The sequence below is a fragment of the Coprobacillus sp. AF33-1AC genome (assembly GCF_003475785.1).
GTDB lineage: Bacteria > Bacillota_I > Bacilli_A > Erysipelotrichales > Coprobacillaceae > Faecalibacillus.
Genome location: NZ_QRQB01000008.1, coordinates 1 through 57,671 on the forward strand (window position 1 = coordinate 1; position 57,671 = coordinate 57,671).

Annotated in this window: 60 protein-coding genes, 2 tRNA genes and 1 riboswitch (1 of these 63 running past the window's edge); of the genes, 46 read left to right on the forward strand and 16 right to left on the reverse strand. The window is 29.7% G+C overall.

Annotated elements, in window-relative coordinates:
• Nucleotides 1-145 precede the first annotated feature (145 nt).
• The 6 genes from DWZ53_RS11495 to DWZ53_RS04310 form a co-directional block, all read right to left on the reverse strand.
• Nucleotides 146-241 carry a Rieske 2Fe-2S domain-containing protein gene (locus tag DWZ53_RS11495; protein WP_118432478.1) on the reverse strand — a complete coding sequence of 32 codons (96 nt, stop codon included), beginning with the start codon at nt 239-241 and terminating at the stop codon, nt 146-148.
• 116 nt (nt 242-357) lie between these two features.
• Entirely contained in the window at nt 358-654 is a 297-nt protein-coding gene (locus tag DWZ53_RS11500; protein WP_118432337.1) for an FAD-dependent oxidoreductase, read from the reverse strand.
• On the reverse strand, nt 636-1,367 hold the full coding sequence (locus tag DWZ53_RS04295) for an FAD-binding oxidoreductase (RefSeq protein WP_158568179.1): 732 nt from the start codon (nt 1,365-1,367) through the stop codon (nt 636-638). The genes DWZ53_RS11500 and DWZ53_RS04295 overlap by 19 nt, the downstream gene beginning before the upstream one ends.
• Before the next feature lie 59 nt (nt 1,368-1,426).
• Nucleotides 1,427-2,350 carry a glycosyltransferase family 2 protein gene (locus DWZ53_RS04300; RefSeq protein ID WP_118432341.1) on the reverse strand — a complete coding sequence of 308 codons (924 nt, stop codon included), beginning with the start codon at nt 2,348-2,350 and terminating at the stop codon, nt 1,427-1,429.
• Nucleotides 2,343-2,744, reverse strand: coding sequence for a GtrA family protein (locus DWZ53_RS04305; protein ID WP_233541834.1), 402 nt, complete (start codon nt 2,742-2,744; stop codon nt 2,343-2,345). Before DWZ53_RS04305 ends, DWZ53_RS04300 begins: the two co-directional genes overlap by 8 nt.
• A complete protein-coding gene (locus DWZ53_RS04310) occupies nt 2,723-5,089 on the reverse strand; it encodes a YfhO family protein (protein ID WP_118432343.1) in 2,367 nt (788 codons plus the stop codon). The genes DWZ53_RS04305 and DWZ53_RS04310 overlap by 22 nt, the downstream gene beginning before the upstream one ends.
• 142 nt (nt 5,090-5,231) lie before the next feature.
• Here DWZ53_RS04310 and DWZ53_RS04315 point away from each other — a divergent pair, with 142 nt between their 5' ends.
• The 3 genes from DWZ53_RS04315 to DWZ53_RS04325 are packed head-to-tail and all read left to right on the forward strand — an operon-like array spanning nt 5,232 to nt 8,445.
• Entirely contained in the window at nt 5,232-5,870 is a 639-nt protein-coding gene (locus DWZ53_RS04315) for a PIG-L family deacetylase (protein WP_118432345.1), read from the forward strand.
• Between the two features lie 36 nt (nt 5,871-5,906).
• The gene (locus tag DWZ53_RS04320; RefSeq protein ID WP_118432347.1) at nt 5,907-6,602 is read left to right on the forward strand and encodes a response regulator transcription factor; all 696 of its coding nucleotides are present in this window, start codon (nt 5,907-5,909) and stop codon (nt 6,600-6,602) included.
• Entirely contained in the window at nt 6,595-8,445 is a 1,851-nt protein-coding gene (locus tag DWZ53_RS04325) for a HAMP domain-containing sensor histidine kinase (protein WP_118432349.1), read from the forward strand. Before DWZ53_RS04320 ends, DWZ53_RS04325 begins: the two co-directional genes overlap by 8 nt.
• Nucleotides 8,446-8,475: 30 nt before the next feature.
• On the opposite strand, the gene DWZ53_RS04330 is transcribed toward DWZ53_RS04325, so the two are convergent.
• From DWZ53_RS04330 to DWZ53_RS04340, 3 genes are read right to left on the reverse strand one after another with little or no spacing between them, the layout of a single operon-like run.
• On the reverse strand, nt 8,476-9,093 hold the full coding sequence (locus DWZ53_RS04330; RefSeq protein WP_118432351.1) for a manganese catalase family protein: 618 nt from the start codon (nt 9,091-9,093) through the stop codon (nt 8,476-8,478).
• Entirely contained in the window at nt 9,057-9,332 is a 276-nt protein-coding gene (locus DWZ53_RS04335; protein ID WP_118432353.1) for a spore coat protein CotJB, read from the reverse strand. The genes DWZ53_RS04330 and DWZ53_RS04335 overlap by 37 nt, the downstream gene beginning before the upstream one ends.
• A complete protein-coding gene (locus DWZ53_RS04340) occupies nt 9,325-9,459 on the reverse strand; it encodes a spore coat associated protein CotJA (protein ID WP_118432355.1) in 135 nt (44 codons plus the stop codon). The genes DWZ53_RS04335 and DWZ53_RS04340 overlap by 8 nt, the downstream gene beginning before the upstream one ends.
• 127 nt (nt 9,460-9,586) lie before the next feature.
• Between DWZ53_RS04340 and DWZ53_RS04345 the strand changes: the two genes are divergently transcribed.
• From DWZ53_RS04345 to DWZ53_RS04435, 19 genes are all read left to right on the forward strand, one after another.
• Nucleotides 9,587-9,662: transfer RNA gene (locus DWZ53_RS04345), tRNA-Glu, on the forward strand.
• Nucleotides 9,663-9,668: 6 nt separating this feature from the next.
• Nucleotides 9,669-9,742: transfer RNA gene (locus DWZ53_RS04350), tRNA-Trp, on the forward strand.
• 105 nt (nt 9,743-9,847) lie between these two features.
• Entirely contained in the window at nt 9,848-11,449 is a 1,602-nt protein-coding gene (locus DWZ53_RS04355) for an ABC-F family ATP-binding cassette domain-containing protein (protein WP_118432357.1), read from the forward strand.
• An 80-nt stretch (nt 11,450-11,529) separates the two neighbouring features.
• On the forward strand, nt 11,530-12,369 hold the full coding sequence (gene dapF, locus DWZ53_RS04360; RefSeq protein WP_118432359.1) for a diaminopimelate epimerase: 840 nt from the start codon (nt 11,530-11,532) through the stop codon (nt 12,367-12,369).
• Between the two features lie 11 nt (nt 12,370-12,380).
• The gene (gene dapD / locus DWZ53_RS04365) at nt 12,381-13,085 is read left to right on the forward strand and encodes a 2,3,4,5-tetrahydropyridine-2,6-dicarboxylate N-acetyltransferase (protein ID WP_118432361.1); all 705 of its coding nucleotides are present in this window, start codon (nt 12,381-12,383) and stop codon (nt 13,083-13,085) included.
• Nucleotides 13,086-13,093: 8 nt separating this feature from the next.
• Nucleotides 13,094-14,224, forward strand: coding sequence for a M20 family metallopeptidase (locus DWZ53_RS04370; RefSeq protein ID WP_118432363.1), 1,131 nt, complete (start codon nt 13,094-13,096; stop codon nt 14,222-14,224).
• 2 nt (nt 14,225-14,226) lie between these two features.
• Nucleotides 14,227-15,417 (forward strand): aspartate aminotransferase family protein, encoded by a 1,191-nt coding sequence (locus DWZ53_RS04375; protein ID WP_118432365.1) that lies wholly within the window; start codon nt 14,227-14,229, stop codon nt 15,415-15,417.
• A 73-nt stretch (nt 15,418-15,490) separates the two neighbouring features.
• Nucleotides 15,491-17,515, forward strand: a complete 2,025-nt coding sequence (locus tag DWZ53_RS04380; RefSeq protein ID WP_118432367.1) for a cysteine peptidase family C39 domain-containing protein — start codon at nt 15,491-15,493, stop codon at nt 17,513-17,515.
• 8 nt (nt 17,516-17,523) lie between these two features.
• Nucleotides 17,524-17,985: an rRNA maturation RNase YbeY gene (gene ybeY / locus DWZ53_RS04385; RefSeq protein ID WP_118432368.1), complete on the forward strand. Its 462-nt coding sequence runs from the start codon at nt 17,524-17,526 to the stop codon at nt 17,983-17,985.
• Between the two features lie 12 nt (nt 17,986-17,997).
• Nucleotides 17,998-18,891: a GTPase Era gene (gene era, locus DWZ53_RS04390; protein WP_118432370.1), complete on the forward strand. Its 894-nt coding sequence runs from the start codon at nt 17,998-18,000 to the stop codon at nt 18,889-18,891.
• A complete protein-coding gene (gene recO / locus DWZ53_RS04395) occupies nt 18,881-19,630 on the forward strand; it encodes a DNA repair protein RecO (RefSeq protein ID WP_118432372.1) in 750 nt (249 codons plus the stop codon). Before era ends, recO begins: the two co-directional genes overlap by 11 nt.
• Nucleotides 19,631-19,706: 76 nt before the next feature.
• Entirely contained in the window at nt 19,707-21,551 is a 1,845-nt protein-coding gene (locus DWZ53_RS04400; protein WP_118432374.1) for a YgiQ family radical SAM protein, read from the forward strand.
• A complete protein-coding gene (locus DWZ53_RS04405; RefSeq protein ID WP_118432376.1) occupies nt 21,548-22,462 on the forward strand; it encodes an alpha/beta fold hydrolase in 915 nt (304 codons plus the stop codon). The genes DWZ53_RS04400 and DWZ53_RS04405 overlap by 4 nt, the downstream gene beginning before the upstream one ends.
• Nucleotides 22,463-22,596: 134 nt before the next feature.
• On the forward strand, nt 22,597-23,970 hold the full coding sequence (locus DWZ53_RS04410) for a glycine--tRNA ligase (protein ID WP_118432378.1): 1,374 nt from the start codon (nt 22,597-22,599) through the stop codon (nt 23,968-23,970).
• Between the two features lie 14 nt (nt 23,971-23,984).
• Nucleotides 23,985-25,742 carry a DNA primase gene (gene dnaG, locus DWZ53_RS04415; protein WP_118432380.1) on the forward strand — a complete coding sequence of 586 codons (1,758 nt, stop codon included), beginning with the start codon at nt 23,985-23,987 and terminating at the stop codon, nt 25,740-25,742.
• A 3-nt stretch (nt 25,743-25,745) separates the two neighbouring features.
• Nucleotides 25,746-26,987 carry an RNA polymerase sigma factor RpoD gene (rpoD, locus tag DWZ53_RS04420; RefSeq protein ID WP_118432382.1) on the forward strand — a complete coding sequence of 414 codons (1,242 nt, stop codon included), beginning with the start codon at nt 25,746-25,748 and terminating at the stop codon, nt 26,985-26,987.
• Between the two features lie 2 nt (nt 26,988-26,989).
• A complete protein-coding gene (locus DWZ53_RS04425) occupies nt 26,990-27,682 on the forward strand; it encodes a class I SAM-dependent methyltransferase (protein WP_118432384.1) in 693 nt (230 codons plus the stop codon).
• A complete protein-coding gene (locus DWZ53_RS04430; protein WP_118432386.1) occupies nt 27,669-28,427 on the forward strand; it encodes a Nif3-like dinuclear metal center hexameric protein in 759 nt (252 codons plus the stop codon). The genes DWZ53_RS04425 and DWZ53_RS04430 overlap by 14 nt, the downstream gene beginning before the upstream one ends.
• 65 nt (nt 28,428-28,492) lie before the next feature.
• Nucleotides 28,493-28,574, forward strand: a riboswitch (cyclic di-GMP riboswitch).
• Nucleotides 28,575-28,618: 44 nt separating this feature from the next.
• Entirely contained in the window at nt 28,619-30,904 is a 2,286-nt protein-coding gene (locus DWZ53_RS04435) for a fibro-slime domain-containing protein (protein WP_118432388.1), read from the forward strand.
• A 28-nt stretch (nt 30,905-30,932) separates the two neighbouring features.
• Here the strand turns inward: DWZ53_RS04435 and DWZ53_RS04440 are convergent, their stop codons facing one another.
• Nucleotides 30,933-31,784 (reverse strand): Cof-type HAD-IIB family hydrolase, encoded by an 852-nt coding sequence (locus tag DWZ53_RS04440; protein WP_118432390.1) that lies wholly within the window; start codon nt 31,782-31,784, stop codon nt 30,933-30,935.
• A gap of 110 nt (nt 31,785-31,894) precedes the next feature.
• Here DWZ53_RS04440 and DWZ53_RS04445 point away from each other — a divergent pair, with 110 nt between their 5' ends.
• A complete protein-coding gene (locus tag DWZ53_RS04445; protein WP_118432392.1) occupies nt 31,895-33,229 on the forward strand; it encodes an MATE family efflux transporter in 1,335 nt (444 codons plus the stop codon).
• A gap of 10 nt (nt 33,230-33,239) precedes the next feature.
• On the opposite strand, the gene DWZ53_RS04450 is transcribed toward DWZ53_RS04445, so the two are convergent.
• Nucleotides 33,240-34,151 carry a 4-hydroxy-3-methylbut-2-enyl diphosphate reductase gene (locus DWZ53_RS04450; protein ID WP_118432394.1) on the reverse strand — a complete coding sequence of 304 codons (912 nt, stop codon included), beginning with the start codon at nt 34,149-34,151 and terminating at the stop codon, nt 33,240-33,242.
• An 18-nt stretch (nt 34,152-34,169) separates the two neighbouring features.
• Nucleotides 34,170-34,502 carry a hypothetical protein gene (locus tag DWZ53_RS04455; RefSeq protein WP_118432396.1) on the reverse strand — a complete coding sequence of 111 codons (333 nt, stop codon included), beginning with the start codon at nt 34,500-34,502 and terminating at the stop codon, nt 34,170-34,172.
• Between the two features lie 77 nt (nt 34,503-34,579).
• On the opposite strand from DWZ53_RS04455, the gene DWZ53_RS04460 reads away from it, so the two are divergent.
• The 3 genes from DWZ53_RS04460 to DWZ53_RS04470 are packed head-to-tail and all read left to right on the forward strand — an operon-like array spanning nt 34,580 to nt 37,763.
• Nucleotides 34,580-35,473 carry a LysR family transcriptional regulator gene (locus DWZ53_RS04460; RefSeq protein ID WP_118432398.1) on the forward strand — a complete coding sequence of 298 codons (894 nt, stop codon included), beginning with the start codon at nt 34,580-34,582 and terminating at the stop codon, nt 35,471-35,473.
• A gap of 56 nt (nt 35,474-35,529) precedes the next feature.
• Nucleotides 35,530-36,900, forward strand: coding sequence for a DEAD/DEAH box helicase (locus DWZ53_RS04465; protein WP_118432400.1), 1,371 nt, complete (start codon nt 35,530-35,532; stop codon nt 36,898-36,900).
• Nucleotides 36,900-37,763, forward strand: a complete 864-nt coding sequence (locus DWZ53_RS04470) for a deoxyribonuclease IV (RefSeq protein WP_118432402.1) — start codon at nt 36,900-36,902, stop codon at nt 37,761-37,763. Before DWZ53_RS04465 ends, DWZ53_RS04470 begins: the two co-directional genes overlap by 1 nt.
• On the opposite strand, the gene DWZ53_RS04475 is transcribed toward DWZ53_RS04470, so the two are convergent.
• From DWZ53_RS04475 to rpsT, 4 genes are all read right to left on the reverse strand, one after another.
• Nucleotides 37,736-37,996 (reverse strand): hypothetical protein, encoded by a 261-nt coding sequence (locus DWZ53_RS04475; RefSeq protein WP_118432404.1) that lies wholly within the window; start codon nt 37,994-37,996, stop codon nt 37,736-37,738. The genes DWZ53_RS04470 and DWZ53_RS04475 overlap by 28 nt on opposite strands.
• 48 nt (nt 37,997-38,044) lie before the next feature.
• On the reverse strand, nt 38,045-39,100 hold the full coding sequence (gene ispG / locus DWZ53_RS04480) for a flavodoxin-dependent (E)-4-hydroxy-3-methylbut-2-enyl-diphosphate synthase (RefSeq protein ID WP_118432406.1): 1,056 nt from the start codon (nt 39,098-39,100) through the stop codon (nt 38,045-38,047).
• Nucleotides 39,101-39,176: 76 nt separating this feature from the next.
• Nucleotides 39,177-40,943: an oligoendopeptidase F gene (pepF, locus tag DWZ53_RS04485; protein WP_118432408.1), complete on the reverse strand. Its 1,767-nt coding sequence runs from the start codon at nt 40,941-40,943 to the stop codon at nt 39,177-39,179.
• Nucleotides 40,944-40,978: 35 nt separating this feature from the next.
• Nucleotides 40,979-41,239, reverse strand: a complete 261-nt coding sequence (gene rpsT, locus DWZ53_RS04490) for a 30S ribosomal protein S20 (RefSeq protein WP_118432410.1) — start codon at nt 41,237-41,239, stop codon at nt 40,979-40,981.
• A gap of 128 nt (nt 41,240-41,367) precedes the next feature.
• On the opposite strand from rpsT, the gene gpr reads away from it, so the two are divergent.
• The 20 genes from gpr to DWZ53_RS04590 all read left to right on the forward strand — a co-directional run.
• A complete protein-coding gene (gpr, locus tag DWZ53_RS04495; RefSeq protein WP_118432412.1) occupies nt 41,368-42,318 on the forward strand; it encodes a GPR endopeptidase in 951 nt (316 codons plus the stop codon).
• 50 nt (nt 42,319-42,368) lie between these two features.
• A complete protein-coding gene (locus DWZ53_RS04500) occupies nt 42,369-43,085 on the forward strand; it encodes a stage II sporulation protein P (RefSeq protein ID WP_118432414.1) in 717 nt (238 codons plus the stop codon).
• A complete protein-coding gene (locus DWZ53_RS04505; RefSeq protein WP_118432415.1) occupies nt 43,082-43,369 on the forward strand; it encodes a hypothetical protein in 288 nt (95 codons plus the stop codon). Before DWZ53_RS04500 ends, DWZ53_RS04505 begins: the two co-directional genes overlap by 4 nt.
• Nucleotides 43,370-43,381: 12 nt before the next feature.
• Nucleotides 43,382-44,335: a methionyl-tRNA formyltransferase gene (gene fmt / locus DWZ53_RS04510; RefSeq protein ID WP_118432417.1), complete on the forward strand. Its 954-nt coding sequence runs from the start codon at nt 43,382-43,384 to the stop codon at nt 44,333-44,335.
• Nucleotides 44,336-44,445: 110 nt separating this feature from the next.
• A complete protein-coding gene (locus DWZ53_RS04515; RefSeq protein WP_118432419.1) occupies nt 44,446-45,282 on the forward strand; it encodes a Cof-type HAD-IIB family hydrolase in 837 nt (278 codons plus the stop codon).
• 24 nt (nt 45,283-45,306) lie between these two features.
• A complete protein-coding gene (locus DWZ53_RS04520) occupies nt 45,307-46,044 on the forward strand; it encodes a MurR/RpiR family transcriptional regulator (RefSeq protein ID WP_233541837.1) in 738 nt (245 codons plus the stop codon).
• A gap of 37 nt (nt 46,045-46,081) precedes the next feature.
• A complete protein-coding gene (locus DWZ53_RS04525; protein ID WP_118432423.1) occupies nt 46,082-46,639 on the forward strand; it encodes an NUDIX hydrolase in 558 nt (185 codons plus the stop codon).
• Between the two features lie 20 nt (nt 46,640-46,659).
• Nucleotides 46,660-47,670 (forward strand): aldo/keto reductase, encoded by a 1,011-nt coding sequence (locus tag DWZ53_RS04530; RefSeq protein ID WP_118432425.1) that lies wholly within the window; start codon nt 46,660-46,662, stop codon nt 47,668-47,670.
• 50 nt (nt 47,671-47,720) lie between these two features.
• Complete coding sequence (gene larE, locus DWZ53_RS04535) at nt 47,721-48,500, forward strand: ATP-dependent sacrificial sulfur transferase LarE (protein ID WP_233541835.1); 780 nt, start codon at nt 47,721-47,723, stop codon at nt 48,498-48,500.
• A complete protein-coding gene (locus tag DWZ53_RS04540) occupies nt 48,487-48,891 on the forward strand; it encodes a DUF3842 family protein (RefSeq protein WP_233541838.1) in 405 nt (134 codons plus the stop codon). Before larE ends, DWZ53_RS04540 begins: the two co-directional genes overlap by 14 nt.
• Nucleotides 48,892-48,943: 52 nt before the next feature.
• Nucleotides 48,944-49,951: an energy-coupling factor ABC transporter permease gene (locus DWZ53_RS04545; RefSeq protein WP_118432429.1), complete on the forward strand. Its 1,008-nt coding sequence runs from the start codon at nt 48,944-48,946 to the stop codon at nt 49,949-49,951.
• The gene (cbiQ, locus tag DWZ53_RS04550) at nt 49,935-50,699 is read left to right on the forward strand and encodes a cobalt ECF transporter T component CbiQ (protein ID WP_118432431.1); all 765 of its coding nucleotides are present in this window, start codon (nt 49,935-49,937) and stop codon (nt 50,697-50,699) included. Before DWZ53_RS04545 ends, cbiQ begins: the two co-directional genes overlap by 17 nt.
• Complete coding sequence (locus DWZ53_RS04555; protein ID WP_118432433.1) at nt 50,696-51,445, forward strand: energy-coupling factor ABC transporter ATP-binding protein; 750 nt, start codon at nt 50,696-50,698, stop codon at nt 51,443-51,445. Before cbiQ ends, DWZ53_RS04555 begins: the two co-directional genes overlap by 4 nt.
• On the forward strand, nt 51,408-52,148 hold the full coding sequence (larB, locus tag DWZ53_RS04560; RefSeq protein ID WP_118432435.1) for a nickel pincer cofactor biosynthesis protein LarB: 741 nt from the start codon (nt 51,408-51,410) through the stop codon (nt 52,146-52,148). Before DWZ53_RS04555 ends, larB begins: the two co-directional genes overlap by 38 nt.
• On the forward strand, nt 52,148-53,314 hold the full coding sequence (gene larC, locus DWZ53_RS04565) for a nickel pincer cofactor biosynthesis protein LarC (protein WP_118432437.1): 1,167 nt from the start codon (nt 52,148-52,150) through the stop codon (nt 53,312-53,314). Before larB ends, larC begins: the two co-directional genes overlap by 1 nt.
• Nucleotides 53,315-53,404: 90 nt before the next feature.
• The gene (locus tag DWZ53_RS04570) at nt 53,405-54,373 is read left to right on the forward strand and encodes an aldo/keto reductase (RefSeq protein WP_118432439.1); all 969 of its coding nucleotides are present in this window, start codon (nt 53,405-53,407) and stop codon (nt 54,371-54,373) included.
• 77 nt (nt 54,374-54,450) lie between these two features.
• On the forward strand, nt 54,451-55,569 hold the full coding sequence (locus DWZ53_RS04575; RefSeq protein ID WP_118432441.1) for a cysteine desulfurase family protein: 1,119 nt from the start codon (nt 54,451-54,453) through the stop codon (nt 55,567-55,569).
• 1 nt (nt 55,570) lies between these two features.
• Entirely contained in the window at nt 55,571-56,392 is an 822-nt protein-coding gene (locus DWZ53_RS04580) for an ATP-binding protein (protein ID WP_118432443.1), read from the forward strand.
• Between the two features lie 106 nt (nt 56,393-56,498).
• Nucleotides 56,499-57,137 (forward strand): GDSL-type esterase/lipase family protein, encoded by a 639-nt coding sequence (locus DWZ53_RS04585; protein ID WP_118432445.1) that lies wholly within the window; start codon nt 56,499-56,501, stop codon nt 57,135-57,137.
• Nucleotides 57,127-57,671, forward strand: partial view of an AzlC family ABC transporter permease gene (locus tag DWZ53_RS04590; protein WP_118432447.1) — the 5' portion only. Its footprint extends 136 nt past the window's final position; the window shows 545 of its 681 coding nt (coding positions 1-545); the start codon lies at nt 57,127-57,129; the stop codon falls past the right edge of the window. The genes DWZ53_RS04585 and DWZ53_RS04590 overlap by 11 nt, the downstream gene beginning before the upstream one ends.

Sequence of the window (57,671 nt, forward strand, 5' to 3'; positions counted from 1 at the left end):
CCCCCTGGTCCCAAACCAGGTGCACTACCAAGCTGTGCTACTTCCCGCTGTTGCCTTATCTATTATACGGATTTATATATATAAATCAAGTAAAATTTCAAAAATATTTATATTTTTTATATAAATAAAAAAGATCTTATTCTTTTTAGGAATGTAGATCTTTGATAGATGGATTATTTATGATGGCTCCCGTATCTTTAAATGATGATCCATGACAGGGACATTCGTAGTGTTGACCTATTTTTTTTTAAATGACATCCTAGATGAGGACATCTTTTTCCTTTAGTAAAGAGAAAATGATAAAGGACAATACCCATTTGTTTAAAAACGGGGATGAGAGGATATGGACGATATGGTTTAAATCATATCTGATATAATTTTGGCTGCAAGCATTGAAGAAGTAAAGCCCCATTCGTTATATCCTGTAGCAACATATAGATTGTGCGATAAAATGCTGTATTTACCAATATAAGGGATTTGATCAAGTGACATACAATCTTGATTAATCCATCTTTTTACTTCTATTGCTTGAGGAAAATGTGTTGCTACAAATTGTTCAATTTCCTGATAAAGATTTTTTGTACATCCAGTTCTTTTAGATGGACTTACTACAAGTGTATAGTCACCATAACTTCTTAAGGAAAGGGACCATATGCCTCAAGATACATGTTGTCTAGAGGTTTAATGTTTTTATATGCAATAATAGCACTTTTTTGTTGATATAATTTTAAGGGATATAGGCCTTTTATTTTCAAAATTGGATAGTGAGTGGCTACGATGATCATATTTGCTTTAATTTTGTATTGATGTGTATAGGCACTATGGTTTTCTATTTTGATGATGCGTGTATTTTCATATATATTGAGATTTTGTGCTAGACAGTGAATTAATTTTAAGGGATTGATTTGTAATTGATTTTTGAAACCAATCATATAATTATTTTGATATTTTTTAAATAAATAAGGAATTTTTAATTTTTTGTATGCATTTATCTCAGCTTCAAGTTCAGAAATATTTTTACTAAAAATATAGTGATCTTTTATTTCTAAATCAAAATCATATTTTTTGCTTAAGTCTATATATTGATTAAGAGAATATTGCATAGCTTGATAATATAATTGAGCTTTCTTTTTGCTAAGTTTATGATAGATTAAACCATGTTGACTTGTTACTTTAGCTGTAGCGTGACCTGTACTTCCTTGACCGATATGCCTTGCTTCAACAATCGTTATTTTTTTATTTGTATCTTTTAGAAAGTAAGCAGTAAGAATGCCGGTTAAACCACCACCGATAATTAAAATATCAGTAGTGAGATTGTTTTTTAGAGTAGGATATGTTTTGTATGGTTGATACCAAATCGTATTCATATAATCACCATTATTATTCTTAATTAAAATAAAAAAAATATACATATGAGATGTATATTTTATTGAGTTAAATTTTTGCTTGTTTCTTTCACAATATAAATAGGACGTTGTTTACTTTCTAAATAGTCCTTGGTTGTATACTGTCCAATAATTGCAACAAATAACATTTGTAGACCACTTAGAAATAAAATGAGACATACAAGTTTAAAAAATTGTGAAGTATGGAAGACTAACCCAAATAATATAATAACAATAGAAATTATCATAATCATACAACCAATATTTCCAATCCATACAACAGGTGCAGTTGAAAAAGAAAACATACCTTCTAGTGCATAAGAAAAGAGTTGTCTAAAGTTCCATTTGGAATGACCAGCAGCTCTTGCTACATTATGATATTCAATCCATTTAGTATCAAAGCCAACAAAAGAAAATAGACCTTTCATATAACGATTATATTCCTTAAGTTCTAAAATGGCATTGACCATTTGTCTTGACATCATTCTAAAATCTCCAGCGCCATCTGACATATCCATTTTACATATTTTTTGCATGATTTTATAAAAACTATGTGATAAAAAATTACGAAGTTTACCTTCACCAGTGCGATCAACTCTTTTTCCGGCGCAACAATCATAACCTTCCTGATTGACAGCGTGATACATTTCTTTTAGTAAGTAGGGAGGATGTTGTAAATCAGCATCCATGATGACAACATAGTCACCATTAGCTTTTTTTAATCCTGCAAACATAGCGGCTTCTTTACCAAAGTTTCTAGAAAATGAAACGAATTCACAATGCTGATCTTGATTACAAAGAATTCTTAAAAAATCTTTGGTATGATCACTTGAACCATCATCAATAAATAAGATCTCATAGGTAATATTTTTTATTCTTTCTAATGTTTGTTTGACTTGTTGATAAAATAAAGGTAATACTTCTTCCTCGTTAAAACAAGGAACAATGACACTGATTTTATTCATAAATAATTCCCTCCTTTTGGGTAAAAATATGTGTTTTACATAACCAATAATTACTTATAACAGTAACAATACTGACAATGATTTTAGATATCATGTTAGGTATGCTTAATAAATCAATAAATAAGGCTAATGATACATTTTCAATAATTAAGGTAACAAATCTTAATTGTAAAAATGTCCAGAGTTCATTTTTTATACAATTATGTGAATGGAAGACGAATTTGCGATTGCTGATATAAGCAAAAATAACAGCGCCACACCATGCTATTGTATTGGCGAAAAACCAATGCCAATGAATATACAGACATAACCAATAGATTAAGTAATTAACAATCGTTGTACAAATACCGATTATTCCATAATAAATAAATTCTATAATCTTCTTTTTTTCCATAATAAATACCCCCAAATTAATGATGAAATAATTGTTAGCGTAAGCCCCAGTTGTTTACCTGGTGCTTTAAATTCAATAGTAATTTTATGTTTTCCTTTACTGATAGGACATCCTAAAAAAGCTTTGTTTACTATTTCTGGTGTTACTTTTTTACCATCAATGATAATGGTGTATCCTTTTTGATAAGGTAATGAGGTGACAAAATAACCATCTTGATCATGATTGATCGTACCTTTTAAAATTTCATGATCTTGCGTCTTTTTTTGATTTAATGGTGTTAGAGTAGAAAGACGATTCTGTAAAGCGTTTTTATTTAAAGAATAGAAATGTATATTTTTTATTTCATAATTTCCTTTTGAAAAAGTCATTTTTAATGTGTTGAGATTTTTTGATGATAATATATAGGTAAAATGAGTGTTATTGTTATAGTAAATAAAATTCTTTTTAGATAAGGTATTCGTAAGTTGATCTATTTTTATTTTGACTTTTTTGTTAGTATGATTGATGACGTCAAAGTCTACCAAAAGATATGAATTAATATTTTTGTTTAGTTTCATTAGACAAGAACTTTTTTTAGAAGAAAAGATATGATATGTATTTTTCTTTTTATTTATAGTAAGAGATTTTGATTGATGGATGAATTGAGGTGTTAATGATTCTTTTTTGATTTGACTTGTATAAGTGTTATCTTGAGCTTTGCTTACAACAGTACGGTTAAATAATGTATCTAGTGTATAGGGATAATGTAGTTTATTAAAGTTTTTTTCACTTATTAAATCACTTGTACCATAAGCTAAAGGAAAGACGTGTTTATTTTCTAATAAGTAGTAGAATCCTTGTTGATCTTTTATATGATAGCCAGGGTAATCTTTTTCTTTAGAAATAATATTTTGAATGGACATCATTTTTTCAAAAAAGATGTTGGGACTATCGGCGTTAACAGTTCTATTTGTTTGGGATATTGGATTTTTAATGATATCGTAGAAAAAATAATTATAAAGTGAATTACTTGTTGAAGTATAAGAAGATGTTTTATATTCGTTTAAATGATAAATGCGATTACTTGTCTGATAAACATCATCTAAGTCTAGTGTTCGATTATTTAAATTGTTTCTTGAAACAAGGAGTTGTTTATTCTTGTTGAAAACACGATGATATTGTTGAAAGGATAAATAAGATGTATTGGAACTGATAAAAATACTGATGGGAATTAAAAGATAAATAGTTAGTAATTTTGGGTGATGATGGAAATACAGATAGATCAGTAAAGTACACATTATACCATCAATAAAAGCCACTTTCGGTAGTAGACAAAGTAAACTAAGAACAAGAGGTAACCATGCTATTTGCTTTTCATTAAGCCACGAGCAAAGAATATATAAAATAAGTGGTAAACATAATATAAGAATCTTAAAACGAGCATACAGTGTACCGTTAAGGATATAGCTGAATATAGGGAAGATAAAAAAGCAAATAAGCAAGTAAGATAAGTATTTTATTTTTTTAATTTTTGTTCCTTGCCCCAAAGCAATCCAAGTTATAGCCGTTAATCCACAACCATAATGACTATAGAGTAATCCTTTTGGATAAAACTGAGGAATAAATAGTTGAGTAAATGAAATTGCAGATGTTTGTCTTTTGTTTTCTAAAATATAAAGACCAGTAGGCAGCCATAAAAATGAGGCTAACAAGATGCCAAGTAAATTCCAAAGACAAAATTGAAGGCATTCTTTTTTGTTTGGCTTTAAATAGAAAAAATAGATCAAACTCATGATGAGGGCACCAATGCTATAAAAATAACTATGTATTAACATATTAAAAACAATAAGAGGAATCCAATAGTATTTTTTTAAATCAATAACGAGATACATTAAAAATAAAAATGGTAAGATATTAACAAATATGATTTGGCGATGGGTATGGAAAAAGCATAATGCAAAAGTACATAAAATACTTACAAATAAACAAAGTGAACGAGAGAAACATTTATTTCTTAACCAAATATAACAAAGCATACCAGTTAATGACCAAAGTAATAATGCATAACCAATAATAAAATAATAAACAGGGATATTTTTAAACAGATAAGAAATGAGAATATCTGGTCTTAATAACCCATAGTAAGAATAAGCAAATGTATTAGAACCTCCTTGTAAATGGGGTAAAAAATCTGGAATCAGTTGATGGTTTGTATAAAATAGTTCTCTTAAATATTCAGGAACTGTAATATGTTGTGACAACCAATCTATTGATGATCCGTATATTTTTCCATGTGATAGAATTAACGCTAATAAAATTGGAATTAAAAATAAAAGTATTAAGTTTTTTATATCATTTTTTTTCATGCTTCTAGTATGGCATTGAATTCTTAAATATTGGTTTAAATAAATATTAATTTTTTCTAAACTATTTAAGAATTCTTAAGAAAATTCTAAGACGTAATTTAAGAAGTAATTGGTATGCTATCAATTGGAAGGAGAATCTATAATGAAAATAAAATTAATATTAATAATAATGATAGTTATTTCACTTATTCCTTTGCCTGTTCAAGCAAGTGAGGAAAAATCTTTAATGATTGTTGCTCACCCGGATGATGAAACGATATGGGGTGGTAGTCATTTGTTAGAAGGAAAGTATACAGTATTATGCATAACAAATGGGAATAATAAAAAAAGAAAAAAAGAGTTTTTAGAAGCAATGAAAAAAGCAAAGGTCCAAGGGGTTATTTTGAATTATCCAGATAAAACAAAAGGGAAAAGAGATAATTGGAAAAAATGTTATTCAAAGATTAATCAATCTATTAAACAGTATATAGATAGTCAAAATTGGAAACAGGTTGTGAGTCATAATCCAGACGGGGAGTATGGACATATTCATCATAAAATGGTATCTAAAATGGTGACTAAAGTCATGGAACGGGAAAATAAAACGCAACAATTAATTTATTTTGGACGTTATGTAGCGAAGAAGAATAAAAGAAAATTACTCATTAGAAAACCAGTAGCTTTAAAATTGTATGGTAAAAAGAAAACAATGATTCAATGTTATCCATCACAGAAAAAAGTAATGGATCATTTAGGTCATATGCTTCCTTATGAAAATTGGGTGGCTTATTCAAAATGGTAATGGCCGTGATATAATGATAAAAAGGGGGAATTCATATTGAAAGAGCGTATCTTAGTGGCAGATGATAATGGAGAAATTAGAGAAATATTAAAGATATTATTGTCAGGTGAAGGGTATGAAGTAATCGAAGCCAAGGATGGTCAAGAAGTTATAGAATTGTTTGATGAAAATATTGATTTGGTTATTCTTGATATTATGATGCCGTACTTAAATGGTTATCAAACTTGTATGAAATTAAGGGGAAAAAGTAATGTGCCTATTTTCTTTTTAACAGCAAAAGGGATGGATTGTGATAAAACATTAGGTTTTTCTAGTGGTGGTGATGATTATTTAGCAAAACCTTTTTCTTATAGTGAACTTATAGCAAGAGTTAAAGCAATATTAAGAAGATATCGAGTTTATCAAGGAAAAAATCATGAAATAGTTGAAGAAAAATTACTACAACGAAAAGACTTGGTTTTAGATTGCCGGCATGGACAAGTAGAGATAAGAGGTAAAAAAATAGAACTTACAGATATTGAAATGAATATTTTATCGTTGTTGATGAATAATCCAAAGCAGATTTTTTCTGCAGAAGATCTTTATGAAAAAGTCTGGCATGAACCTTATTATTACTCTGCTAATAATACGATTATGGTACATATTCGCAATTTAAGAAAGAAAATAGAAAAAGATCCTGCTAATCCTTGTTATATAAAGACAGTATGGGGAAAGGGTTATTGTTTTGATTAAGAAAATAAGATGTTTTTATTTATCTTTTTTATTGTTTTGTTTATGTTTCTTTTCCATTTATTCTTTAAGATTGTATGTCTATGATTTTATTCATGATACATATGGGTATAGTGATACGTTAAATAAAGATGAAATAAAAAAGATAAAAAAATATTTAAAAAAAGCTAAACAAGAGAAATTGACACTTACGCAAAAGTCTATAGATTTAAATGCCTTAATTACAAAAGGAAGTTATCAGCTAGTATGGCGTGATGTAGATAAATCAGGAAACGTTAAAGATTCATGGATATCGTTTAATGGACAGGTTCCATCAAAACATATTCAAAAATATAAAATAATAATTAGTATAGAGAAGCATAGTTTTGTTGAATGGATGCCATTGTTTGAACATTATTATTTTTATTATCGTATTTTTGATTTTTTAGTGAGTATTTTTTTGATTGTTTTATTTAATAAATATATACATCATTCGAAGTTATACTTATTTATTAGAAATCATCTTCAATTAAAAACATATTATTCTTTATCGTCTAAAATGGCGATGACATTTTTGATTTCAACGTGTTTTGTTTTTGGTTCTTTTGCTTTTCTTTATTATCATCGCTCATCTGTGTTTGAATTTGTAATGGATACATTTTATCAAAGTGAAAACTATGATGATTGTGCTCATCATATAATGGAAGAAGTAAGAGAAATTGATTTTACCAAAGACAATAAAAATCAAATTCAACAAGTTATAAAAAAATATGTACCACATCACGCTATGGTTTATATTTATGATCAAGATGGAGTATACTTTACAGGTAAAACAGCACCTTTATTAAAACAAAATTCTATTGTTGGTGATCATGATCAAGAGGATATTATGGATACGCCTTTATACTATACTTATGCTTTATCATTAAAAGAGCAACATGCTACTCTTATCATTACATCTTTTCCCTTAATGGAATATTTTATTCCTTATTTAATTGTTATATTATTTATTTCTTTTTCCTTTTATTTCATGTTTTTTCAAGAATTTATCAAGAAAAGAATGAATGCTATCCAAAATCTACAAAAAGATGTTTTTTGTTTGGCTCAGGGAGATTGGCAACATGAAGTGAGCATAGATGATTTAGATGAAATAGGGTTACTAGCACAAGAATTAAATACAATGAGGAAAGCTTTTTTACTCAGTCAAGAAAATGAACAAGTAGCTAAAAAAGCAAATCGGGAATTAATTAGTTCTTTATCACACGATTTAAGGACGCCTCTTACTACTTTAAAAGGATATTTAGAAATTGTTCAACTAGAAAAAGAAAGCGAAGAGAAACGTAAAGAATATTTACAACGATGCTTAAATAAAGTAGAAGAAATTAGTGATTTATCAAATAAAATGTTTGAATATACGCTGGTTTTTTCAACTGAAGATCAAATCAAGTTAGAGCCATTGTCTACTGAAAGCATTCAAATGATGATTCAAGATCATATTCAGTATTTAAGAGAATTGGATTTACATGTAAATGAATGTTTATGGGATAAAGAACATTTTATTTATGGTAATACTATGTTGATACAAAGAATTTTAAATAATATTTTTTCTAATATTCAAAAATACTGTGATCCATGGCAAGACATTATAGTACAAACATTCGTTGAAAAAGAGTCATATAAAATGTGTTTTACTAATACAATTAATCAAAAACTTGATAAAGTAGAAAGCAATGGAATTGGACTAAAAGGTGTCGAAAAGATGGTCAAGATGCAAAAGGGAACATTTTATAAAAAAGATGTTAATGATCTATTTATTATTGTGATTACAATACCTTTGCATAAAAGTTATTCACAAAAAAGTGAATAACTTGTGCGTTATGTGAATAAAAGACTTGCGTTATTGGCAAGTCTTTTTACATTGGGGCTGAAATGCGGGATTAAAAGCGTAATAATTACTAGAATCTAAGTGACATTTAACGTATTCAAGTGCTTCTGCAAATCTTTGATAATGGACAATTTCTCGTTGTCTTAAGAAAGTAATGACTTTATTGACTTCTTCGTTTTGACTTAATGTCAAAATATTATCATAAGTGACTCTGGCTTTTTGCTCAGCTGCCATATCTTCTGTTAAATCAGCAATTGGATCACCAACGGATTGGAAAGTTGCGCTACTAAATGGAACACCAGCACTATTAACAGGATAAATTCCTAGAGTATGATCTGTAAAATAGGCATCTAAACCACTTTCTTTAATATCTTTAGGACAAGCTCCCTTGGTTAATTGATAAAAAAGAGTACTAATCATTTCAACGTGTGCTAGTTCTTCTGTTCCTATATCTGTCAATAACGCTTGGATATTAGGGAAAGGCATGGTAAATCTTTGACATAAATAACGTAAAGCAGCACCTAATTCTCCATTCGGTCCACCTAATTGTGAAATAACAATTTTTGCGGTAGGTAAATCTGGTTCGGTGATATTTATTGGAAATTGCAATCGTTTTTCATAGCACCACATGTGTTTTCCCCTCCATCCCATGGAAATGGTTCATTAATATATTGGTTGAGATTGGCACATTGACGATTTGTTAGTGCACCACCACGTTGAATAAAGGCTTGTTTTAATCTTTGAAGACGACAGCAGGCTTCTTGATAATAGCGCATGGCTTCTTGATCACAAGGGTGAGTATCTAAAAATAAACAAACGTCATTGACACAAAAATCTAATTTACTAATTTCTAAAAGCATCTCATTCATGACATGACCCCCAAGGTTTATCTAAATCTTTAAAGATAGTTCCTCGACAAAATGCAATATTTGATGGATAAATATTTTCAAAACATTGTATTTTAATTGATGAAATTGTTAATTCTAAGCAATTCATATTTTTCCTCCTTCAAAATTAGAATATGTTATATTTTTGTAATATTTTAGGTTTTATACCTATAAAAATTGAAGAAAAGACTTGCTTATAATGAAAAAGCATGTTATATTGATTAGGCATTGGATTTGGCTCGTTGGAGAAACGGTTAACTCACATGCCTTTCACGCATGCATTCACGGGTTCGAATCCCGTACGAGTCACCAAAAAATAGGGGTATAGTTCAATGGTAGAATACCGGTCTCCAAAACCGTTGATGTGGGTTCGACTCCTACTACCCCTGCCATTAGAAATCAAATCCTGATTATTCAGGATTTTTTTATACTATAAATATTGTATGTTTATGATATTTATGACATAATCATTCAATGGTTGAAAGGAGAAAGTATTGATGATATCAACACAAAATGTTTCTTTACGATATGGTGATCGTGCATTATTTGAAAATGTTTCGGTTAAATTTACTGAAGGAAATTGTTATGGAATTATTGGTGCTAATGGTGCTGGTAAATCTACTTTTTTAAAAATTTTATCTGGTGAAATTGAATCTAATAAAGGGGAAGTTGTCATTGAACCAAATAAAAGACTTTCTGTTTTAAAACAGGATCATTTTGCTTTTGATGATAATAAAGTAGTAGAAACGGTTATAATGGGTAATAAACGTTTATATGAAATTATGCAAGAAAAAGAAAAACTATATGCTAAACCAGATTTTAATGATGAAGATGGAATTCGTTTAGGTGAATTAGAAGGCGAATTTGCTGATATGGACGGATGGAATGCAGAAGCAGATGCTGAAACAATGCTTAATGGTTTAGGAATTACTTCACAATATCATGATTTATATATGAAAGATTTAGACGGTAATCAAAAAGTAAAAGTTTTATTAGCTCAAGCATTGTTCGGTGATCCTGATATTTTATTATTAGATGAACCAACAAACCACTTAGATTTAAAAAGTATTACTTGGTTAGAAAACTTTTTACTTAACTTTAAAAATACGGTTATTGTGGTAAGCCATGACCGTCATTTTCTAAATAAAGTGTGTACCCATATTGCAGATATTGACTATAGTAAAATTCAATTATATGTAGGAAATTATGATTTTTGGTATGAATATAGTCAAATGCAAATTCAACAAGCCAAAGATGCTAATAAAAAGGCAGAAGCAAAGAAAAAAGAATTAGAAGAGTTTATTGCTCGTTTTAGCGCTAATGCTTCTAAAGCAAAGCAAGCTACATCGAGAAAAAAATTATTAGATAATTTAGAAATGGTAGATGTTAAGCCATCTCTTAGAAGATATCCTTTTATTGGCTTTAAACCAGCAAGAGAAGTAGGAAATATCGTTTTAAATGTAGAAAATTTAACTAAAGTTGTTGATGGAAAACCATTATTAAATCATGTATCTTTTTCAATTATGCCAAAAGATAAAGTGGCTTTTGTAGGTGATGATAAAGCAACAGAAGCCTTCTTTAAAATTATTATGGGTGAAGATGATGATTATGAAGGTGAATTTAAATGGGGTGTAACAACATCACAATCATATTTTCCTAAAGATAATTCAAAATATTTCAATGATTGTGATTTATCATTAGTAGATTGGTTAAGACAATTTACAGATGGTAATGTTTATGAACAAGATTTAAGAGGATGGCTTGGAAGAGTTTTATTCTCTGGTGAAGAAGCATTAAAAAAAGCATCTGTTTTATCTGGAGGAGAAAAAGTAAGATGTATGCTTGCTAAAATGATGATGGAAGATGCCAATGTTTTGGTTTTTGATGAACCAACAAACCATTTGGACTTAGAATCTATTCAAGCATTAAATCAAGGTTTAATTCAATTTAAAGAAAATATTTTATTTACTTGTCATGACCACCAATTTGTTCAAACAGTAGCAAATAGAATTATTGAATTTAATGAAGAAGGAATTATTGATCGTTTATCATCATATGATGAATATTTAGAATATAAAGAACAATTAGAGGCTGCTTAGCCTCTTTTTTTAATTTGCTTCATATTTGGATTGAAAAAAAGTTATTGATTTGTTAAAATTTTGTAAATAATAGAGGAGGGATGAGGTTGGAATTATCTTTTACAAAAATGGAAGGGATAGGTAATGATTATATTTATGTTGATGGTATCAATCAAGATGTACCTATGAACCCAGAATTTATTAAAAAAATTTCAGATCGTCATTTTGGAATAGGCAGTGATGGAATGATTGTTATTCTTCCATCTGATAAGTATGATTTTAAAATGAGAATGTTTAATCTTGATGGTAGTGAGGGAATGATGTGTGGTAATGGAATTCGCTGTTTTGCTAAATTCTGCTATGATCATCATTTAACTGAAAAGACTTATCTGCAGATTGAAACAAAGTCTGGATTAAGAACAGTAGAATTAATTTTTGAAGATAATCAAGTTGTCGGGGCAAAGGTTGATATGCAAGAGCCAATTACAACTTGTAAAGAAATACCTGTTTTGTTTAATCAGGATAAAATGATTAATCAACCTGTTGATATTCAAGGAAAAACATATCATCTTACAGCTATTTCTATGGGAAATCCTCATGTTATTACGTATGTAGATGATCTTACACATTTACCTTTAGAAAAAGTGGGACCAGTTTTTGAACATCATCCTATGTTTCCTGAATCGGTCAACACTGAATTTGTTGAAGTTGTAAATGATCATTATTTAAAAATGCGTGTTTGGGAAAGAGGCAGTGGTGAAACAATGGCTTGTGGAACAGGAGCGTGTGCTGTCATGTATGCAAGCTATTTAAACGGTTATTGTCAATCTAAAGCAACAGTAGAACTTTTAGGGGGTTGTTTAGAGATTGAATATCGTGATGGACATATTTTCATGTCGGGACCAGCTACTACTGTTTTTGAAGGAAAAATTAAAATTTAAGGAGAATGAGAATGCTAAATAGTGCAGAAGAAATTATTAAGTTTATTGGTGATGCTAAAAAACAAACACCAGTAAAAGTTTATCTAAAAGGTCATGATTTACCTGAAGTAGATACATTTAAAATGTTTGGTGATGACACAAATAAAGTATGTATAGGTGACTTAGATTTAATTCAAGCCTATATGGAAGAAAATAAAGATAAAATCAAAGATTCTTATCTAGAACAAGATCGTCGTAATAGTGCAATTCCATTGTTAGATATGAGAAATATCAATGCTCGTATTGAACCAGGATGCTTTATTCGTGAACATGTATCTATTGGTGATAATGCCGTTATTATGATGGGTGCTGTCATTAATATTGGTGTTAAAATTGGCGAAGGTACGATGATTGATATGGGTGCTGTTTTAGGAGGACGTGTTGAAGTAGGAAAACATTGTCACGTTGGAGCAGGTGCTGTGTTAGCAGGAGTTATTGAACCACCTAGTGCTTCACCAGTTGTATTAGAAGATGATGTATTAATCGGAGCTAATGCTGTTGTTATTGAAGGGGTGCATATTGGTAAAGGCGCTGTTGTTGGTGCTGGAAGTATTGTTACTCAGGATGTTCCAGCAGGAGCTGTTGTTGTGGGAAATCCAGCAAGAATTGTAAAAGAACAAAAAGATGAAAAAACTGAAGGTAAAACTCAGTTAATGGATGATTTACGTAAAATTTAGGTGATGATATGGAAACACTTGAAGAGTCAGTTTGTCGTTGGCGTAAAGAATTGCATCAGATTCCAGAAATTGGTTTTCATGAAAAAAAGACAGTTCATTATTTAGAGCATGAATTAAAAGAAATGGGATATCACCCAGAATATATTTTGGAAACCGGATTATGTATATTCTTAGATTATGGAAAAAACGCATCTATTGCTTTTAGAAGTGATATCGATGGATTAAAAATCAAAGAAGAAACACATTGTGCATTTGCAAGTCATCATGATGGATATATGCATGCATGTGGTCATGATGGACATATGGCAGCTTTGTTAGGACTAGCCAAAAAATTAAAAGAAAACAATGATTATCCATATAATATTGTTTTAATTTTTCAACCTGGTGAAGAAGTATGCGATGGGGCTAAAAAAGTGATTGAAACAGGTATTTTTGAAAAATACTGTATAAAAGCTATTTTTGGAATGCATATGTTCCCAGATGTAGAGGAGGGAATGATTGCTTGTCGTAAAGGTCCTTTAATGGCAGAAAGTGGTGAATTGGATGTGACTGTTCATGGAAAAAGTGCTCACGCTGGGAAATATCATGAAGGTATTGATTCGATTGTTATTGCGAGTCAATTGATTAGTAATTATCAAAGTATTATTTCAAGAATGGTATCACCGATGGAACCGGCTGTGTTAAATATTGGTTATATTCAAGGTGGAACAGTGCGTAATATTGTAGGTAGTCAAACTGTATTTAATGGTACAGTAAGAACCTACAGTGAAGCTGTTTTTGATCGAATTGTAAAAGCAATGGAAGGATTTAATAAAGGATGTGAAGAATCCTATGGATGTAAAATAGATTTTATGTGCCATCCTTTTAATCCACCTGTATTAAATGATGCTTATTTGTATAATCAGGTAAAAACATTAGCAGGAAATGATTACATTGAGTTAGAAGAACCGGTTATGCTTGCTGAAGATTTTTCGCATTATCAAAAAGTAGTGCCTGGTGTGTTCTTTTATCTTGGGACAAGAACTCATGAGTTTAATTCTGGATTACATACTGCTTCTTTTCAATTTAATGAAAAAATATTAATTAAAGCAGTTGATTTATATTATAAAATTGCGACATTTTTAGATTTGGGGGAATAATAATGAGTCAATATTATGATAGAGCACAAGATGCCCTTTTACACGCTTATGGTCGTTTTGATATTACTTTTGATCATGGACAAGGAGTTCATTTGTATGATGTTAATAATAAAGAATATTTAGATTTTTATTCGGGAATAGGGGTTAACTCATTTGGAACAGCTTATCTTGAATATGTAGAAGCTTTACAAAATCAATTACATCGTTTAATGCACGTTTCTAATTATTTTAATACAGTAGAAACAATTGAAGCAGCTGAACTCGTTACACAAGCGACACATTTATCACAAGTTTTCTTTACTAATTCTGGTGCTGAGGCTACTGAAGGAGCTTTAAAACTAGCACGTAAGTATTATTATCTAAAACATAAAAAAGCAGATAGTGAGATTATTTCTTTTATGAGTTCTTTTCATGGAAGAACAACAGGTTCTGTTACATTAACAGGAAATCCACATTATCAAGAAGCATTTGGTCCTTTAATGAATGGCGTTAAATATGCAACATTTAACGATTTGCAAAGTGTTAAAGAATTAATTAATGATAAAACAGCTGCTATCATTGTTGAACCAGTTCAAGGTGAGGGTGGTGTTCATGTTTGTACAAAAGAATTTTTAACAGGACTTAGAGATTTATGTGATCAGCACGATATTGCTTTGATTTTAGATGAGGTTCAATGTGGTATGGGACGTACCGGAACGATCATGACTTATTTCCAATATGATATTTTACCTGATATTGTATGTCTTGCTAAAGGAATTGGTGCTGGTTTTCCGATGGGGGCTTTTGTAGCTAATGATAAATTTGCTAAAGCAATGGAACCTGGAGATCACGGAAGTACATATGGTGGTAATCCTATGGCTGGTTGTGCATGTAAAACTGTGTTTACTTTATTAAAAGAAAAAGATATGTTACAACACGTAAGAGATATTTCAGAATATGTTATTGAAAAACTTGATGATTTAAAAGAAAAACATTCTTGTATTTTAGAAAGAAGAGGTCTTGGATTAATGATTGGTCTTGAATTTGATCAACCAGTAAAACCATTACTTCAAGAATGTTTAGATCAAGGGCTTATAGTTATTAATGCTGGTGCCAATGTGTTAAGAATGTTACCACCATTTATTATAGAAGAATCAGATGTTGATCATATGATTGATATTTTAGATCAAGCAATTTGTAAAATTTATGAGTAAAACCGAAAGGTTTTACTTTTTTTAAAAGAAAAATCATAAAAAAAAACATATATAATATTAGGAGGTATTATATATGTCAAAATATCCAATTTTTAAACAAGATGATGAGACAAGTTGTGGTGTTTATTGTATTAAAATGATTTTAAATTATTTTCATTTTGATGATGAAATCATCAATATTAAAAGAAAATGTCGTTTAACGCATCAAGGAGTTACGGTATATGGTATGATTGAATGTTTAAAAAGTTATCATATTGATGCTAAAGCGTATAAAATTGAATTTAAGGATTTATTTCATGAGGTACATCAGCCTGTTATTTTGCATTTATATCGTGATAATTTATATCATTATGTTGTTTTATATCAGGTAAATGATCGCTATTTTTTAATAGGGGACCCTGGAGATGGGTTAATTAAAATGTCTTACGAACAACTCCATGAACAATTTACTGGGGTTATGATTGATATTTATCATGTGGGACGATCACCTTTAAAATGTAAAACAGAAACGTTTAAGAATTTTATATTATCTCATTTAAAACATCATTATTCTAGTATTATATCTTTGAGTGTAAAATCATTTTGTATTACTGGCATGATGTTATTATTATCTTATTATTATCGTTTACTTATTGATTATTTTGTTAAAAAATCATTTCTTTTCATTATTATTTTTTCAATTGGCGTTTTTGTTGTGTTTTTAGTCAAGCAATTATTGTTTTTTTATCAACAAAAAGAAACAATTGAATTAAAGAACAAATTAGATCAATATTATTTAATTCGTACTTTAAAGAATCTTGTGTATATAGATGTTGATCAATTTTATATGTATCAAGAAGGACAGTTTATAACTCAGGTACAGTATTTAGAAAAACTCAGTCAATTTTTTATTGAATTGTATCGAGTTTTATTTATTGATGTTTTAATGGTTATTTCTTTATTGTTTTTAGTTATGTTTCTACATCAATCGTTATTTGTTGTAATATTCATTTTCATGGTAGGGTACTTTGTACTTTTTTATTACATTGCTCGTCAACTTAATCAATATGATAAGCAAATTATGTCAAAAAAAGAACAAAGACAACAACAATTATTAGAATATTATCATAATTTTTTTAATACAGCTCAATTTTCTATGAAGAAAATGATGAAGAATAAAACGCATCATTTTCAACAATCTTATCTTTTATCGCAAATAGACAAAGATCGAAAGATAAATCAATATCATATATATTTAGAAATATGGATGCAACTGATGATTATGGTTGTAATGGTTTTAGGAACAAATTTATTAAAAAAACATATTTTCAGCGTTGGAGAAATGATGTTTGTTTATATGCTTATTTCTTATTTACTCAATCCGATGATGGATATTGTTTCTTTGATTGTTGAATTTGAAGAAATTAAAATTATTTTTGAAAAATATAAAGAAATGATACCTAGGATTCAATCAAAGAAAAGAAAGATTCGTCATATAAAAGAAATACAGATAGATTGTTTAACTTTTAGTTATGGATATAGTCAACCTTTATTTGATAAATATAATTTACATATAGATCATTCATTAGTTATTCAAGGTAGTACGGGTGCTGGAAAATCAACACTATTAAAAATAATCAGTGGACAATTGCAACCAGTTAGGGGAACAATAAAAATAAATGGGTATGATTTAGCTGATCTTGATAAAAGAAGTTTTTATAAATGTTTAAAATACCTTGATAAAACGCCCCATTTTTATCAAGATACGCTTCAATATAATTTATTGCTTGATCAATATGATAAAGCTAAAATGTTTGAGTTATTAACATATTTTTGTTTAGATAGTCTTATTTCCTGCCTAGAACAAGTGGTGGATTATCAAGGAGGTTTTTTATCTTCGGGGCAAAGACAGTTAGTTATGATAATAAGAGCTTTGCTTTCAAAACCTGATGTCTTGATTTTAGATGAAGCTTTTAGCCATGTTGACTATGATAGAATTCAATTATTACTAGATTATTTGACAAATCAAAAGATGATTGTGATTATTGTGGATCATCGCATAAAGTTGATGAACAACAATTATGACTGTGTTATAATTGACGTAGAACATAGGAAATGAGGATAAATATGGAAGTAGATTTAATGGTAATTAATGAAGTACCAACTTTTGATGGAACTTATCAAGATGTTTATAAAAATATTGTTGATGAAGCGATTAAACAATTAGATATTAAAGAAGATATTGAGTTATCGGTTATCTTTGTTGATGATCAGCGTATTCATGAAATTAATAAAGAATATCGACATATTGATCGTGCAACTGATGTTATTTCTTTTGCATTAGAGGATAATGAACAATTTTATGTACCAGGAATGCCAAGAGAATTAGGCGATATTTTTATTTCAGTTGATCATGCAAAAATGCAGGCTGAAGAATATGGACATAGTGTTTATCGAGAAATGTGTTTTTTATTTACTCATGGTTTATTACATTTGTTAGGATTTGATCATATGGAACCAGATGATGAAAAGGAAATGATTCAAAAACAAAAAGATATTTTGAATGCATTATCAATTGAAAGAAAATAAGGTGGTGAATACATGTTTAAATCAGGATTTGTAAGTATAGTAGGTCGTCCTAATGTTGGAAAATCTACACTATTGAATACGATTTTGAAAACAAAGTTAGCTATTATGTCAGATGTAGCGCAAACCACAAGAAATACTATCCAAGGTATTTATACTGACAAGGAAGCTCAGATTATTTTTATGGATACACCTGGCATTCATAAGCCACAAGATAAATTAGGTAACTTTATGAATACAACAGCACTAAATAGTATTTTTGGTGTAGATCTTGTTTTATTTATTGCTCCGGCTAATGAAACAATAGGACGTGGTGATCGTTTTATTATTGAAAGATTAAAGGAAGCAGATGGACCTGTATTCTTAGTACTCAATAAATGTGATTTGGTAAGTAAAGAAGAATTAGCGAATAAATTGAATGAATGGAAGAGTTTATTTGACTTTAAAGAAATAATTCCCATAAGTGCCAAAGATAATAATAATGTTGATACAATGCTTAATTTGGTAAAAAATGAGTTACATGAAGGAATGATGTATTATCCAAGTGATCAAATGACGGATCATCCTGAAAGATTTGTTTTAGCTGAATTTATTCGTGAGAAGATTTTATATTTTACACGTGATGAAGTGCCTCATAGCGTAGCGATTGTGGTAGAAAGAATGAAAGAATTAGAAGATGGTAGTGTAGAAGTCATTGCTACTATTGTCGTGGATCGCAATAGTCAAAAAGGGATCATTGTAGGAAAACAGGGGTCAATGATTAAGAAGATAAGAGTTAACGCTCAAAGAGAAATGAAACGCTTTTTACAAACAACAGTTCATTTAGAATTATTTGTTAAAGTTGAGCGTGATTGGCGTAATAAACAAAAATATTTAAAAGAATTCGGTTATAACGAAGATGACTATTAAAAAAGAAGAAGTTGTAGCTAAAGGAATTGTTTTAACGAGTAAGCCTTATAAAGAAAGTGATGCTTTAGTTACGGTATATTTTAAAGAATATGGGAAAATGACTTTAATTGCTAGGGGAGTAAAGAAAATTAAAAGTAAAAATGCATCAGCATTGATGCCACTTACTTATTCCGAAATTACTTTTATTCCTAGGGTAGGTCTTTCAACTTTAGTAAAAGCGTCATCTCAATGTTTTTATCGTTATATTAAAGAAGATTTATTTTTAGAGGCATATGCAAGTTATTTTGTTGAATTTATTATTCGTAATGAGTCGGATAATTTACCGGATGCCAATATCTTTAATTATCTAAAACAATCATTAGATTTATTAGAGCAAGGTTATGTGCCACAACTTATTTATTTGCTTTATAATGTCTTCGTATTAAAGCAAATAGGATCACCGCTTATGGTAGATGCTTGTAGTCAATGTGGTCGCACTGATCATATAGCGGGTATTAGTTTTCAAGGTGGTGGTTTTGTATGTAGTCATTGTCTTAGCCCTTATGATTATCGTTTGAATAAGGACCAACTTAAACAATTTAGACATTTACACAAAATAGATATTCAGCATATAGATAACCTAAAAATAGATGAGGCTTATTATCCGGATTTTATTAAGATAATGGATCGTTTTATTGATGAATATTCTGGAATTGTTTTTCGAAGTAGAAAATTTATAAGACAAATTTCAAAATTATGACAAAAATAAAATTTTTGTCTTTTTTTGTATACATTTTTTGACTATAATAGAGGGTAAATAGGAAGGGGATTTTTTTATGTCGCAATTTTTACCAATGAATCGTCAAGAAATGGAAGAAAGAGGTTGGCAAGAAGCTGATTTTGTTTACATTTGTGGTGATGCTTATGTTGATCACCCATCGTTTGGTGCAGCTATTATTTGTCGTACTTTAGAAGCTCATGGTTTTAAGGTGTGTTTTTTGGCACAACCTGACTGGCACAATATTGATGAATTTAAACAATTTGGCAAGCCAAGGTTAGGTTTTTTGATTTCTTCTGGGAATATTGATTCAATGGTAAATCATTATACAGTATCAAAAAAGAGAAGACATAAAGATTTATATACTCCCGGTGGTGAAGGGTTTAAAAGACCGGATAGGGCTGTTATTGTTTATAGTCAAATGGCACATCAAGCCTTTCATGACGCTAATATAATTATTGGTGGAATTGAGGCAAGTCTTCGTCGTTTAGCTCATTATGACTATTGGAGTGACAAAGTAAGAAAATCTATTATTATTGATGCTAATGCAGATTTACTTTTATATGGAATGGGTGAAAATAGTATTGTTGAGGTTGCAGAAGCGTTAGATAGTGGTTTAGAAATTAAATATTTAACATATCTAGATGGTACTGTTTTTAAAACTAAAAATATTGAAGATGCTCATGACTATATTATGCTTCCTAGTTATGAAGAAATATGTGTGTCAAAGAAAAAATATGCTGAGTCATTTCATGTTCAGTATTTAAACACGGATCATTTTAATGCTAAAACATTGGTTGAACCATACCAAGGATGGTATGTTGTTCAAAATAGACCTAATCGTCCTTTAACACAACGTGAATTCGATCGAGCATATTCGTATGATTATAATCGTACTTATCATCCTAGCTATCAGCATGTTCCCGCTATTGATGAAGTTAAGTTTTCTTTGATTTCAAATAGGGGATGCTTTGGTTCTTGTAATTTTTGTGCTCTAGCATTTCACCAAGGAAGAATTGTCCAAACACGTAGTCATGAATCAATCATATCTGAGGCTAACAAAATGGTATGGGATCCAGATTTTAAAGGCTATATTCATGATGTAGGGGGTCCTACAGCTAACTTTAGAGCACCTGCTTGTAAAAAACAAATGAAACATGGCGCTTGTCCAACTAAACAGTGTTTATGGCCTAAAGCTTGTCAAAATTTACAAGTAGATCATTTAGATTATCAAAAATTACTTAGTGATTTATCAACTTTACCAAACGTAAAGAAAGTATTTGTACGTTCAGGAATTCGCTATGATTATTTGATGTATGATAAAAATGATAGTTTTTTTAGAGATTTAGTTCAAAATCATATATCCGGTCAATTAAAAGTTGCGCCAGAACATATTAGTGATCATGTTTTAGATAAAATGGGTAAACCTCGTAGAGGCTTATATGAAAAATTTGTTGATAAATATTATGCGTTGAATAAAGAATATGGAAAAAATCAATTTTTGGTTCCTTATTTAATGTCTTCACATCCAGGTTGTCGATTAGAGGATGCTATTGAGTTAGCAGAATATTTAAGAGATATCCATCATCAACCTGAGCAAGTTCAAGATTTTTACCCAACTCCAGGAACTTTGTCTACAACAATGTACTATACAGAATTAGACCCTCGTGATATGACACCTGTATACGTACCAAAAACCCCAAAAGAAAAAGCAATGCAAAGAGCGTTGATTCAATATCGAAACCCTAAAAATTATGATTTAGTGTATGAAGCTTTGTGTAAGGCACACCGAACGGATTTAATAGGTTATTCAAAGAAATGTTTAATTCGCCCCAAAAGTAAAAATCGTTATCAAAATAGAAAACCTGATCGTTTTTCAAAGAAAAGAGGTCATGTTAAATGAAAACAACAGAAACTTATACTTCCTCTTCAGCAACCCATGTTAAATTTGATCTTTATGTTCCTAATGTTATATTAAGATATAAGGGGATTGTTCAAATACATCATGGCATGGGAGAATATTCAGACTGGTATCAAAAATTTGCTGAATTTATTTCTAATGATGGTTATATTGTGGTAGTGAGTGATTTTCCAGGTCATGGAACATCTTTGAATAATTTTGAACAGGGTTATTTCGGTTATGGTGATTCAATTGAAACTTTAGTTGAAGATATGCAAAGATTAAGAAATATCATTTCGAGTCGTTATCCAGAATTACCCTATTTTATGATTGGTAATCAATTTGGATCGTTGGTTCTAAGAAAATATATGGCAAGTTATGGAGATTTTATTCAAGGAGCTATTTTAATTGGAACGGCAGGTCCTAGACATGGCTTGTTCTTAGCTAAGTTATTAATTGAGTTAGATATTTTATTTAAAGGAAATATGCATCATTCTAGAACGATGAGACGGTTTGTACATGATTTTTGGATAAAAGGATTTTCAAAAAGAAACTATAAAACACAAGATCAAACACAATTAAAAAAGTATATTGATGATCCGATGACAGATTTTATTTATACTAATCAGGCCTATTTAGATATTCTAAAATATTTAAAGGGTGTCAATGAAATTGAAGAAATAGATAAAATACCAACATATTTATCAATATTTATTATTTCTGGTAAAAAAGATGCATTTGGTAAAAAAGGTAAAGGACCACTATGGTTATATAAACATTTAAAACAAAAACATATAAAAGATTTAACGTATCATCTTTACGAAAGTGACTATCAAGATATCTTACATGAAGTAAATAGGAAAGAAGTTTATCATGATGTTTTACAATGGCTAAATCAGCACACATACATATAAATAGTACCCTTATAATTGGTTGACAAAGACCTACTATAAGGGTATTTTTATTGTACATAAAAACGTATATATAAAAAGATAGGACTTGGAGGGCCAAGTCCTTCTTCGATATATAGGGATAGAAGGAGATAAATATGGCAAATAAAGATATGGATAAAATTGTTAATCATGCAAAATCAACTGGTTTTGTTTACCAAGGATCTGAAATCTATGACGGTCTTGCTAATACATGGGATTTTGGACCATTAGGAGTAGAAATGAAAAATAATATTAAACAATTATGGTGGAAAAGATTTATTCAAGAATCACCATATAATGTTGGTTTAGATTCAGCAATCTTTATGAATCCAAAGGTATGGAAAGCGAGTGGACATGTTGATGGCTTCTCTGATCCATTGATTGATTGTAAAGAATGTAAAACACGTCATCGTGCTGATAAATTAATCGAAGCATATGATCCAGATGTACATAGTGAAGGTTGGACAAATAAACAAACAATGGACTATATTAAAGAACATCATATTGTTTGTCCACAATGTGGGAAAAGCAATTTTACTGATGTTAGACAGTTCAAATTAATGTTTGAAACACATATGGGTGTAGTAGAAGATGATAAATCTGTTGTTTATTTACGTCCAGAAACTGCACAAGGTATTTTTGTCAATTTTAAAAATATTCAAAGAACATCACGTAAAAAAATTCCTTTTGGAATTGGTCAAATTGGGAAATCATTTAGAAATGAAATTACTCCAGGTAACTTTATTTTTAGAACAAGAGAATTTGAACAAATGGAAATTGAATTCTTCTGTAAACCTGATACAGATTTAGAATGGTTTGCATATTGGAAAGACTATTGTCAAAAATTCTTATATGATTTAGGGTTAAATAAAGAAAATCTTCGTTTTAGAGACCACGAAAAAGAAGAATTATCATTCTACTCAAAAGCAACATGTGATGTTGAATATAAATTCCCATTTGGATGGGGAGAATTATGGGGTATTGCCGATCGTACAGATTACGATTTATCTCGTCATATGGAATACTCAAAGAAATCTTTAGAATATCTTGATCCTCAAACAAATGAAAAGTATATTCCTTATGTCATTGAACCTTCTGTCGGGGCAGATCGTTTATTCTTGTCTGTTTTCTGTGATAGTTATCAAGAAGAAACATTAGAAAATGGTGAAACAAGACAAGTTATGAAATTACACCCAGCAGTTGCACCATATAAAGTTGCTGTTTTACCACTTACTAAAAAACAAAGTGATAAGGCTGAAGAAGTTTATGCAATGTTAGCTAAACATTTTTCAGTTGAATATGATGTGTCTGGACAAATTGGGAAACGTTATCGTAGACAAGATGCCATTGGTACACCATATTGTGTTACTGTTGACTTTGATAGTTATGATGATCAAGCTGTAACAGTACGTGATCGTGATACAATGGAACAAATCCGTTTACCAATAGATCAATTAGTAGATTATATCAGCGATAAGATTGCATTTTAAAAAAGGAGGCAATCATGCCAAGACTCACACCTGAAAAGATCAATGAAATTAGAAGTAGCGTAGATATTGTTGATGTGATTGGAAATTATTTACCATTAGAAAGAAAAGGACGTAATTATATGGCAGTATGTCCTTTTCATAATGATACACATCCTTCAATGTCGATTTCTCCTGAAAAACAAATTTATAAATGTTTTGTTTGTCATCACGGAGGTAATGTTTTTACTTTCTTAAAGGATTATTTGAAAATATCATATATTGAAGCAGTGAAAATGGTCGCTGAAATGGGACATGTTGATATTCATGAATTTGATTTTCCTGAAAAAAAAGTACAGGTTGACAAAGAAAAAGAGCCGTTTTATTTAATGCATGAAGAAGCAAATAAAATTTATCGTCATTATTTAAATACTAAGTTAGCTATTGGCGCAAATGATTATTTAAATGATCGACAGATGACACAAGATATTATTGATTATTTTGAAATTGGTTATGCACCTGATAAAAATATCTTATTAAATGCTTTTGAAAAATTAGGTTATAACAAAATGCAGGCTTTTGCTTCAGGCTTAGTGATTGAATCAAATCAAGGTTATGATCGTTATCATGATCGAATTATGTTTCCTCTCCATAATAGTGATGGGAGAATTGTTGGATTTAGTGGGCGTATATATAAACAAAATAATCACGAATCTAAATATATGAATTCACCTGAATCTAAAATATTTATTAAAGGTGAAACTTTATATAATTATCATCGTGTAAAAGAAGCGGTTCGTGAAGAAAATGCAATTATTGTTTTAGAAGGATTTATGGATGTCATAGCGTTGTATAAAATAGGTATTAAAAATGCTGTGGCTATTATGGGAACGGCACTTACAAAAGGACATCTTCATCTTTTAAGACGTTATACAAAAAATATCATATTATGTTTGGATGGTGATCGTGCTGGAAAAAGTGCAATGATGAAATGCATTGACGAACTTATTCCTGCTGGTTTTCAAGTATCGGTAGTTGCTATTCCTGATAATAAAGATCCAGATGAATATATTAAAGATAAAGGAAAAGAAGAATTTATTCATTTATTGAAAAATCCATTGTCTGCAGTTTCTTTTAAAATGAATTATTTTTATGAAGATATGAATAAAGATAATTATGAAGATAGAAGAAAGTATTTGCAGACAATGGTTGAAATTATCGCTAGAATTGATGATTTTGTTGATCGTGATTATTATGTGGGTCAATTAGAAAATAAATCTGGATTTTCTAAAGAGATAATTTATAATTTACTAAATCAACAGCATCATGAAGAAATACCGCAACATCAAGAAATACAACATATTTCTTATAAGCAAACTCAAAAAATGGTAGATAAGTACCAAAAAGCAGAACGGGATTTATTGTATTATATGATGTTGGATAAAAAATATGCAGCAATGTATGAAGCAAAGGCAGGATTTATGTTTGATCATATTAATCGAATTATTGCTTCTTACATTATTGATTATTATCGGCAACATCAATTTATGCAAATTGCTGACTTAATCAGTAGTATTGATGATGATCAAATTGTGCAAACTATTATTGATATTGCTTCTTTAAATTTACCTAGAGAAAGTAATAATCAGGCAATTGAAGATTATATATTAATGATTAAAGAAAGAGCAAAGATAGAAAGAAAAGAAGAATTAACAAGATCATTAGTGGAGACTTATGATCCTAAACAAAAAGCACAAATTTTGGCTGAAATTATAGCTTTAACAGAAAAGGAGTAGTATATGGCAAAGAAAAAAGTACAAGCAGTATCATTTGATGATTTAGAAAAAATTGTTTTATCAGAAGCAAAAAAGAATAGCAATGTTTTAACTCAAGAACAAATTGATGAGTATTTATCTACATATGATTTAAGTGATGAAATGGCTGAGCAACTTATAGAGTTTATAGGAAATCAAAATATTCAAATATCTGATGATGGATTAGATGCTTTAGATGTTGATGATTCAACATTACTGTCAGATGTTCCAGATATTACTGATGATGACTTAGCTGTTGATGATATCAAAGATGATGAGCCTGATTTAGATTTTGATGGTGATTTTGATATGATGACTGGAGATACGCTTCATATGTATCAAGTTGCTGATGAAGATAAAGAAAGCGAACATACACAACTTGGAAGTAATGTCAAAATTAATGATCCAGTTAAAATGTATTTAAAAGAAATCGGACGTGTAGAATTACTTTCACATGATCAAGAAATTGATCTTGCTAAACGTATTTTAGATGGTGATGAAGAAGCAAAAAAAGAACTTGCTGCAGCTAACTTAAGATTAGTTGTATCGATTGCAAAAAGATATGTTGGACGTGGAATGTTATTTTTGGATTTAATTCAAGAAGGAAATATGGGATTGATTAAAGCTGTTGAAAAATTTGATTATACTAAAGGGTTTAAATTTTCAACATATGCAACTTGGTGGATTAGACAGGCAATTACGCGTGCAATTGCAGACCAAGCTCGTACAATTCGTATTCCAGTACATATGGTTGAAACAATTAATAAATTAACTCGTATCCAAAGACAATTAATTCAGGAGTTAGGACGTGAGCCTACAGCAGAAGAAATTGCAGAAAAAATGGATGGTTTAACACCTGAAAAAGTACGTGAAATTCAAAAAATATCTTTAGAACCTGTATCATTAGAAACACCTATTGGGGAAGAAGATGATTCTCATTTAGGAGATTTCATTGAAGATGAAGGCGCTATGTCGCCTGATGATTATGCGGCTAATGAATTATTGAAAGATGAGTTAAATGAAGTATTATTAGAATTGACTGATCGTGAAGAAAAAGTTTTACGCTTAAGATTTGGATTAGATGATGGACGCACACGTACATTAGAAGAAGTAGGTAAAGAATTTAATGTTACTCGTGAACGTATTCGTCAAATTGAAGCTAAAGCGTTACGCAAATTAAAACACCCATCTCGTTCTAAAAGATTAAAAGATTTCTTAGATCGTTAATGATGAAATTATCTAAAAGATTACAGCTTATAGCTGATATGATTAGTCAATATAAACAAGGAAGTAAGATTGCTGATATAGGGACCGATCATGCTTATTTACCATGTTATTTGGTTGAAAATAATATAGTAAGTCATAGTTACGCATGTGATGTAGCACAAGGACCCTATGAATCATCACTTTCAACTATTAAACAATGTGGTATGCAAACGCAAGTTACTGCACTGTTAGGAAATGGATTAGAGCCTATTCTTGATAAAAAAGTAGATATGATAAGTATTGCAGGAATGGGATCTTATCTTATTGTTGATATTTTAAATCAACATCTTGATTATCTTAATCAAGTCAATGTTTTATTTTTACAGCCCAATGCGAATGCTGATTATTTAAGAAAGTATTTGTTTAGTCATAATTTTGGTATGATTGATGAAAAATTAATTAAAGATGGACATCATACTTATGAAGTTATGGTTGTACGAAAACTACAAAGAAAAGATATTTATTATAATGAGTTAGATGAAGAATTTGGTCCAATTTTAAGAAGAGAACAAACATCGTTATTTAAAGAAAAATGGAACAATCAGTATTGTACTTATAAAAATATTGTTAAAGATTTACCAAACAATCATCCTAGAACGAAAGAGTTAAATCATAAAATAGAAATGATAGAGGAAGTTTTAAATGAAAGCAAATAAGATAATGGAATATTTAGAAGGCTACTTTCCTTTATCCTTACAAATGGATTTTGATAGATGCGGATTACAAATAGGAAATAAACAAACAGAAGTGAACAAGGTATATATTGCCCTAAACGCAGATAATGAAACATTACAACACTGTATTGATGAACAATGTCAAATGCTCATTACTCACCATCCATTTTTACTAGAAGAATTAGTTAATATAGACTTGGAAAATCATCAAGGAAAATTTATAGAAAATGCAATAAAAAATAATATTGTTGTTTATAGTTTGCATACTTGTCTAGATCGAGGAAAAAATCATATTTCGATGAATGATTGGCTAATTAATCAATTACCAGTTGAAAATGTACAATGTTATGATCGTCATGAAATTGGTAAAAAGGCAATTTTAAAAGAACCTATGAAGGCGAAAGATTTTGTAGACTATATTAAAGATGTATATCATTTATCATATGTAAGATGTTCAAATAATGAAGATAAAATGATTCAAAGTATTGCTATATGTGGCGGAAGTGCAGCAGATGATTTAGAAGTCCTTGCTGGAGAGGTTGATTGTTTTATTACTGGTGATAGTAAGTATCGCCACGCTAAGTATGCTATTGATCATGATATATTTTTGATTGATGCAAACCATCATTTAGAGGTTATTTTTGAAGAAGAATTGGCTAAATTACTAAAAGAATTACCTCTTGAAGTAGATGTTCATCATAGTTTAGATTATTTTAAATATAAATAGAGACTGCTAATTAGTTTCTATTTTTTTGTTTGATATATTATTGTATATATTTTATAATACATGTAGGTAAATATTGGCAAAACTATTGAAAAATAGTGACGCAAAGCTACAGAGCTGAACCATAGAGAAGCTGGCTGAGTTGCATTTATTGTAAGTCGGTTTTCTATGGTTTTTTATTTGGAGGAAAGGTTATGTTTAAGAAGTTTATAATTTGTGTTGTGGTAATGACGATGATAGTACCACTTTTTCAATTACAAGTAAGGGCTAATGATAGTATGTCATTGCCAGTACAGTTTTTCGATTATGATGCAGATGGACTGTTTTACGAGTATGCACTTTATAATGGGATGGATACATTTGGGTTAGGAACTTCAAATAATGAAGATGTTACAAAAGGTTTAGTTGAAAAGACGCTAGGTAAAGATGGAAATCCTGTTTATAAAAGAAGTGCCATTGAAAGTGCAGCAAGCACAATTCATGAGAATCTTATAAATTTAAAAGATGATCAAAATTTAAATAAATATGATATTTTTAAAAAATTTTCCAATTATTCGAATGCGAGTGGTTCTGTACATACTAGTCTTTCTGGTAGTGATACAAAACCATTTTATAAAAATTGGAAACTTGAAAATATAGATGGATCTGGTGATGGAGAATATTTACATTCTGGTAATGGAGTCGTATGGCAACAGGAAACGGATGGTGTTCTTAATTATGGTGTCAATGATCATTTGATTAAGGAAATTAACGTAGTTCCTAATACGGAATATAAATTTCATTATTGGATAACAGAAAAAGCAGGCGCAAGTAATGAATTGAAATACCGTGTATTAGATAAAAATGGTAAGGTTTTACTTGATAATAATCCTATTGATACAGTATTTAAATCTTCAACAGATACTATTACGATAGATATTTATCGAGTTGGTCAAACAAAGGATGTCCTTAAATTTTCTAATGTGTACTTAATTAGAGATGATAACACATTTACAGAAAATTATTTAGGTAATATCGAATCATCTTCAACAAGTAATTTCATTGATAAAGGATGGAAATCTCAATTATATAATCAAGCATCTAAAGAGAATGGAAAAATAGTAGATGGTAAAAATTATTGGCAACAAAAGGGTGATGGTATTATTTGTTTAAATGATTCTGCTATCTGTTTTGATACTGATATACCAACGAATCAATATATAAAATTTAATTATTGGTTAGATGAACAAAGTAACAATGGTAGTTTATCAATTGATATATTAGATGAAAATAATCATCTATTAGTAAGTAAAGAAGTAGATAAAAACGGAGGATGGCAAACATTTTTATTAGATATTCCTTCGGGACAAGGTAATATTAAAGTAAGAATTAATGGTCAAGGTGTATCTCCAAGAATGGCTGCACTATCAGTCACTCCAATGGGACAAGTTCTTCCATTAGGACAATATCAAGAAACATTAAATAAATATAACAATAATCAATTAAATGTTATCGATGATTGTAAAACATGTATGGACTATGCTTTTTTACGATTAACAAATTTCTACAATACTCATTTTTATTTGAATAAAATAGATACAACTTATTCAAAAATGATTTTAAATAAGACAGTTAATAATGGTAGAGAAGAGTATCTATTTGATTCATCAAAGCCTATTACCTACAAAAATGGTGAGTTCTATAATGATGGAAATGGTATTTTAGAGAGTGGCTTTTTCCCACTTGATTATCTATCAAATAGTGAAAAACATAGTGATGGGCAAGTTGACCACAATTTTCATTTTGGTATGAAAGTAGATGGTGAATTCATTTATAAACAAAGTTCAAAACAGTTTTTTGAATTTACAGGAGATGATGATGTTTATGTCTTTATAAATGGTCATCTTGTTGCTGATTTAGGTGGAGCACATAAAGCTGCCAATACAATAGTTAACATTGAAGATTTTGCTAAAGAACAGGGTATAAAAAATGGTGAAAAGTGTCATCTACAATTTTTCTATTTAGAAAGGCATACTACAGCGAGTAACTGCAAAATCCAGACCAATTTAAATATAGGAAAACGTGTTGAATATAAATTTGAAAGTGGTACACCAAACATGACACTTCCTAATAGCATATATGAATATGTTCCTATAGATGAAAAAGAATACTATTATGGACAACAAGTAAGTATCGATTTACAAAATAGAAAATTCAAAGATATTCGTGATGATACAAATAAAGGAGTATGGCGTTTTATTGGATGGGATCATAATAGCAAAATTATGTCAAATGATGCATTGCAATTTGTTGGTAAATGGGTTTTTATATCAGATGAAGAGTTACAAAAACAAATTCAAATTGTTTCAGATACTCATTCAAATCAAAATAAAAAAACGCAAATCAATACAGGTGATCAAACTCAAATAGTTCTATATTGTATTATTGCTGTTATAGCGTTATTGGGAATTGTTATCATTATAAAAAAAGCACATAAATAAAAAGTATTGAAATTATTTCAATACTTTTTTAAATAAGTGAATGTTTTTTCATTGTATTATATATACCATTATCAGCAATATCTTCGCAAATTTCATCAGCAATATCTTTTAATCCTTGCTTTGCATTGCCAACAGCTACACCATGATGAACAAATTGTAACATATCTATATCGTTCAATCCATCACCAAAAGCATAGGTGTTGTTGATGTCTATCTTTAAGTGATTAATAACTGCTTGAATTGCACTTGCTTTGTTAACACCAGCAACAGATAGTTCACCACTGTCCTCTCCAAATGAAGGTACTGTACAATGAATGACTTGAAAAGCATCATCGAAGTTCTCTTTTATTGTTGAAAAAGGAATATTTGGATTTTCAAGAAAACATATTTTATTAACATCACTTCGATACATTGAATAGCCTTCTTTTAATGAATTAATAAAATGGCTTGGTTTTTCTTTTTTCATTTTTTTGGCATTTTCATCATTTTCTAAATCGCCATAAGTAATATATTCAAGACGTGGGATAAGATGTTTACTAGCAAATAATCCACCATTACTTTCTAAATAATAGTCATAATGATTTTCTTCAAAAAAATCAACCACTCTTTTTACATCAGCATCACTGACTTTATTATGATATAGCATTTTATCACCGATTAAAACAAAACCACCACCTGCGCCAATGATACCATCAAATCTAATATCTAAAATGTGATCAAAAATTTCTGGTAAACTTCTTCCGGTACATAAAAAGCATAAATTGCCTTTTTTACGCGTTTCTTGTATTGCTTTGATTGTTGATGCAGGAACATATTCTTGGGAAGGTCTTACATCTACTAAGGTTCCATCAACATCGAAAAAGATAATATTTTTTTTCATAGTTACCTCCTGATCGTATTATAGCAAACCTTTGTTTTGTAACTATAGATTTTCAGTATTTGTAATTCTTTATTATTAAGAGTAGAATAGGCACATGGAGGTGGAAAAAGATGAAAGTAAAAATAACGGATTTAATACATGGCTCTGTTGGAAAATCAATTTTTTATTTTTCAATTCCTTTATTAATTGGAAATTTATTTCAACAACTTTATAATACAGTGGATTCTTATGTTGTAGGGAATTACGTTGGAAAACAAGCGTTAGCTGCTGTAGGTGCAGCTTCTCCTGTTATCAATATGTTGATTGGTTTTTTTATGGGATTAGCTACAGGTGCTGGTGTTGTTATTGCACAATATTATGGCGCAAATGATCAAGAAAAATTAAGTAAAGCAGTCCATAGTGCAACTTGTTTAACAATAGTTATGTCTATTTTTTTAACTGTTATTGGTGTTATTGCTACAAATCCATTATTACATGCTATTCGTATTCCTAGTGATGTTTTTCATCAATCATCTCAGTATTTAACAATCTATTTTGGAGGGATTGCTTTTACTTTGATTTATAATATGGGTGCAGGAATATTGAGGGCTATTGGTGATTCCAAAAGACCTTTATATTTTTTGATTATAGCTTCTATTATAAATGTTATTTTAGATTTTCTTTTTGTTAAAACATTTAAAATGGGTGTATGTGGTGCTGGTTATGCAACGTTAGTAGCTCAAGCAATAAGTAGTATCATGGTCTGTTACATACTATTTACAACTTCTCAAAGTTATCGAATTAGAATTAAAGATATTCATTTTCATTTTCCAATATTAAAAAAGATTATTCTTATAGGATTACCAACTGGACTTCAACAAAGTGTTGTTTCTTTATCTAATGTTGTTGTTCAATCTTATGTTAATGATTTTGGTTCTAGTGTTGTAGCTGGTTATTCGGCAAGTGTTAGAATTGATGGTTTTGTCAACCTACCACTTCAAAGTTTCAATATGGCTATTACAACTTTTGTAGGACAAAATATAGGTGCTAAACAGTATAATAGAGTAAAAAAAGGAGCGCGTACAACCATGATTATGGCTACATCTGTTATTGCAACTATTTCGCTTGTTTTATTCTTCTTTGGTGAAAGTATTATTGCTGTATTCAATGGTGAGGCAGATGTTATCCAAGCAGGTAGAACCATGCAATTAGCCTTTGTACCATTTTATATTTTACTTCCTATTAACCAAGTTTACGCAGGTGTACTGAGAGGGGCAGGAAAATCCTCTATACCAATGTATATTATGATTTTTAATTTTGTTATTTTAAGACAGATTTATTTGGCTATTATTACTCAGTTTAAAGCAGAAGTCTTTTATGTCTTTATGGGATGGCCTCTTACATGGATCACATGTGCAATTATGACAATGATTTATTATCGTCATGCAAAATGGCTGCCAGAGTAACTGGCAGCCATTAGTCTAATATACGCTGTTTATCAATTATTGGCTTTTGATAAGTGTTTTTATCATTGTAATCGAATTGTTTTAAATATTCAATCACTTGATTAGTGAGATATGTTGGGGTAGAAGCACCGGATGAAACAGCTGCGGTTTGTTTATGTTTTAACATATCAATTTGAATATCTTTAACACTTTCAATCATATAGACTTCATGTTTTTCACTAGCAATACTTGCTAGTTTTTTTGTGTTATTTGAACGAGGGTCTCCTACAATAAAGACAACATCTACGTCATCTTGTATATTATGAATAGCTTCCTGTCTGATTTTAGTAGCAGTACATGTTTCTTTAGCAATTTCGACATGTTTTAAGTGCTTTTTTGCATATTCACATAAATCATAGACATCATAAAGTGACATCGTTGTTTGATTAGTTAATACGTATTTTTTTGACTGATCTAATTGAAAAAAATCATCTTTTTTTGTTATGAGATGAATATGTTTTGGATCAATAGATATGGCTCCTTCAGATTCAGGATGACCATCTTTTCCAATATATAAAATATCATACCCCTCATTTAATTTGTTTTTAATTAAATCGTGAGTTTTAATTACATCTAGACATGAAGCATCAATAACATCCAATCCTTTTTCTTTGGCTTTAATAAAAACCTGATCACTTGCTCCGTGAGCTGTAATAATAACACACCCATCATCTATTTGATCTAATAATTCTAAACGTGTTTTTCCTTTTTGATCAATTGTTTGAATTCCTTTATCTTGTAATGCTTGCACAATATATTGATTATGTACAATCATTCCTAGAATATAAACAGGTTTATCTTTGGGTGTATTTTTTTTAGCAATATTAATAGCTCTAACAACACCTTTACAATATCCTCTAGGAACAATTCCTATTACTTTCATTCAATCACCTCATTTTTATTATAGCATATTTTCAAATATTTCTTCTTCAACATCATCTTTATTTGTATCTATTGGGTGAATTGAATCAACAATCTCATCAAAATTTAAATCATCTATATGACGTAATGCTTTCATAATAAAAATTCCATTTTTAGTATTATAAATTAAAGGTTTAACTTGATTGATAATGGGGACAATTTGGTTAATTGTTGCAATTGATCTAATTGCAATATTAATTGTTCTTTTTAGTTTCATTTTGTTTTGCATAGTTTGATAATTAGGTAATGAATAGGGATTATATGAATAAGGTTGAGATTGAAAATAATAGTTTTCATCATTGAAAGGATTCATATTCTTACCTCCTCATATTAAAATATGAAAAAAATGTAAAAACGTGATATAATGAGGTAACTTATGGAGGAATTATCGTGGGAATTAGTTATGACTATTATCGTATTTTTTATTATGTAGCAAAATATAAAAGTTTTTCAAGAGCAGCTCAAGTTTTATCAAGTAATCAACCTAATATTACGAGATCAATGAATAATTTAGAATCACAATTAGGTTGTGTTTTGTTTATAAGATCAAACAGGGGAATTATTCTTACAAATGAGGGAAAACAATTATATGATCATGTAGCTATTGCATATCAACAATTACAGGCAGCAGAACGTGAACTCGCCAATACAAAAAGTTTAGAAAAGGGAATAATTAATTTGTGTGTAAGTGAAACAGCTTTAAGAGTTTACTTTTTACCTATTATGAATGAATTTAGAAAGAGATATCCCCATATTCATTTACAGCTTTCTTCTCATACAACACCTCAGGCGTTACAATCGCTAAAAAATGGTGAATCGCAACTTTCAATTATTACAACGCCAGCTACGGTTGAATATCCATTACGACAAACTCAATTATGTGATTACGAAGAAATATTAGTTGCTGGGAAAAAATATATGTCACTTGCTGACAAGCCAAGACATTTATATGATTTGGAAGATCATCCCCTTATTTGTTTATCTAAAGATACGATGACTTATGCTTTTTATCATGATTTATTTGTTAGCAATCACGCTCAATTTCACGTTGATATTGAAGCGGCATCAACAGATCAAATTGTTCCGATGATTGAAAACGAATTAGGAATTGGTTTTGTAGCTAAAAGCATTGCAAAAAGTGCAATCAAACATGGCAAAGTTGTAGAAATTCCTCTTATAGAAAAAATACCAAAAAGATATGTTTGTTTGGTAGAAGATCGCAGTCATCCTTTAGGAGTAGCAGGACGTGCTTTAAAAAGATTACTTATTGAGAAAAGTGAATAATTATTGAAAAGTATAATGAATATGTTATAATGATTTGACTTAAAAGGAGGAAAGATATGAATAATTTTACATCATTTCATTTTAAAGAGTTTTGTTATCAAGTTATAGATGAATTGGGTTTTAATAAACCAACTCCAATTCAAGAAAAAGTAATTCCTTTAATTAATAAAAAAAGAGATATTATTGGTATTTCTCAAACAGGGACAGGAAAAACACATGCTTTTTTATTACCAATAATGAATAATATCAATACTGCACATGATAGTGTTCAAGCAGTTATTACCGCACCAACAAGAGAACTTGCTTCTCAAATTTATCAAAATGCTAAATTATTTATGAAATATAATCCTCAATTAAGAGTATCTTTAATAGTGGGTGGAAGTGATCGAAATAAAGCTGTACAAAAATTAACAACGCAACCACATTTAGTTATTGGAACTCCTGGAAGAATTAAGGATTTATCTTTAGAAGCACAGGCTTTAAAAATTACAACAGCTAAAATATTTGTTGTTGATGAAGCGGATATGACTTTAGAGTTTGGATATTTAGAAGACATTGATGCTGTAGCCGGTAAAATGGCAGACGATTTACAAATGATGGTTTTTTCGGCAACAATTCCTCAAAATTTAAGACCTTTCTTAAAAAAATATATGAAAAATCCAGAAACTGTTGAAATTAATAGCCAACTAGTAACAACAGCAAATGTTGAACATATTTTACTAGCAACTAAACATCAAGAACGTTATCGTGTTTTAAAAGATATCATGGCAACAATTGATCCATACATTTGTATTATTTTTGCTAACAGAAGAAGCGAAGTTTCTACAATTACACGTCGTTTAAGAGAAGATGGCTATAAAGTGGGGGAAATTCATGGTGACTTAGAGCCACGTGAACGTAAACAAATGATGCGACGAATTCAAAATATGGAATATCAATATATTGTAGCGACAGATATTGCAGCCAGAGGGATTGATATTGATGGAGTAAGTCATGTCATTAATATGGAATTACCAATGGAACCTGATTTTTACATTCATCGTTCAGGAAGGTGTGGTAGAGGTAGCTATACAGGTGTTTGTTATTCAATGTATGATTCAAATGATGAAAAAAACATTGCTGTATTAGAAAGAAAAGGTATAGAATTCAAAAATGTTGTCTTAAAAAAAGGACAATTTGTGGATTTAGGCGAACGTGAAAAACGTAAGAAAAGAATTAAGCAACCTACTGAATTAGAAAAACAAGTTCAAATGATTGTTAGAAAACCTAAAAAAGTTAAGCCAGGGTATAAAAAGAAAAGAAAACGTGAAGTTGAACAATTAGTTAGAAAACAAAAACGTGCTTTAATTCGAGAAGATATTAAACGTCAGAAAAAAGAAAGAGCACGACAAGCTCAAATTGCTAAAAGAGCTATGGAGGAAGATTAATGATTATTGGATGTCATGTATCTATGTCAGGTAAAGATATGTTACTTGGTTCAGTTAAAGAAGCTTTATCATATGGTGCAAATACTTTTATGTTTTATACAGGTGCACCACAAAATACAAGACGTAAACCTGTTAGTGAACTTAAAGTAGATGAAGCAAAAGCATTAATGAAAGAAAATCATATTTCACTTGATCATGTTGTTGTTCATGCACCTTATATTATTAATTTAGCTAATACTGTAAAGGAAGAAACATTCCAATTAGCAGTTGATTTTTTAAAACAAGAATTAGAAAGATGTCAAGAAATTGGGACTTCTATTTTAGTTTTACATCCCGGAAGTCATGTAAAAGCTGGAGAAGAAGTTGGTTTAAATCAAATTGTTAAAGGTTTAAATGAAGTTTTAAAAGAAACAACTTATCAAGGGAAGATAGCATTAGAAACGATGGCGGGTAAAGGGAGCGAATTAGGAAAAACGTTTGAAGAAATTCAATACATTATTTCCCATTGTGATTATCCTGAAAAACTTGGTGTTTGCTTAGATACATGCCATATTCATGATGCAGGATATGATTTAACTCATTTTGATGATGTTTTAGATAAATTTGATCAAGTGATTGGTTTAGATCGTTTATTAGTTGTTCATCTTAATGACTCAAAAAATATATGTCATGCAAGAAAAGATCGACATGCTAATATTGGGCAAGGTTATATTGGTTTTGAAACTTTGAATATGATTTGTCATCATGAAAAGTTAAAAGATGTTCCTATTATTTTAGAAACACCTTATATTGATAAAAAACCACCATATAAAGAAGAAATAGCCATGTTAAAGAATCAGACATTTGAAGATATATTAAAATAATCATTTAAAAATAACTTTTTAATTTTAAGACAGGTCTTAGGACTTGTCTTATTTTTTATAGTATTAAATAAAACAGGATAATAATGACTGTCTGTTGTAGCAAATAAATTATTTTTTAATATATCAAAAATAATTTTTAGATGACGTTCTTCAATATTTAGTTCTTTAATTTCTTCTTTATTTTTAAATTCTTGATAATTAATTTCTGCTAAAAATATCGTTAATTTTTCCATTTCATATCTCCTTATAATAGAGAATATGAAAAAGATGGTAAAATAGAACTATTTTACCATCTTAAGTATTTCCTCTTTTAATACTTTAACCATATCTTCTTGCTTTACTTTTCTTATAATTTCACCTTTTTTGATTAATAGCCCTTCATTGACACCACCGGCAATACCAATATCAGCATTTTTTGCTTCACCCGGTCCGTTAACTGCACAACCCATAATAGCAACTGTAATGTCACTATGAATTGTGTTAAGAAAATCTTCAATTTCTTTTGCAACGGGAATAAGATTATATTGAATACGACCACAAGTTGGACATGATACCAATGTTGGAACATGATCAATTAAATTTAATTCTTTAAGTAAAATTTTAGCAACTTTGATTTCTTCAATAGGGTCATCACTTAATGAAATGCGGATTGTATTACCAATACCCTGATATAATAAAGTTCCAATCCCTAATGATGACTTAACTGTTCCTCCTAAACGAGTACCCGCCTCTGTTACACCAATATGAAGCGGACAGGAAAAAGTTTTACTAGCAAGAGTATAAGCTTCTATTGTAAGTAAAGTGTCTGAAGATTTTAAAGAAATACAATAATCATAGAAGTCTAAAGATTCTAGAATATCAATATGTTTTTTAGCACTTTCAATCATTCCTTGTGCAGTAGGTTTACCGTATTTAGCTAAAATATCCTTTTCTAAAGAACCACTATTAACTCCAATGCGAATAGGTATATGATGCTCTTTACAGGCTTCAACAACAGCTTTAACTTTCTCAATACTTCCAATATTACCAGGATTAATGCGAATTTTATCAATACCTGATTCAATAGCAATCAATGCTAAACGATAATCAAAATGAATATCAGCAACTAAAGGAAGAGATACTCTTTTTTTTATTTCTTTAATAGCTTTTGCATCATCTTGATTTAAAACAGCCATTCTTACAAGTTGACATCCAGCACGTTGTAATTGATTTATTTGTTCAACAGTTCGATCAACATCACTTGTTTTTGTATTAGTCATAGATTGGATAATAACTTGATTATTACCACCTATAGTTAAATTTCCAACATGAATTGATCTTGTTTCTTTTCTTAACATAATTTAACCTCATTTCTTATTTTTATTATACTGATGTTTAAATTAATTGTATAGAAAAAAAGGAATAAATTCCTTTTTAAATAAGTGTTTCAAATTGATTTAGTAAATCTTCAAAATAGTGGAAAGCATCATCGTAAATAGCATCCTCTAGAGGGTTAACGCCAGCCTTTGTAAGTAAATCTACAGGTGATTGACTACCACCAGATTTTAAGAATGCAAGATAATTTTGCACTTGTTGTTGATCACCCTTTAAAATACGGTTAACTACCGCTAAAGCAACGGTCATTCCTAAAGTATACTTATAAACATAATAATCATAGTAGAAATGAGGAACGTAATAACATGACCAGCCAACGAGATCATCCATTTTTACATCTTCACCAAAATAATCTTGGTTAAGTTTTGCATATAAGTCAGTGATAATTTTTGAAGACATCGGTTCATTATTTTTTGCCATTTCATGTAAACGGTGTTCAAAATCAGCAAACATAGGTTGTCTAAAAATTAAACCAACACAATTTTCTAATTGTTCATAAATGTAATAAGCTTTTTCCTGGTTATCTTTTGCATGATTGATCATGTAATTAATAAGTAAAGTTTCGTTGACAGTAGAAGCCACTTCAGCAACAAAGATACGATAATGACTATTTACGAACTCTTGGTTATGATTAGATAAATAAGTGTGTACACTATGTCCTAATTCATGAATCATTGTTGAAAGTGAATTATAGTCACCAATAAAATTCATTAAAATAAAAGGATTAGTTCCATAACTACCACTACTATAAGCACCTATTCTCTTTCCTGTTGTTGGATAGAAATCAATCCAACGTTCATTTCTTGCTTTATGAATAATATCTAAATAGTCTTTACCAAAAGGTTGAAGAGCTTGATCAATAATATCAAAACATTGTTCAATTGTATATTTTTTAGTCACATCCTTGACTAAAGGAATATTTAAATCATAATTATAAAAATCATCAATTTTTAATATTTTCTTTTTTAATTTATTATAACGATGAAATAAATGACGATACTGATGATTTGCTTTATCTAAAATTTTAAAGAATAAATCAGTAGGAACATCATCATTAAATACACTTGACGCTAGGGGTGAATCAAAATGACGAACATCACTATAAAAAGCATCTTTTTTCATTACCCCGGCTAAGGTTGTTGCAAAAGTATTTTCAAATCTTTTATATTCTTTAAAAAAATGATGATAGGCTTGTTTTCTTACATTAATATCTTTGTTTTTTAAAAATTCATTTAATGTTGCATTATTTAAAGTTTCTTTTTTACCATTAACTTCAACATCTTCATATTCTAATCGTAAAGAATCAAATACTTGTTCACTTATATCAGCTAAACCATCTACTTTAGCGATGAGAGTTTCTTGTTGATCATCAAGTAAATGAGGTTTGTATTTTAAAACTTGTGAAATTGAATATTGATAACTCTGCAAACGAGGATCTTCTAGATAATGGTTGACTTTACTTTCATTTTTACATATTTCATTATCTACATAGACAAGTTTTACACTTGTATCTTGTAATAGTGTCATGACTGTTGCCATCATTTTTTGGTATTGTTGATTTTGAGGTTCAACGTCACAGTTTAAATGGGCATAACAATAAGCTTTGTTTAATATAATGCTCATTTCGTCTTTAGTTTTTAAAAAAGAATAGAAGTGATCAAAATCATCACATAAATGATTTTGATATGAAGCTAATTCATTAAGTTGATCTTTACATTTTTCAATATCTTGATAGAATTCCTTATCATTTTGATATATTGTGGATAAATCCCAAGTATATTTTTCTTCAATATCTTTTCTTTCCATACAATTTTCTCCTTTAAACTAAAAAACTCTATCAATTAGATAGAGTTTACTAACTTAGCTAATCTAGATTTTTGTCTACTAGCATAGTTTCTATGATGAATTCCTTTTGTAACAGAAGCATCTAATTTACTTGCTGCTACGCTATATGCTTTAACAGCTTCATCTTTATTTCCATTTTCAACTGCTGCTAACACGTTTTTGATTGCAGTTTTTAATGCTGATTTGTATGAAGCATTTTTTGCTCTTTTTTTGTTATCGTTTTTGTAACGTTTGATTTGTTGTTTCATATTTGCCATGATCTTTCACCTCGCTTTGCAACTTGCCTTTACATTATATATAAAAAAATGTGTAATTGCAATGTTTTTTTCAATTATATTAATAGAATAGAAAAAGAAAAATAGAACATACTCATTATGGTGATATAATGGGACAAAATCAAATTCATAGTGATCTAGCAAGTGAAGTTTTAACCCAATTAAAAGAAGGTCAATATTATACAAGAGAAGAAAAAAAGTTTAATGAAGTTAAAGTAGAAACAATTCATATTTTAAAGGAAGGACAAATTTATCATCCTAAAGGTCAGTACATTGAAATATCTTTTCAAGATTACTTAAAAGAACAGGATATCATTCACGTCTTACATCAATCTTTAAAATCATTTATTATAAACATACCAAGAATATTGATAGTTGGTTTAGGGAATCGTTACTTAACTAACGATGCAATTGGTCCACAAACTTTACGGGATATTAAGATTACACATTATTTAAATCAAGAAGTCAGACAAAGAAATCATTATTATGATATCTTGGCTTTAGCACCAGGGGTGATGTATCAAACGGGAATGGAAAGTTCTAAAATTATTCAATCTTTAGTCAAACAGGAAAATATTGATTTAGTTATTGTAATTGATGCACTTTGTGCCAGTAGTTATGAAAAATTAGGACATGTTATACAAATTAATAATACAGGTATCTATCCTGGAAGTGGCGTAGGTAATCATCGTTTAGGAATAAATAAGGATAGTATTGGTTGTCAGGTTATAGCGATAGGGGTGCCTACTGTTATATATGCTGGAGCGTTATTCAAAGATCTTTTAGGCTATCTAAAGGGTTATTTTGGAGATGCCTTGAATCCTGTAAACAAATTAAAAGTAGGGAAAAGAAAGCAATATCAAGGTTCTTTAAGTAATCAACAAAAAACACAATTATTAGGTGATATAGGCTTATTAAATGATCAAGAACTATTAAATCTTTTCAATGAGATATTAGATCCAATAGATGCTAATTATGTTTTGTCTGATAAAAAAATTGATGAACAAAATGAAGTATTATCTAGAATTATTGCAAAAAGTATTAATCTATTGACGTACTAATCCTACAAAATATGCATATGATGAATTGTATAATAGTACAGGGTGATCATATGAAATTAAAAACATCAATACAAATTATCATAAAACTAAGCATTATTATGGCATTATTATGGTATTTACCAACTTATACTTTATCAAGCGCAAAAGTGTTTAAGGCTATTGAAGTGCCAAAGCCTGCACAGCCAGTACAAAAATTAATAAGTCAAAAAAAGATTCATATATACAACACTCATCAAGGTGAAAAGTATCAAGGGTATAGTGTTATTGATGGGGCTAAACATTTAAGTAATTTATTAAATAAAATGGGATATAGCTGTGACGTTGAAAATAATGATTTTGAAAACTATAAAGCAGTACACAAGATAGCTTATGATCGTTCTTACCTTGTATCAAAGCTTTATTTAGAAAATGCAATTCAAAGTCACGGTCATTATGATTTAGTGATTGATTTTCATCGAGACAGCATTCCTAAAAATTATTCAACACTAACATTGAATAATCATGCTTATGCAAAAATTTTGTTTGTAGTAGGGAAAAGTAGTGGTAAATTTGAGGCAGTACAAGCGTTAAGTCAACAGTTATCTAATCGTGCTAATCATTATGCTAATGGAATATCAAAAGGAATTATGGTTAAACAAAATCACTATAATCAAGGAATATGTGATCATACAGTTTTAATAGAATTTGGTGCTCAAGATAATACAAAAGAAGAAGTGCAAGCAAAAATTGAAATTGTTGCTCAAGCTATTAGAGATTATTTACAGTGAAAGAATATTTAGTAGATATTTGTTTGGTTGCATTATTGATATTCTTTATAAATGGTTTATTTGGGCATAATCAAATTGAGCATCAATTATTCAATCAAAATTTAACTTCCTTTGAAGAAAAAATAAAAAAGCAGGAGGTCAGTGAAGAAAAACAAGGAATGAATTACCAGCAAGATGATAATCAGTTCTCTAAAATAATAAAAAGAATAAGTGATTTTTGTATATCATTTATTAAAACAATTGTATTGATTATTTCTAATTTTATTAGTACACTTTTGTCGTAAGGATGTGAAAAAATGAATAAAACAAGAATTGTATTTATGGGTACTGCAACATTTTCTCAAGCAGTATTAGAAAAATTAATAGAAAATCAATATCATATTGTTGGTGTTGTATGCCAACCAGATCGTCTTGTAGGACGTAAAAAACAATTAAAAATGCCTGAAGTCAAAGAAGTGGCTTTAAAGTATGATATTCCTGTCTTTCAACCAGAAAGAATTAAAACAGATTATCAAACAGTTTTAGATTGGCAGCCAGATATGATTATTACTGCTGCTTATGGACAACTCATTCCTCAAGCTATACTTGATTATCCTCAACTTGGTTGCATTAATGTTCATGCTTCTTTATTACCACGTTATCGTGGGGGCGCTCCGGTTCATTATGCTATTATTAATGGTGATCAACAAACTGGTGTAACAATTATGTATATGGCTAAAAAAATGGATGCAGGAAATATTATTAGTCAAAGAACAGTAGATATTTTACCGGTTGATACGGTAGGTGTTTTATATGATCGTTTATCAGATGTTGGTGCAGAATTATTAATTGATACTTTACCATCAATCATTGAAGGAACGAATGATTCGATAGAACAAGATGAAAGCCAAGTTACATATTCACCAACTATTTCTCGTGAAGATGAAAAAATTAATTGGGATTTATCAGCAACAGAAATATATAATAAGGTAAGAGGAACTAACCCATGGCCGGGAAGTTATACGACTTATCAAGGAAAGAATATTAAAATTTGGGCTGGTCAAGTGCATCAATGTCAAAATGCAATTAAACATCATCAACATCAAGAAAATGGAACAATTGTTAAAATATTTAAAGATGCTATTGGTGTAAAGGTACATGATGGAGTATATTTGATTACTGAATTACAAATTCCAGGAAAGAAAAAAATGTCAGTTAAAGATTATTTAAATGGGCATTGTATGTTTGAAGTCGATACAAAGTTTGAATAAAACTTTGTATTTTTTTCTTTTCTTGATTAGAAACTCATTTTGCAATGAATCATGCTATAATATACATATAATAAATGAATAGAAATATGAAGTAGTATTGAGGAGGATGTATGAAGTTTATATTTTTTGATATTGATGGTACTTTAACAGGGAAAAGCAGACAAGTTACACCTAAAACAGTTGAAGCTATTAGACAGGCACGTGCTAATGGTAATAAAGTTTTTCTATGTACTGGACGTGCTCCAGTTTCCATTATGAAAAGTATTAGAAATATAGGATTTGATGGAGTTATTTCATCAGCTGGCAGTTTTATTGAAATAGATGGACAATATATTTGTGAAAATTTTATTAATCAATATTTATTACAAGAAGTCATATTATTGTTTACGAATGCAAATGTTCTTTATACTTTAGAAACCAAAGATTGTTTGTATCAATCTCCTGGTGTTTTAGAATTCTTTAATAAAAGACACAAAAGAGATTCACAAAACAATCCTGAACTAGCACGTTTTTTAGAAGCTAGACAAAAAGAAGAAGTGAGAAAACCAGTAAGTCAATTTGATATAGGACATCATAAAGTAGCAAAGGTTGTCTTTATTGCTAAAGATAAGTATGCATTTTTAGATACAGTCCCTTATTTAAGTGAGTTTTTTAATGTTGTTACTTTTTCTCAATATAATGATGATTTTATTAATGGTGAAATTATTATAAAAAATAGAACTAAAGCAGATGCTTTGAAGGAAGTTGTTGAATATTATCATGGTGATATGAAAGATACCATTGCTTTTGGTGATAGTATGAATGATTACCAAATGTTAGAAGCAGTCAATTATGGTGTTGTTTATGAAGGAGCATCAGATAAGGTAAAAGCAGTAGCTAATGATACTTTTATCGATCCAGATCAAGATGGTATAGCACTTAGCCTAAAAAAACTAAATATAATATAGAAAGAGGGTATAAATATGGGAGATGTGCTTTTGGCAAGAATTTTAAAATATTTGAATGGAACATTATTTTTAGATGATGGATATCGTTTTTGTGTTTTCTTTATCAAAAATTATGTTGGTTTTTATAAATTGACCTTATCACAAGTAAGTGAACAATCGGGAATAAGTGAAGAAGCCATTTTAGAGTTTTTAATACATCTAGGTTTTTATCGCTTTGATGATTTTCAAACAAGATTGTATCAAGATGTTATTTTAAGAATGGATCAAATTCGAGCTAGGATGATTGGTATTGATTTACAAGAATTGGTTGATCGAGTTCATTTAGAGAATGATGGAATACTGGATATGATTAAAGGTATTTGTCATGATATTCATCAAAGTAAAAGAGTGATACTCGTTGGTGCTCTTTATCCAATGTCAATATCAGTTGAATTACAGACAGATTTAATTACTTTTGGAAAAGAAGTTATTCAATATCATTCTTACGATAATGAATTGACTTTTGAAGAGGGTGATTATGTCATTTTTATTTCAGCCACAGGAAGAGCGATGGAAAACTTTTTATACCAAAAACAACATCTTTCATTAGATAACCCTCAATCATTACTCATTACTCAAAATCAAACTTATGAAAAAAGAATGATTACTAAAAAAACATTACGTGTACCTGGTAAATTTGATAGTATCAATTTTAATTATCAAATTATGACAATCTTTGATTTGATACGTGTTATTTATTATCAAACTTATCAACAAATTTAACGAATAGTTATCTATTCGTTTTTTAATGGAGGTAAAAATGAAAATATATCAACAATTAAGAGAATTCAAGCCAATAAATGATCAAGAAAAGCAAGACCAAACTCAAATATTGAATGTCCTCAATTTGCCAGATGTTTTTACTAGAAAAAATACTTTGGGTCATTTTTGTGCATCGGGATGGATTTTAAATGAAACCCATGATGCTGTTTTAATGTGCTATCATCGTATTTATCAATCTTTTTCTTGGTTAGGTGGTCATAGTGATGGAAATAGTAATCTTTTAGAAGTAGCACTTAAGGAAGTAAAAGAAGAAAGTGGTTTGCAGAATATTAAAGTTCTTGATGAACATATTTTTTCATTAGAAATTTTACCTGTTTTTGGACATATCAAGCATGGTCAGTATGTTTCATCACATCTACATTATAATGTAACTTATTTATTTGAAGCATCATCGAAAGAACAACTTATTGTTAAAGAAGATGAAAACAGTGAATTAAAATGGATTAAAATTGAAGAACTTGAAAAATATGTAGAAGAAAAGTGGATGTATGAAAATGTATATTGTAAGTTGGTGAAAAAAGCATTAAGATATTGATAAAATAAGGGAGAAATAAAATGGAAACAGTAAAATTAGGGAAAACAGGAATAGAAGTCAATAAAAATGGTTTTGGGGCTTTACCTGTACAAAGAGTAAATAAAGAAGAAGCAAAAGTAATATTACAAAAGGCATATCAAAATGGGATTAACTTTTTTGATAGCGCAAGAGCATACAGTGATAGTGAAGAAAAGATTGGATATGCTTTAAGTGATGTGAGAAGTCAAATCATTATTGCCACAAAAACAATGGCTACAACAGTCGAACAATTTTGGCAAGACTTAAACACAAGCTTAGCATGCTTAAAAACAGATTATATTGATATTTATCAATTTCATAATCCTTCATTTTGTCCTAAACCAGGGGATGGAACAGGGTTATATGAAGCAATGTTAGAAGCTAAAAAACAAGGAAAGATTAAACATATTGGAATCACTAATCATGGATTAAAAGTGGCTCATGAAGCAGTGGAATCAGGATTATATAAAACTTTGCAATTTCCTTTTAACTATCTAGCTAGTGAAGAAGAACATGAACTTGTAAGATTATGTAAAGAAAAAAATGTTGGTTTTATTTGTATGAAAGCTTTATCTGGGGGATTGATTACTCGTAGTGATGTCGCTTATGCCTATTTAGCTCAATATGATCATGTTTTACCAATATGGGGAATTCAAAAAGAGAGAGAATTAGATGAATTTTTATCATATCAAACACAACCACCAGTTATCAATGAGGAAATAAAGGCAGTTATCCAAAAAGATCAAGAAGAATTAGCAGGTCAATTCTGTCGAGGATGTGGCTATTGTATGCCTTGTCCTCAGGGTATTGTCATTAATCAATGTGCGCGCATGTCACTCATGTTAAGAAGAGCGCCTACATCAGGTTGGCTATCTTCAAAATGGCAAGAAGAGATGAAAAAAATTGAAAACTGTGTTCATTGTGGAAAATGTAAACAACATTGTCCATACCATTTAGATACACCAGAATTATTAAAAAAGAATTTAGAAGATTATAAAACTTTTATAAAATAAACTTGACCTCAAGTTAACTTGAGGATATAGAATTGTAGCGAGGTGATAATATGGATAAACTTGATCGATTAAAAGAAATATTAAAATCATATAAAGATATAGCTATTGCATATAGTGGTGGCTGTGATTCTAATTTTTTACTCTCTGTAGCAATAGATACATTGGGTAAGGATCATGTTTTAGCTGTCAATTGTATGGGAAGAATGATGTCTGACGAAGACCAAGATGATGTTTATCAATATTTAAAAGAGACTTGGCATGTTATTAAACCGGTTAATGTATTTGATGTTGAACAATTTCGTACTAATGATAAAAGAAGATGTTATTTTTGTAAGAAAAATGTCATGAGTCAAGTTATTAATGAAGCAAAAAAACATGGTATTTGTTATGTTGTAGATGGTCGTAATGTTGATGATGGTAATGAATACCGTCCAGGATTACAAGCCTGTAAAGAATTAGGCATATGCTCACCTTTGTATGAAGCAGGGATGACGAAAGAAGATATACGCTATTATTCAAAACAACTTCATATTCCTACATATAATAAACCTTCTAATTCTTGCTTAGCATCACGCTTTGATTATGGTACAATACTAACGAAAGAAAAATTAGATTGTGTTAATAAAGGAGAAAGTTTATTTCATCAATTAGGTATCAAACATATGAGATTAAGGGTGCAAGATGAACTTGCACGTATCGAAGTTGAAAAGCAAGACTTTGATGTTGTATTGAAACATCCTGAATTAATTGATGAATTGAAAAAATTAGGATTTCGCTTTGTTACACTAGATTTAGAAGGAATAAAGAGTGGTAGCTATGATCAAAAATGAGATATTAGTCATTGATGGACAAGGTGGAGGTCTTGGTAAAAGTATTATTGAAACAATAAAAAAGCATTTTCCAGATTGTTTTATTATTGGGGTAGGAACGAATGCGACAGCCACAAGTAGTTTAAAAAAAGGTGGTGCGGATGCTATTGCTACTGGTGAAAATGCAGTTGTTTATAATGCGAAAAAAGCATCCATTATTATTGGTCCAATAGGAATTGCGTTTGCTAATTCAATGTATGGTGAAATATCACCAATGATGGCTCATGCAGTGAATGAAAGTGAAGCTGTAAAATATTTTATTCCAATGGCTCAAAGTAAAGCTAAAATTGTGGGTGTGAAAAACCAAACAATGAATGACTATTTAAATGATTTAATTGATTTACTTAAATAATTCCAACACATGAAGTGGATGAAGAGTTTTGTAGAACTGTGGAAAGGAATTTATGAATATAATTTTAATGCATATGTCTGATGGATTAATATCCATTAACATAGGTGTCGTTTTTACTGTGATTTCATTGATTATGCTTGTTTATTCAATGAAAAAAATGAAAGAAAATCAAGATGAAAAAAAGATTCCCATGATGGCAGTCATGGCAGCATTTATTTTTGCATGTCAAATGATTAATTTTACTATTCCTGGTACAGGAAGTAGTGGACATATTGGTGGGGCTATTTTATTATGTATGATTTTAGGTTATTTTCCGGCTTTTATATCATTAAGCTGTGTTTTGATTATTCAATGTTTATTATTTGGTGATGGAGGATTACTTGCTCTTGGGTGTAACATTTTCAATATGGGTGTTATACCATGCTTTATAGTCTATCCATTGATTATCAAGCCAATTTTAAAGAAAAACTATAATCCCATAACGATTGCTTTAACAAGTATTCTAGGTGTTGTTGTAGCATTAGAACTAGGTGCCTTTTCTGTTGTTTTACAAACCGTATGCTCAAAAGTTACACAATTACCATTTCATCAGTTTGTTCTTTTAATGTTACCGATTCATTTTGCTATTGGTCTTGTTGAAGGAGTCATCACATCACTTATTTGTTTATATGTTTATCGTGATAATCATCAAATTTTAACTCAAGCTTTAAATAATCAATATACATCTTCACCAGTTAAAAAGATAATGACTGTTTTTATTGCTTTAGCATTATTAGTTGGTGGGGGACTTTCTTTATATGCTTCTGGTCAACCCGATGGTTTAGAATGGTCAATATTAAATATAACAGGCAAAGAAGATATAGATAATAGTAATCAAACAAAAGATCAAATTAAACAAATCCAAAATCAAATAACAATATTACCTGATTATTCATTTAAGAATAAAGATTCGCTTTCAGGAACGACTGTATCAGGAATATTTGGTGTAGCAGCAACTTGTATGCTTGGCGGTTTAGTAGGATATGTAGTATTAAAAAAGAAAAATGAAAAAAATCACTAATGCTTTATTACAAGTCAATCATTTAGAAGAAATGGTTGACTTTGATTCATTTATTCATAGATTACATCCTTTTATTAAACTTATTACAACATTTATATATATTGTATGTGTAATAACAAGTCATAGTATTGTTGAACTATTAGTTTATTGTTTGATTTTGTTTATGTTTATTTTTTTATCTCATATATCAGCTTTGTTTTTTATAAAAAAAAGTATCGTTGCTTTACCTTTTTCATTGTGTATTGGATTATCTGATCTATTGATGATGAGGGAACACGTTGTTTTTTTTCATCTTGTTTTAACAACTGGGTTTATAGCCATGATTGCAGTGATGTTAAAAACATTTTTATCAGTGTTGATTGTTTTTTTATTGATTGCGACTACTGGTTTTGAAAGCATTGTAAGAGAATTACTAAGATTAAAGATGCCGGTGTTATTTGTTATGATTTTACTGATGACTTATCGTTATTTGTTTTTATTGGTTGATGAATCTAATGAGATGTCACGTGCTTATATGCTTAGAAATCCAGGTAAAAAAGGAATTGAATTAAAGGATATGGGAAGTTTTTTAGGTAGTCTGTTATTACGCAGTTTTCAAAGAAGTCAAGAAGTGTATCAGTGTATGCAAATAAGAGGATTTGATTTAAAAAATCAAGTTTATGATTATGAAAGAGTAAACAGTGAAGATTATTTTTTAATGATGTTTATTATAGGCTTATTTATAATGATAAAGGTGGTGTTTATATGATTTCATTTCAACATGTAAGTGTTGATTATACACAAGGAGTTCATGCACTTGATGATGTCAATTTGAATATTAATAAGCAAAAATGTATAGGAATTATTGGTGAAAATGGATCAGGGAAGTCAACATTATTATTATCATTATTAAATCTAGTTGAATATGATGGAAAAATAGAATTAGATAATGAAAATATTTTAAAGAATATAAAACAAGTAAGAGAAAAGATAGGATTAGTATTTCAAAATCCAGATCATCAATTGTTTATGTCTACAGTTTATCAAGATATTGCTTTTGGTTTAAAAAATAAAGGTTATGATAAACAAGACATTAATGAAGCTGTTTTTGATATAGCACGTAAGTTAAATATTGAAGAGTTATTAAAAAGAAATCCTGCTCATTTATCAGGTGGACAAAAAAGAGTTGTTTCACTAGCAACTGTATTGGTGATGCAACCGGATATTATTTTAATGGATGAACCATCATCATTTCTAGATTCTAAAAGCAGAAGATTACTTATTGAAGTGATGTCTTCATTGTCGCAACAAATTATTTTTGCGACCCATGATTTAGATATGGCTTTAGATATTTGTGATGAAATTATACTATTAAATAAAGGAAAGGTTATAAAGCAAGCTCCAACATTAGAAATATTACAAGATAAGGTTTTATTAGAAAGATATGGTTTAGAGCTTCCTTTGAGGTTACAAGCATATGAAAGTAATAGATATTCTACAACAAGTCAAAGATAATCAATTAACAATAGAAGAAGCTAAACAGTTAATAGAAAATCCTATTGACTATGCAAATATTGATTATAATCGAGAAAAAAGAACAGGTGTACCTGAAGTTATTTATGGAGCTGGGAAAACAGCTGCTCAAATTGCCGGCATTATTCAAAATATGTTCGATCATCAAGCTATGCATATTTTAGTTACAAAAGTAAATCAAGAAAAATACGAAATATTAAAAAATCAATTTCCTGAATTTATATATGATCAAGATGCTAAAACATTTATCTATCAAAAACAAGAATTTGAAAAGAATAAAGGAAGAATTGCAGTTGTTTGTGCTGGAACATCTGATCTTCCTGTTGCAAAAGAAGCGGTGAATGTGGCGCGTTTTTTAGGAAATGATGTTGATTTCGTTTGTGATGTAGGTGTTGCTGGAATTCATCGTTTATTCAATAAAATGGATGTTATTAAACAAGCACAGGTTATTGTTGTCGTTGCTGGTATGGAAGGTGCTTTAGCTTCTGTTATTGGTGGATTAACAGATAAACCGATTATTGCTGTTCCAACTTCAGTAGGATATGGCGCAAACTTTCAAGGATTATCAGCTTTACTAGCTATGTTAAATAGTTGTGCTAGTGGGATGAGTGTTGTCAATATTGATAATGGATTTGGTGCTGGTTATATGGCACATACAATTAATTGTATTGGAGGCAAGAAATAATGAAAGCTTTATATTTTGATTGTCAAAGTGGTATTAGTGGAAATATGACATTAGGGGCATTATTAGAAATAACAAAAGATGAAAATTATTTAAGACAAGAATTAGATAAATTACATGTAGATGGTTATTATATCACGATTAACAAAACAGTAAAAAATGGAATCAGTGGGACATATGTAGATGTTATTTTAGAAAATCATGAACATCATCATGATCATCACCATCATGAACATCGTAATTTACATGATATTAATCATATTATTGATCAAAGTGAATTAGATGAAAAGGTAAAAGATTTAGCTAAAAGAATCTTTTTAAGAGTTGCTAAGGCAGAAAGTAAAGTTCATCAAAAATCATTAGATGAAATTCATTTTCATGAAGTTGGTGCGATAGATAGTATTGTAGATATTGTAGGATGTGCTATTTTAATTCAACAAATTAATCCTGATGTTATTTATAGTAGTGTGGTTCATGATGGATACGGTTATGTCGAATGCGCTCATGGGACAATTCCGGTTCCAGTACCCGCAACGAGTGAAATTTTTACGGATCCTAAGGTAAAAATGAAACAAGTTGATATTGAAGGTGAGATGGTTACACCAACAGGGGCTGCAATTATTAGTGAACTTGCAGAAAGTTTTGGAACAATGCCAACAATGAATGTTTCACAAATTGGTTGGGGTTGTGGAACAAAAGACTTTAAAATCCCTAATGTCTTAAAAGTAAGTTTAGGTGAAACAGAAGCACAAAATGAAGATGTCATTGTATTAGAATGTAATATAGATGATATTTCCGGAGAAGTATTAGGTTACACAATGGAATGTTTATTTGAACATGGCGCATTAGATGTTTTTTATACACCTATTTATATGAAAAAAAATAGACCTGCTTATCGTTTAAGCGTGATTTTAAAAGAAAATGATTTAAAAGAAATTCAAAATATTATTTTTAAAGAAACATCTACTATTGGTGTACGCTATCGCCATGAATCAAGAACCATTTTAAAACGTGAATTATCAACTATAGAAACACCATACGGTTTATTGAAAGTAAAAAAAGTATATAACGATCATCAGGAGTATATTTATCCTGAATATGAAAGTGCTAAACAATTAGCTAAAGATCATCACCTTGCATTAAAAGATATCTATCACTTAGTTAAATAGTTTTATAAGATTTACTTATTATTTGAATAAGTAATGAAAATTGTTTGTTAAAGCATGAAAGCATACAATAATAGACGAGGAGGAGATAGAATGGAATATGTTAATTTAGGTAGAACAGGATTAAAGGTGTCAAAAGTTTGTTTAGGAACGATGTCTTTTGGTACCAGCCAAAGAGGCGGAATCCCTGGTAAAGTGGATGAAGAACACGCTATTGAAATTATTAAACATGCCCTTGATTTAGGAATTAACTTCTTTGATACTGCAAATTATTATGCTTTAGGAGAAGGCGAAGAAATATTAGGAAAAGCTTTGAAGAAGTATGCAAATCGTGATGATGTTGTCATTGCAACAAAACTCTATTACCCAATGCATGGTGGTGCTAATGCCAAGGGATTATCAAGAAAAGCAATTTTTGCAGAAGTTGAGAATTCGTTAAAAAGATTACAAACAGATTACATAGATTTATACATTATTCATCGTTTTGATTATACAACACCAATAGAAGAAACTATGGAAGCACTTAATGATTTGGTAAGAATGGGAAAAGTACGCTATATTGGTGCAAGTGCGATGTATGCATGGCAATTTGAAAAAGCCAATGCTATTGCAAAAGCTCATGGATGGGCACAATTTGTATCTATGCAAAATATGATTAACCTTGTATATCGTGAAGAAGAAAAAGAAATGCTCCCAATGTGTCAATATAATCAAATTGCGCTTACACCATTTTCTCCACTTGCTCACGGTGTTTTCAATAAACCTTATAATGCTAAAAGAGTAGACAACTGTGGAAAATTACAAAATGATTATATCTTAGAACATGATCAAGAAATTATTAAAAGAACTTACGAAATAGCAAAAAAACATCATAAATCAGCGAGTCAAATAGCATTAGCTTGGCTTTATTCTAAACCTTATATTACTTCACCTTTAGTTGGTGGCTCTAAGACAAAATATTTGGATGAAGCAATAGAAGCTATGGATATCGTATTAACTCCAGAAGAAATTAAGTATTTAGAAGAACCTTACGTACCACATGTACAATATGGATTTAGATAGGACTTTTTAAGTCCTTTTTTTATTTGACATTATAAGATAAAGCCTATAATATGAGTAGGAAAAGAGAGGTCAAATAAATGATATATTTAGATTATGCGGCTCATTGTCCGGTTGAAAAGGAAGTTTTGGATGTCTATTATCAAGCGTCTTTAAAATATTTTGCTAATCCTAATGCAATGCATACATTAGGCTTACAAGCTCAAGAAAAGATTGATCAAACAACGAAAGAAATAGCAAAAAAACTTAATGTTTTGCCAGAAGAAATTATTTATACTTCGGGAGCAAGTGAAGCAAATAATTTGGCGATAAAAGGAACTTTAGAAAGATATAAACATCGTGGTAAACATATTTTGATTTCTGCACTTGAACATAATTCTATTTTATCAAGTGCTACTAAAATGCAAGAATATGGATTTGAGGTTGAAATTATTCCTATCAATAAAGATGGGAGAGTTGATTTAGAGCGATTAGTTTCGTTGATTCGTAAAGATACTATTTTGGTTAGTGTGTGTGGAGTAGATAGTGAATTAGGAATTAGACAGCCTATTGAAGAAATTGCTGCCATTTTAAAAAATTATCCGTATTGTTTTTTTCATTGTGATGCTTCGCAAGCTATAGGTAAAGTAAGTATTGATTTTAGCAATGTTGATTTAGTAACAATTGCGCCTCATAAGTTTTATGGATTATTGTCTACAGGATTATTGATTAAGAAAAAAAGAGTAGGGTTAAAAAGTCAAATAGATGGAGGTAAATCCACAACGACATTTAGAAGTGGGACACCAGATTTATGTGCTATTCTTTCTATTAATAAGGCACTGGAAATAGCGTTAATCAATCAAGATGAAAGAGTAAAACATGTAAGAAAATTAAATCAATTATTAAGGACACAACTTAGTCAATACAAAGAAGTGATGATTAATAGTACAGATTACTCTATTGATCATGTTTTAAATATATCTTTGATGAATATCAAAGCGACAGATTTTGTTAGGATGTTAGATCAACATCAGGTATACTTATCTTCAAAAACATCTTGTTGTCCTACCCAAACACCATCTAAAATGGTGTATGCTTTAACTCAGGATCGTAAACGATCTTTATCTTCATTTAGAATAAGTCTTTCACATTTAACGAGTGAAGATGAAATAAAAGAGTTTTTAACAATTTTTGATCAATGCTACAAGGAGTGTTTATAATATGGAAAAATATGAAGAAATAGAAAGAACAATCATTAAAACATATCGTAAAGAAATATGGTCTAAATTTATTAAAGCGATTAAAAATTATGAATTGATTCAAGAAAATGATAAAATTATGGTTTGCATTAGCGGGGGAAAAGATTCATTTTTAATGGCAAAGTGTATTCAAGAATTACAACGTCATGGACGTGTTCCTTTTGAGGCTCATTATGTTGTTATGGATCCAGGATATAATGAGTATAATCGAGATTTTATTGAAGATAATGCAGAACTACTTCATGTGCCTATTGAAATATTTGAAAGTGATATTTTTGATGTTGTTGCTTCAGTTGACAAGAGTCCTTGTTATTTATGCGCAAAAATGAGAAGAGGATATTTATATAGTAAGGCACAAGAACTAGGATGTAATAAAATTGCTTTAGGTCATCATTTTGATGATGTTATTGAAACAACATTGCTATCGATGTTTTATGGTTCTGAAATTAAAACAATGATGCCTAAATTACATAGTGATCATTTTGAAGGTATTGATTTAATTAGACCACTTTATTTAGTTAAAGAAGAATCTATTATTTCTTGGCGTAAATATAACGACTTAACATTTATTAATTGTGCATGTCGTTTTAGTGAAGGATGTTCTTTAATAAATGATGGTACAAGTAAACGAAAAGAAATGAAAGAACTTATAAAAAATATGAAAAAAATAAATCCTAATATTGATCAGAATATTTTTACTGCATTAAATAATGTTAATTTAAATTGTGTGCTTGGAACTAAAGTCAAAGGTCAATATCACAGTTTTTTAGAAGATTATGATTAGAATTCAAGATATCTCGTCTTGAATTTTTTATTTTTATGTAAAATAAACCTAGTAATTCTATATGAAATAGGGTAAAATAAGAAAAAATTGAGAGGGAGTGCAATAAATGAAAAGAATCTTATGTTTTGGAGACTCAAATACATGGGGATATAATCCTATTAAACAGTCTCGTTATCCAAGTGGGATACGTTGGACAACATTATTACACCAATATGGATTAAACAAAAAAACGCAAGTGATTGAAGAGGGATTGTGTGGAAGAACAACTGTGTTTAATGAGGAAAATCGAATAACAAGAGCAGGAAGTGCTGTTTTACCGGTTTTATTAGAATCGCATGCACCTTTAGATTTAGTTGTTATTATGTTAGGAACAAATGATTGTAAGAAATGTTTTCAAACTAATCAAGATACAATTAGTCAAGGAATTGAAGTTTTATTAAAACAAATAAGAGACTTTTCTAATACTGTTAAGATTCTCCTTGTTTCACCAATTACACTAGGTGATGACGTCTATCTTCATGATTTAGCTTTTGATCAACATTCTATAAGATTGTCTTATCAATTAAAAAAGGCCTATCAAAATATTGCTTATAAATGGGATATAGATTTTTTAGCTGCAAGTGATTTTGCTAATGCAGGAGATGATGATTATGAACATTTAAATGAACAAGGACATCGTTTATTAGGAAAAGCATTAGCCTATAAAATTCAAAGTATATTAGAGGATAATAAAGATGTTAGATAAAAAAATTATAAAAACTGCTTTTAAAAAATCAATTCCTATTATGTGTAGTTATCTGTTTATTGCTTTTGCTTATGGATTAATGATGAAAAAAGCTGGATTTGCTTGGTATGTTGCCTTTTTTATTAGTTTTTTTGTATATACAGGTGCTTTTCAATTTGTTCTGATTCCCTTTTTAACAAGTCATGTTTCCTTGCTTACGTTGGCTATTACTGCATTATTGATGAATAGTCGTCAAACATTTTATAGTTTAACGTTTATTCATGATTTTAAGAAGATGGGCATAAAAAAATGGTATATGATACATACTTTGACGGATGAAACTTATGCTGTTAATTGTACTTTAGACGAGGATAATAAAGATGCAGTGATGTTTTATGTTGCTTTATTTTCAAGAATATATTGGTTGTTTGGAACGATTGTTGGCAGTGTTGCTGGTAGTTTGATTCCTATTGATTTAAAGGGAATTGATTTTTGTATGACAGCACTTTTTGTTATTATTTTTATGGATCAATGGACTCAGACAAAAGATCACTT

Excerpts from the sequence above, each read along its gene's own strand:
- rpoD (WP_118432382.1), top strand. The coding sequence starts at position 25,746 with ATGGCAAAGAAAAAAGTACAAGCAGTATCATTTGATGATTTAGAAAAA.
- DWZ53_RS04455 (WP_118432396.1), bottom strand. The coding sequence starts at position 34,502 with ATGAATCCTTTCAATGATGAAAACTATTATTTTCAATCTCAACCTTAT.
- dapD (WP_118432361.1), top strand. The coding sequence starts at position 12,381 with ATGCTAAATAGTGCAGAAGAAATTATTAAGTTTATTGGTGATGCTAAA.
- gpr (WP_118432412.1), top strand. The coding sequence starts at position 41,368 with ATGGGACAAAATCAAATTCATAGTGATCTAGCAAGTGAAGTTTTAACC.
- cbiQ (WP_118432431.1), top strand. The coding sequence starts at position 49,935 with ATGAAAAAAATCACTAATGCTTTATTACAAGTCAATCATTTAGAAGAA.
- DWZ53_RS04450 (WP_118432394.1), bottom strand. The coding sequence starts at position 34,151 with ATGAAAGTAATAGGAATTGTTCCTAGAGGATATTGTAAAGGTGTTGTT.
- DWZ53_RS04375 (WP_118432365.1), top strand. The coding sequence starts at position 14,227 with ATGAGTCAATATTATGATAGAGCACAAGATGCCCTTTTACACGCTTAT.
- DWZ53_RS04370 (WP_118432363.1), top strand. The coding sequence starts at position 13,094 with ATGGAAACACTTGAAGAGTCAGTTTGTCGTTGGCGTAAAGAATTGCAT.
- DWZ53_RS04380 (WP_118432367.1), top strand. The coding sequence starts at position 15,491 with ATGTCAAAATATCCAATTTTTAAACAAGATGATGAGACAAGTTGTGGT.
- DWZ53_RS04500 (WP_118432414.1), top strand. The coding sequence starts at position 42,369 with ATGAAATTAAAAACATCAATACAAATTATCATAAAACTAAGCATTATT.
- DWZ53_RS04400 (WP_118432374.1), top strand. The coding sequence starts at position 19,707 with ATGTCGCAATTTTTACCAATGAATCGTCAAGAAATGGAAGAAAGAGGT.
- DWZ53_RS04310 (WP_118432343.1), bottom strand. The coding sequence starts at position 5,089 with ATGAAAAAAAATGATATAAAAAACTTAATACTTTTATTTTTAATTCCA.
- DWZ53_RS04470 (WP_118432402.1), top strand. The coding sequence starts at position 36,900 with ATGATTATTGGATGTCATGTATCTATGTCAGGTAAAGATATGTTACTT.
- DWZ53_RS04355 (WP_118432357.1), top strand. The coding sequence starts at position 9,848 with ATGATATCAACACAAAATGTTTCTTTACGATATGGTGATCGTGCATTA.
- DWZ53_RS04440 (WP_118432390.1), bottom strand. The coding sequence starts at position 31,784 with ATGAAAAAAAATATTATCTTTTTCGATGTTGATGGAACCTTAGTAGAT.
- DWZ53_RS04545 (WP_118432429.1), top strand. The coding sequence starts at position 48,944 with ATGAATATAATTTTAATGCATATGTCTGATGGATTAATATCCATTAAC.
- DWZ53_RS04410 (WP_118432378.1), top strand. The coding sequence starts at position 22,597 with ATGGCAAATAAAGATATGGATAAAATTGTTAATCATGCAAAATCAACT.
- DWZ53_RS04585 (WP_118432445.1), top strand. The coding sequence starts at position 56,499 with ATGAAAAGAATCTTATGTTTTGGAGACTCAAATACATGGGGATATAAT.
- DWZ53_RS04305 (WP_233541834.1), bottom strand. The coding sequence starts at position 2,744 with ATGGAAAAAAAGAAGATTATAGAATTTATTTATTATGGAATAATCGGT.
- DWZ53_RS04340 (WP_118432355.1), bottom strand. The coding sequence starts at position 9,459 with ATGAATTGCTTAGAATTAACAATTTCATCAATTAAAATACAATGTTTT.
- DWZ53_RS04435 (WP_118432388.1), top strand. The coding sequence starts at position 28,619 with ATGTTTAAGAAGTTTATAATTTGTGTTGTGGTAATGACGATGATAGTA.
- DWZ53_RS04530 (WP_118432425.1), top strand. The coding sequence starts at position 46,660 with ATGGAAACAGTAAAATTAGGGAAAACAGGAATAGAAGTCAATAAAAAT.
- era (WP_118432370.1), top strand. The coding sequence starts at position 17,998 with ATGTTTAAATCAGGATTTGTAAGTATAGTAGGTCGTCCTAATGTTGGA.
- DWZ53_RS04335 (WP_118432353.1), bottom strand. The coding sequence starts at position 9,332 with ATGAATGAGATGCTTTTAGAAATTAGTAAATTAGATTTTTGTGTCAAT.
- DWZ53_RS04405 (WP_118432376.1), top strand. The coding sequence starts at position 21,548 with ATGAAAACAACAGAAACTTATACTTCCTCTTCAGCAACCCATGTTAAA.
- ispG (WP_118432406.1), bottom strand. The coding sequence starts at position 39,100 with ATGTTAAGAAAAGAAACAAGATCAATTCATGTTGGAAATTTAACTATA.
- DWZ53_RS04580 (WP_118432443.1), top strand. The coding sequence starts at position 55,571 with ATGGAAAAATATGAAGAAATAGAAAGAACAATCATTAAAACATATCGT.
- dnaG (WP_118432380.1), top strand. The coding sequence starts at position 23,985 with ATGCCAAGACTCACACCTGAAAAGATCAATGAAATTAGAAGTAGCGTA.
- DWZ53_RS04295 (WP_158568179.1), bottom strand. The coding sequence starts at position 1,367 with ATGAATACGATTTGGTATCAACCATACAAAACATATCCTACTCTAAAA.
- DWZ53_RS04515 (WP_118432419.1), top strand. The coding sequence starts at position 44,446 with ATGAAGTTTATATTTTTTGATATTGATGGTACTTTAACAGGGAAAAGC.
- dapF (WP_118432359.1), top strand. The coding sequence starts at position 11,530 with ATGAGGTTGGAATTATCTTTTACAAAAATGGAAGGGATAGGTAATGAT.
- pepF (WP_118432408.1), bottom strand. The coding sequence starts at position 40,943 with ATGGAAAGAAAAGATATTGAAGAAAAATATACTTGGGATTTATCCACA.
- DWZ53_RS04465 (WP_118432400.1), top strand. The coding sequence starts at position 35,530 with ATGAATAATTTTACATCATTTCATTTTAAAGAGTTTTGTTATCAAGTT.
- DWZ53_RS04570 (WP_118432439.1), top strand. The coding sequence starts at position 53,405 with ATGGAATATGTTAATTTAGGTAGAACAGGATTAAAGGTGTCAAAAGTT.
- ybeY (WP_118432368.1), top strand. The coding sequence starts at position 17,524 with ATGGAAGTAGATTTAATGGTAATTAATGAAGTACCAACTTTTGATGGA.
- DWZ53_RS04445 (WP_118432392.1), top strand. The coding sequence starts at position 31,895 with ATGAAAGTAAAAATAACGGATTTAATACATGGCTCTGTTGGAAAATCA.
- recO (WP_118432372.1), top strand. The coding sequence starts at position 18,881 with ATGACTATTAAAAAAGAAGAAGTTGTAGCTAAAGGAATTGTTTTAACG.
- larB (WP_118432435.1), top strand. The coding sequence starts at position 51,408 with ATGAAAGTAATAGATATTCTACAACAAGTCAAAGATAATCAATTAACA.
- rpsT (WP_118432410.1), bottom strand. The coding sequence starts at position 41,239 with ATGGCAAATATGAAACAACAAATCAAACGTTACAAAAACGATAACAAA.
- fmt (WP_118432417.1), top strand. The coding sequence starts at position 43,382 with ATGAATAAAACAAGAATTGTATTTATGGGTACTGCAACATTTTCTCAA.
- DWZ53_RS04540 (WP_233541838.1), top strand. The coding sequence starts at position 48,487 with ATGATCAAAAATGAGATATTAGTCATTGATGGACAAGGTGGAGGTCTT.
- DWZ53_RS04525 (WP_118432423.1), top strand. The coding sequence starts at position 46,082 with ATGAAAATATATCAACAATTAAGAGAATTCAAGCCAATAAATGATCAA.
- DWZ53_RS04475 (WP_118432404.1), bottom strand. The coding sequence starts at position 37,996 with ATGGAAAAATTAACGATATTTTTAGCAGAAATTAATTATCAAGAATTT.
- larC (WP_118432437.1), top strand. The coding sequence starts at position 52,148 with ATGAAAGCTTTATATTTTGATTGTCAAAGTGGTATTAGTGGAAATATG.
- DWZ53_RS04575 (WP_118432441.1), top strand. The coding sequence starts at position 54,451 with ATGATATATTTAGATTATGCGGCTCATTGTCCGGTTGAAAAGGAAGTT.
- DWZ53_RS04330 (WP_118432351.1), bottom strand. The coding sequence starts at position 9,093 with ATGTGGTGCTATGAAAAACGATTGCAATTTCCAATAAATATCACCGAA.
- DWZ53_RS04425 (WP_118432384.1), top strand. The coding sequence starts at position 26,990 with ATGAAATTATCTAAAAGATTACAGCTTATAGCTGATATGATTAGTCAA.
- DWZ53_RS04315 (WP_118432345.1), top strand. The coding sequence starts at position 5,232 with ATGAAAATAAAATTAATATTAATAATAATGATAGTTATTTCACTTATT.
- DWZ53_RS04430 (WP_118432386.1), top strand. The coding sequence starts at position 27,669 with ATGAAAGCAAATAAGATAATGGAATATTTAGAAGGCTACTTTCCTTTA.
- larE (WP_233541835.1), top strand. The coding sequence starts at position 47,721 with ATGGATAAACTTGATCGATTAAAAGAAATATTAAAATCATATAAAGAT.
- DWZ53_RS04555 (WP_118432433.1), top strand. The coding sequence starts at position 50,696 with ATGATTTCATTTCAACATGTAAGTGTTGATTATACACAAGGAGTTCAT.
- DWZ53_RS04300 (WP_118432341.1), bottom strand. The coding sequence starts at position 2,350 with ATGAATAAAATCAGTGTCATTGTTCCTTGTTTTAACGAGGAAGAAGTA.